The organism is Microvirga sesbaniae (assembly GCF_025460805.1).
Taxonomy (GTDB): domain Bacteria; phylum Pseudomonadota; class Alphaproteobacteria; order Rhizobiales; family Beijerinckiaceae; genus Microvirga; species Microvirga sesbaniae.
This window is the reverse complement of record NZ_JAMXFJ010000009.1, coordinates 1-57,671: the sequence shown is the minus strand read 5'-3', so window position 1 is coordinate 57,671 and position 57,671 is coordinate 1. Positions and strand designations below refer to the sequence as shown.

Sequence of the window (57,671 nt, the reverse complement as noted above, 5' to 3'; positions counted from 1 at the left end):
GTGACCAAATGGGTGGACAATCGGGCCTCGGATGCGAGGGCGCGGCTGTAGGCGATCTCGATGAGGGACTCGTTCTCGTCACGGTACAGCAATCGGGTTGCCAAGATGGCGTCGCCCACCTCGCACCTGAGATCGCGGGCATCCTCCTCCGTAGCCAGTTCCGCCCAAACGGTCATCCTTACATCCTCGATGAGGATACCCAGTTCCCGCTGGAGCACACGAAAGACCACGGCGTCGTCGAAAGCGCCGCGGGACAGCCGTGCCCCGACCTCCGGTGGGAAATAGATGATCGATCGGGCATAGGGCCGCCCGTTACGCGAAAGCGTCCCGCGCAGGCAGTGGAGTCGGGCTGCGAGCGGCAGTTCGAAGTCCCTCGCGTCTGGAGCGGAGCGTTCCAGCCTCCAACTGCCGATGTCGAGACGTGCATTGCCCACCATCGCCACGATGTCGGCGAGGGAGTCCATGAACCAGCCTTCCCGACGGGGAGGAGCCATGGCGGTGACGACCGGGCGCCTCGATTGCGCCTTCCTGATGTAACCATCAGCTTCGAGCAGCCGGAGTGCGTGGCGTGTCGTGATGCGGCTGACCTGGAACCGGTCCGACAGATCCGCCTCCGACGGAAGGGAGGCACCGATCTCCCATTTGCCGACTTGGATTTCGTCCCGCAGTGAGCCGTAGACTGCGAGATAGAGTGGCTGACGGGCTTCCGGCTGACCCGGATCACCGGGTTGACTGTCCTGCTCCGAGATTTCCATCGCGACTACTCCATGCGTTCTCTCGAAGCCACACCGGTCGATGCCAACGTTCAGACATTAGCGCAAATGCCGCAGTGTGAGCCATCTTGGAGAGCATGATCATCTGCCGGGCACCCAGCACCGGATCAATTTCAGGTGCCCGCCAACACAACACCATTACGCGCCTTTCTACAGGTTCGCTACCCTGCCCCACGAAACCTTATGCTCCGGCTCCTCGCGGCTGATCGGCTCGACGAGGAAGGCATGATCGCGGGGTTGTAGGCGCACCGCCGCACCCCGATCGGCCCGGCCATGAGGGGCTCCTGTCGAATCAAGAGTGAAATATAATGCTAAATAGCCGAGTCCTGCGCTCCCGTTCATTCCAAATATCTCGCCCGTGGTATTTGTCGCATGCGGTGACTCTGGTACGTATTATTTTTGGGTTCTGCCACTCGCGCGTAGGAGGTATTGCCCCGCGTTTTACACTTTCCGGCAGGCTGGGCGGCCCGGGCCCACTCCGAGATCCGAAAAATCAAAAAACACAAGCATACAGGCCTCAGGGCCTGGAGGGAGGAAAACCATGAACAAGCGTGAACTGCTCTCGACGTTCGGTGCCGTCGTTGCCGCTGGGCTCCTCGCGGTGCCTGTGACGGCTTTCGCCCAAAGCCAGAAGGAGATGGTAGCGGTCGTCAAAATTGCCGGAATTCCTTGGTTCAACGCAGTCGAGAAGGGGATCAAGAAGGGCGGTCAGGACTTTGGGATGAACGCCTCCATGGTCGGCCCCGCCAACGTCGATCCGGCCCAGCAGGTGAAGCTGCTGGAGGATCTGATCGCCAAGAAGGTTGCCGTGATCGGCCTTGTTCCTCTCGACGTGAAAGTCACTGAACCCGTGCTCAAGCGGGCCCAAGCCGCTGGTATTCCCGTCATCACCCATGAAGGCCCCGAACAGGAAGGCCGCACCTGGAACGTGGAGCTCATCGACTCCAAGAAGTTCGGCGAGGAGCAGATGAAGCGCCTTGCGCAGGAGATGGGCGAAGAGGGCGAGTACGTCGTCTATGTCGGTACGCTCACGACCCCGCTCCACAACAAATGGGCGGATGCGGCGATCGCCTATCAGAAAGAGCATTACCCTAAGATGAAGCTCGTCACCGACCGTTTCCCCGGCGCGGACGAGATCGACACCAGCTACCGGACCACGCTGGACGTGATCAAGGCCTATCCCAACCTCAAGGGCATCCTGGGCTTCGGGTCGAATGGTCCCATCGGGGCTGGCAACGCGGTGCGCGAGAAGCGGCTCGGGCGCAAGATCGCGGTGGTCGGCACGGTGCTCCCCTCCCAGGCCAAGCCTTTGATTATGGATGGCACGATTCGCGAGGGATTCCTTTGGAACCCGACCGACGCCGGCTACGCCATGGTGGCCGTGGCCAAGCTCGTTTCGGACGGCAAGGAGATCAAGGACGGGGTCGAGATTCCCGGTCTCGGTAAGGCCGAAGTCGATGTCGCTGGGCGGCAGATCAAGGTGGACAAGATCATGCGCATCAACAAGGACACGGTGGACGGCCTGATCGCCCAGGGCCTGTAAACCGCGGATGCGAGCGACCAGCGCGGGGCAGACACCCGCGCTGGTAACGGTCACCAAGGATCCGCTCCATGGCCTTCCTCGAACTGCAGCATATCTCAAAGCGCTTTGGGGGTGTCCGAGCGCTGGAGGACATCTGCCTCACGCTCGAGGCAGGTGAAGTCCACTGCCTGGTCGGCGAGAACGGGTCCGGCAAGTCGACGCTCATCAAGATCATCTCGGGCGTGCAGCCACCGGAAGCGGGCGGTCGCATTGTCATCGCGGGGACCGAGCACACGCGGCTCACCCCGGTCGAGAGCACCCGGCTTGGCGTCCAGGTGATCTATCAGGACCTGTCTCTCTTCCCGAACCTCACCGTTGCCGAAAACATTGCGGTAAGCGGGCATCTCGGCCGGCCCCGGGTCGTGGACTGGCGGGCGATCGACGAGACCGCACGGAGCGCCATGGCGCGCATCGGCGTCGTCCTCGATCTGCATGCCCGTGTGGAGACGCTCTCGATTGCAGACCGGCAACTCGTTGCGATCTGCCGGGCCATGGCCGCGGACGCACGCCTCGTCATCATGGATGAGCCAACGGCATCGCTCACCCGCCACGAGGTGGACGCGTTGCTCTCGCTTGTCCGGGAGCTGAAGTCGCGCAACATCTGCGTCGTCTTCGTGAGCCACCGCCTGGACGAGGTGATGGAGGTCGCCGAGCGCGTCACGGTGCTGCGCGACGGGCGCAAGGTCGGAACCTACGACGCAGCCGAAATGGACGACCACCGGCTCGCCGTGCTGATGACCGGCAAGGAATTTCGCTACGATCTGAGGGATATCGACCTAACCGGGCGACCCGTCGTTCTGGAGGTCGAGGGCCTCACGCGGCGCGGCGAGTACGAGAACGTCGATCTGCGGGTGCACGAGGGCGAGATCCTCGGCATCACGGGGCTTCTCGGCTCAGGGCGAACGGAGCTTGCGCTGTCTCTCTTCGGAATGAACCCCGCGGACTCGGGCACCATTCGGATTGCAGGGCGGCCGCTCACGATGCGCACCAACCGGGAGGCCATCGAGAACGGTGTCGCGTATGTCTCCGAGGATCGCCTGACCCTCGGCCTTGTGCTCGACCAGTCGATATCGGCCAATACCGTGGTGACCGTCCTCGACCGCCTGGCGGGGCGCCTCGGCCTTATCGATCCGAAGCGGCAACGCGAGACCGTGCGGCGCTGGATCCAGGACCTCGGCATCAAGGTTTCCGACCCCGCGAATCCGGTCAAGACCCTCTCCGGGGGCAACCAGCAGCGCGTGGTCCTGGCGAAATGGATGGCAACCAACCCGCGCGTCCTCATCCTGGACAGCCCCACGGTCGGGGTCGATATCAGCGCTAAGGACGGGATCTACGAGATCGTCAAGCGGCTGGCGGCGGAAGGCGTCGCCGTGATCATGATTTCCGACGAGATTCCGGAGGTGCTCTTCCACAGCCATCGCGTGCTGGTCATGCGGGCGGGGCGGCTCACTGGCGAGTTCCGACCGCACCGCACCTCGGAAGCCGAGCTCAGGGTGGCCGTGAATGCTTGAGTTCGTTCCTGCCACCTGCCTCACATTCGGCAATGCAACAGGGCGGCCCGCGCCGGATCCGGCGCCCGCATTCGTGCAGGGTCGTTCATGATCGACGCTCTCCGCCGCTTCTCGCATAGCCACGAGGCCCGCCTCCTTGCCGTCGTGCTGACGCTTGGCGCCGTCCTCACGACCGCGACCCCGAGCTTTCTCACGCTCCAGAATCTGTTCGACCTCCTCACCTCCTATGCCTTCCTTGGCATCCTGGCGGCGGGGCTCCTCGTCGTTCTGGTCGCCGGTGGGATTGACATCTCATTCACGGCGACGGCCTCGGTGGCGCAGTATCTCGCCCTCTCCTTCGCCAAAGCCTATGGGCTGGGCTGGGCTGAGACTTTCGGGCTCGCCATCGGAACGGGGATCGCCTGCGGATTGTTGAACGCCTGGCTGATCGAAAGCCTGCGCATCTCGAGCATCATCGTTACGATCGCAACGCTCAACATCTTTTACGGCCTGCTCGTCTTCGTCACCGGCGGCCAGTACATCTATGCACTGCCGGACTGGTTCTCGAAAGGGATCTGGTGGTTCGAATTCGTGGACGCGGACCAGATCCCTTACGGGGTGAACCTCCAGATCCTGCTGCTCCTGCTCGCCTTCACGGCGACTTGGGTCCTGCTCAACCGGACCACCATCGGACGGCAGATCTATGCGCTCGGCGGCAACCGGGACGCCGCGGGGCGGCTCGGCTTTCACGTGTTCGGCCTCAACCTCTTCGTCTACGGCTATATGGGCTTCATGGCGGGCATCGCGTCGCTCGCCCAGGCGCAGCTTGCCCAGAGCGTGGCGCCTACGGTCCTCGTCGGTCGTGAGCTCGACGTGCTGGCGGCGGTGGTCCTCGGCGGGGCGAGTCTCAACGGCGGCGTCGGAACGGTGCTCGGCACGGTGCTGGGGCTGGCGCTCCTCGCCGTGATGCAGAACGGTCTCGTTCTGGTGGGGATCTCGTCATACTGGTCGCAGTTCTTCGTCGGGCTCGTGATCCTCGTCTCCGTGAGCTCGACCTCGCTCACCCTCAGGCGACGGGCCGGGAGTGCCGTCGCATGAATCAACCCACGTCCACTCACGACATGCGGGAAGGGGGCGGGCTCGCATGGGCACGGGATCCTCTGCGGAGTGCCGCGCCATGAGCCACCCCCTGACCTCCTCCAAGCCTGCGGACACGATCGGGCAGCTCGACAAAGGGATCGCGGCGGTCGAGGCCCAGCCTCCTCGGATCGGGTACGTCGAGCGATTGCGGGGCTTCGGCGGCGACGGCGCCAACCTGAGGCTCTTGGTGCTGATCGCGATCCTGCTGGCGGCCTTTGGGCTCGTGATCGGCGAGCAGCTCTTCTCGGCCGCATCCCTCCAATCCATGGCCTACCAGCTGCCGGAGCTCGGCATCCTGTCGCTCGCCATGATGGTGACGCTCCTCTCGGGGGGCATCAACCTGTCTGTCATCGCGACCGCCAACCTGTGCGCGCTGACGATGGCAGCCATTCTCACGCGCTTCGTGCCGGGATCGGAAGGCGCGGCGTGGGTCCTGATCCAGGTGGCGGCTCTCGCGGCGGGATTCGCCGTTGCGGCGCTGATCGGACTCGTGAACGGGTTCGTCATCGCTTATCTGCGGGTCTCGCCTATCCTCGCAACGCTCGGCACGATGACCCTGGTCAAGGGAATCTCGGTCGGCACCACGCGAGGCAACGTGATCTCCGGCTTCCCCGAGCCCATCGTGTTCATCGGGAACGGAGCGGTGCTGGGCATCCCGGTGGCGCTTCTCGTCTTCGCCGCCGCTGCGCTGCCGCTGGCGATCATGCTGAACCGGACGCCTCTGGGAGCGGCGATCTACATGATCGGCTCCAACGAGCGGGCGACGCGGTTTTCGGGGATTCAAACGCGGCGCGTGATCCTGAAGGTCTACCTGATCTCGAGCCTTCTCGCCGCCGTGGCGGCCATTGTCATGATGGCGCGCTTCAACTCGGCCAATGCCTCCTATGGTGAGAGCTATCTGCTCGTCACGATCCTCGCAGCGGTGCTCGGGGGCATCAACCCGATGGGTGGTTTCGGCAAGGTGAGCGGGCTGGTGCTGGCCCTCGTCATGCTCCAGATCATTTCGTCGGCGTTCAACCTCCTGAACTTCAGCGCATTTCTGACCCTGGCAATCTGGGGCGGCATACTGATCGCGGTCGCGGGCACCACCCAGCTGCGGCAGCGGCTCAGGGGCGGTTGACCATGACTGGGTCCGGCAAGCCACAGGCAGCGGTTCTCGACATCGGGAAAACCAATCTGAAGCTCGTGCTCGTCGACCCTGAGGGGGATTGCACCGCCTCGATCTCGCGTCTTCACGACTTCCTGCTCGACGAGCCCTATCCGGCAATCGACGTCGACGGAATCATCGACTGGTTCCTCGACGGCCTCGCTGGGTTTGCTGGCCGTCACCAGATCAGCGCGCTCGTCACCACCGCCCATGGCGGCGGTGGCGTGCTGGTCGACGAGGCCGGGGCCGTTCTGCCGATGATGGATTACGAGGCTGCGACGCCGCCCGAGATAGACGCCCTCTACGCTCTCGAAGGACCACCATACGAGGAGGTGTTCTCCTTCACCGGAGCCGGTGCAATGCAGCTCGCCAAGCAGCTCACCTGGCAGGCGGAGTGCTTCCCGCAAGCCTTCGCGCGGGCGCAGCATTTCCTGACGACCGCGCAATACGTGGCCTGGAGGCTCGGCGGCGTACCGGCCAGCGAGGTCTCGCAGCTCGGCGCGCAGGGCCACGTGTGGAACCCGCGGGCGGGCACGCTCTCGAACTTCGTCCGACGGCGCGGCTTCTCGCGTCTTTTCCCTCCGCTTTCCCGCGCCGGCGAGGTCCTCGGGCATCTGCGACCCGATTGGGCGGCACGAACCGGTCTTGCACGGAATACCGAGGTGCTCTGCGGGGTCCACGACAGCAATGCCAACCTCTTCCGCTACAAGGCAGCCGGGCTGTCCGACCACACCGTTCTGTCCACCGGCACCTGGATGATCGGATTCGACCGCCGCTGCCCCCTCGATCGGCTGGACGGCGCGCGGGCGATGGTATCCAATGTCGACGTCGACGGAGAGATTGTGTCCTCGACGCTGACGATGACAGGGCGCGAATACGCGATGATCGCCGGCTCCCAACCGGCTCCGGACGACGCCGCCATCGCAGCCCTGCGGGACCTGATCGCGCGCGGGACTTTGCCCCTCCCCTCGTTCGGTCCCCACGACGGCCTGTTTCCCGGGAGTGGTCGTCGCGGACGTTTCGTCGGCCCCCCACCCGCCGCGGTGACCGAGGCGGGCGCAGCCGCCGCCCTCTACGTGGCACTCACGGCCAGCGCCTGCCTGGATGCATTGGGCTCCCGCGCGCCGATCGTGGTCGACGGAGGGTTCTCCACCAACATCGCCTTCGGCCGTCTGCTCGCGGCGCTGCGCCCCGGCCAGCCCGTCGCCCTGAGCCAGTCTCCGCACGGGACCGCCCTGGGCGCCGGCCTCCTGTGGGGGCGGTTCTCGCGTACGGCGCCGGTGAAGATCCCACTCCTTCCATCCGAGCCCCTGGTCCTCCCGGGCCTTCGCGAGGCTGCCGTCCGCTGGGCGCGGCTGGCCGCTGAGCCTGACCCTGCAGCCTTGTCCGCCTGAAACGCGAGAACGCCATGTCCCAAGTCCCCTTCCATATCCTCCGCTCAGACATGGTCAAGACATGTCGCGAGACGAACCGGATCGGCCTCAACCAAGGCACCTCCGGCAATCTCTCCCACCGCATTCCCGACGGGTTCCTCATCACGCCAACCAGCCTGCCCTATGAGCGGATGGAACCCGAGGACATCGTGGTCATGGGCTTCGACGCAACGTTCGAGGGACGTCATCGCCCCTCCTCGGAATGGCGCTTTCATCGCGACATTCTGCGAGCCCGTCCGGATCACAACGTCGTGCTCCATACCCACTCCACCTACGCGACCACGTTGGCGGTGCACGAGCGCGGAATCCCCGCCTTCCATTACATGGTGGCCGTCGCGGGCGGCACGGACATCCGCTGCTCGCCCTACGCGTGCTTCGGAACTCAGGACCTGTCCGATCTCGCCCTTGCGGCCCTTCAGGACCGCAGCGCCTGCCTTCTCGGGCATCACGGTCTGATCGTACTTGCCGACACCTTCGAACGCGCACTCTGGCGGGCCGTGGAGATCGAGACCCTTGCCAAGATGTACGTCCATGCGCTCGCGGTCGGCGAACCGCCGCGCCTCACCGAGACGCAGATGGCTCAAGTGATCGAGCAGATGCGCAGGATGAGCTACGGGCAGGCGCCCGACCTCGACACCGTCACCGATACCCCCAAGGTTCGGGCAACCGCCTGATCCCGCCCCTCCACTCAAGCCTCAGAGGCGTTCCCATGCTTCCTACCCGCCCCCTCGGAAAGACAGGCATCCCGGTCACCATTCTCGGATTCGGCGGAGTGCCGGTCGGGGACCTGTACGAGCGGCTCGACGAAGGCAGGGCCATCGCGACGGTCGAGTCGGCCCACCGCGCCGGCATGACTCTGTTCGATACCTCGCCCCATTACGGAAACGGTCTCTCGGAGCTGCGTTTCGGCGCCGCGCTGCGACGCTTTCCCCGGGACTCGTACGTGCTTTCAACGAAGGTCGGAAGGCGCATGGACCCGCGCAAACCGGGCCGCAGCGTCGGAGGTCCCGGCTTCGCCGGCGGCGTGCCGCATGCCTCAATCGTCGACTATTCCTATGACGGTACGATGCGCTCCTTCGAGCAGTCCCTCCTGCGGCTCGGCCTCGACCGCATCGACATCCTCCTCCTGCACGACGTGGACGTCTGGACGCATGGCCCCGAGATGGCCGACCAGCGCTTTCGGGAGGCAATGGAAGGATCCTACAAAGCCGTGCACGAGCTCCGGAGCCAGGGTGTCGTCAAGGCAGTGGGGCTCGGCCTCAACGAATCCGACACGACGGTGCGCTTCGTGAAGGCCGGAGACTTCGATTGCGTGCTGCTCGCTGGACGCTACTCGCTCCTCCATCAAGACGCCCTGGACGAGTTTCTGCCGCTCGCCGAACAGAAGGGGATCGGCGTCATCCTCGGCGGCATCTACAATTCCGGAATCCTGGCCACCGGAGCCAAACCCGGCGCTCATTTCAACTACGTGCCGGCCCCGCCCGAAGTGATGGACAAGGTCGCGCGGATCGAGCGCGTCTGCGAGGCACACGGTGTCCCGATCGCGGTCGCTGCCCTCCGGTTCGCCCTTGGCGCGCCAGCTGTGGCATCCGTGATCCTCGGGGGCGCTTCTCCCGAGGAGGTCGAACGCAACATGGAGGCGATCAAAACCGAAGTGCCTGCCGCGCTTTGGCGAGACCTGAAAACCGAGCGCCTGCTCCCCGAGTCGGTGCCCGTGCCAGCATGAGACCCGTGTGAGCCCACAAGAGTCCTGACCCCTGAGATTCGGCCGCTTCGGCCATGCGAGCTCCACACGCGACACACGAGATTGACGACCGGCCACCGGACGAGAGGCCGGCTTCTAAGCCCCCGGTCGGGGTGCAGCAAACGGAGGAGGAAACCATGATGAAGCGAAGAAGTCTGTTGGCCCTGGTGGCCGCCGCTGCTTTGGCCTCTGGCCTGACCGCCATCGGCGCGCCGGCCCGGGCGGCCGAGAAGGAGATCGTCTATCTCACGCCTGGCCTCGATCTGCCGTTCTGGCGCTACCTCTCCAAAGGCGTCGAAGCCGCGGCCAAGAAGGAGGGCTACGCCTACCAGGCGCTCGACTCCTCCAACAACGCTCAGACCCAGTTGCGCAATGCCCAGGATGCGATCGCCCGCAAAGTGGCCGGCATCGTGATCTCGCCGACCGATTCCTCGACCGCTCCCAGCGTGCTCCAGCTCGCCAAGGACGCCAACATCCCGGTCGTCATCGCCGATATCGGAACGAACAGCGGCGACTACGTGTCATTCATCATCTCCGACAACTACGAGGGCGCGAACGGCGTCGGCAAGGCCCTCGCCGAGGCCATGAAGAAGAAGGGCTGGCAGGGAGGTTCGGTCGGCATCGTATCGATCTCCCAGGCCCGCAAGAACGGCCAGGCCCGGACGAAAGGCTTCCGGGATGCGCTCACGGAGGCTGGAATCACCAAGGATGCCGGCCTGCAGCAGATGCAGTCGTACACGGCCGACGAGACCTTCAAGTTCACGCAGGACATGCTGACCGCCAATCCCGACATGAGGGGCATGTTCATCCAGACCGACCAGCCTGCTATCGGGGCGTTACGCGCAATCCGCGCCGCCCGGCGACAGGGAGAGGTTCTCGTCGCGGCGTTCGACGGCATCCCGGACTTCGTCGACCTCCTCAAGAAGGGCGAGATCGTCGTTTCCGGCATGCAGCAGCCCTATCTCATGGGGGTGCGCTCCGGCGAGGCCATACTGCAGCATCTGAAAGGGGGCACACCCGAGAAGGAAATTCTGGTGCCGATCCTGGTCGTGACCAGCGAGAACATCGAGAAGCTCCTGCCTACCGTCAAAGAGACGGTGTTCGCCAATGAGGTGAAATAATGCCTTAAGGCTCGGCCGGCCCGGACCCCGGGCCGCGCCACGCAATGGAAATCTGCAACGATGCACGCGCTCAGCCGGGTTCGGCCCTCGGAGATCCTCAAAGCAACTGGCATTGACAAGACGTTCGATCGCACCCGCGCCCTTCAGGGCGCGACACTCGAACTGCGGGCAGGCGAAGTTCACGGGCTTCTCGGAGCCAATGGCGCCGGCAAGTCAACCCTGTCGAAAGTCATCTCCGGGCACGTGATCCCGGATCGGGGCGAGGTCGTCTTCAAGGGGCAAGCGCTCCGCGTGGCCTCCACGCGCGATGCGCTCGAAGCCGGTATCGCGATCGTCATGCAGGAGACCAGTCTCGCTCCCGATCTCTCGGTTCTGGAGAATATCTTCTTGCCAGAGCTCGGCAGGCCTGGCCGCCTTTCGCGCGGCCGGCTGCGCCAGCGTGCCCGCGAGTTGCTCGCCCGGCTCGGTCACGAACATATGCTGCCGCTCGACCAGGAGGTGCGCGATCTCTCCGCTGCACAGCGCCAGCTCGTCGAAATCTCCAAGGCGCTCGCGCTCAACACTGATCTCATCATTTTTGACGAGCCGACTGCGTCGTTGAGCCCGTCCGAGGTCGAGCGGCTTTTCGAGATCATGGACCGATTGCGCCAAGACGGCCACGCCCTGGTGTTCGTGTCCCATCGCCTCGAAGAGGTCTTCGCGATCACCGACCGCGTCACCATCATGCGGGAGGGACGCACCGTCGCAGCTTCGCTGGACACGGCCTCGCTGAGCCAGAGTGACCTGGTGCGCCACATGGTCGGCCAGGATCTCGGTTCGATCTACGCCCGCACCGCAGAAGCGCGCGAGCCGGACCGAGGCCGCTCTGGCGAATTTCTGCTGGCCGTCGAAGGGCTCAGTGCGCCGCCCCATGTCGTCGACGTGTCCTTCGGCGTGCGCGGTGGCGAGATCCTTGGCCTCGGCGGGCTCGTCGGGGCCGGCCGATCCGAGGCCGCGGAGGCGATCTTCGGCCTGCGCCCGCGAGCCCGCGGCACCATCACGCTCTCAGGCAGGCCTATCGCACCGCGAAGCCCCGCCGAGGCCATCGCCCACGGAATCGGATTCATCCCCGAAGATCGACGCACGCAGAACATCGTGCCCGACCTCTCGGTCAAAGAGAACCTCCTCCTCGCGCATCTGGGCGCTTACCGTGGGTTCGGCCATGGCTACCGCAAGAGAGAGGCCGCAGCAGCGCGCCTCATGGAGCGGCTGGGACTCCCGGCCGACCGCCTCCTCGATACGAACATGCTGACTTTCTCCGGAGGCATGCAGCAGAAGGTCATCATCGCGCGCTGGCTGCTGCTCGAACCTGCCGTTCTGATCCTGGACGAGCCTACCAAGGGCGTCGACATCGGCACTCGTTCCTCGATTTATGCGATCCTGCGGGAGGTCGCCTCGCAGGGCGTGGCCGTCGTGCTGATCTCCTCCGACTTCGAGGAACTCCTCGGCCTGGCGGACCGGATTGTCGTACTCAGCGACGGGCGCTCAATCGCGGATCTGCCGAGCGCTCTTCTCGACGAAGTGAAGCTCACGCTGCTCGCCGCCCCGCGGACGTCCATGGCGCGCAACACCGCCCTGCTCGATGCCATCTCGGCGGACCACAGCGGTGCGGCCTTCTGGGTGCTCATCGACAGCGATGAGCTCATCTGCCTCAACCTCGTGGAGGCCGCGGGCAGCCCCAGCCCCGGTCTGCGGACCGGGGAGGCCATGAGGATCGCGGAGACCCGCATTTCCCGCGCTCTCATGGAGCGGCAAGACGGCTTTGTCGCAGAGACGGACGTGCCTCTCTCCACCGTTCTGGTCCCGATGCGCAACCCGCGCGGTCATGATTTCGGCTGGATCGGGCTGACGGTCGACAGCCGGATGTCCATCCCCTCCGCCCGGCTCATCCGAACCCGCGTCGAGGCTCTGATGAGCGCCGATTGAACAGGAGTGGACAGAGTGACGACGAACGACCTCGTAAGCTCCGACGCCCGCGAACCGCCCGGCGGTTCTGCGCCACGCCGCGCCAGTTGGGCCAGGCGGATCCTCGGCCGCCTCGAGGTGCGGATGGCGCTTCTTGCTTTGCTCATCGCGATCGCATTGTCGCTGCTCTCGCCGTATTTCCTCACTCGCACGAACATCTTCAACATCCTCGACCAGTCCGTGGTGGTCGGCATCGTGGCTGTCGGCATGACCTTCGTCATTCTGACCGGCGGGATCGACCTTTCGGTCGGGTCGGTCGCAGGCCTGTGCGGGATTGTCCTGGGCCTTTCCTTGCAGCACCTACCGATCCCGCTCGCCATCCCGTGCGCTATCGCGGCGGGCGGCTTCATCGGCCTCGTCTCAGGGTGCCTGATCGCTTATTTCGGCCTCGCGGCATTTGTGGTGACACTCGGCATGATGGCGATCGCCCGAAGCCTCTCGTACATTTTCTCCGGGCAGACGGCGATCTCGAATATCCCGTCGGACCTATCGAACATCGTCTATACCTCGATCCTCGGAATCCCGTCGAACGTCGCGTTCCTCCTCGTCCTCTATGCCCTCGCCTTCGCGTATCTCACCTACACCAAGGGAGGGCGCACCATCTACGCGATCGGCTCCAACAAGGAGGCCGCACGCGCCGCGGGCCTCTCCGTCCTGTTCTACAGCACGCTGCCCTATGTGATCTCCGGCGCCCTCTCGGCGGTCGCGGTGACCTTTTCGATCGCGCAGCTTCTCTCGGCCGATCCCCTGATGGGCAACATGCTCGAGCTCGACGCGATCGCGGCTGTGGTGATCGGGGGGGCGAGTCTCTACGGCGGGCGAGGCTCGATCGTGGGCACGCTGATCGGCGTCCTGATCATGGTGATGATCCGCAACGGGCTGAACCTCATGGGTGTCTCGCCTTTCTGGCAGGGCTCGGCCATCGGAGCGATCATCATCCTGGCGCTGCTGGTCGAGAGACTGGTCAGTGTCCGCGCAAAGCGCTGAAGCCAACCAGTTCGAAAGTCAGACCAGGAAATCAAGCAGCCCAAGCGTTCTAAAGGGAGGTCCGATATGTCCAGCAATGTATCACTCGCCGTGCGGCTCTACGGAACCGAAGAGCAGGTAGAGCCGCCGCGCGTCCTCCGCGCGGGCTCACTCAGCGCGGAGCTCGAAGCCGGAAACCTGCGCTACATCCGCTATCGCGGCCACGAGCTCCTGCGTGCTGTGTCATTCATCGTGCGCAACCCCGACTGGGGCACCTACAACCCGCGCATCTCGAACCTGTCCGCCGAAGAAACCGACGGCGGCTTTCGCGTCACCTACGATGCGGTCGCAGCCGACGAGCGCCAGGAGTTCCGGTACTCGGCGGAGATCTCCGGCACGAGTGACGGCCGGCTCATCTTTCGGGCACAAGGCCGCGCGGCCACGGACTTCGAGACGAACCGCACCGGATTCGTGGTGCTCCACCCCGAAAGCGCGGCCGGCCAGGCGGTCCGGATCGAGCATGTCGACGGCCGGAGCGTCGAAGGCGCGTTCCCGGAGCTGATCGACCCCGTCCAGCCGATGATGGATCTGCGCGCGCTGACCCACAAAGCCGCTCCGGGCCTCTCGGTCACCTGCCGGATGGAAGGCGACACCTTCGAGATGGAGGATCAGCGCAACTGGACGGACGCCTCGTTCAAGACCTATGTGCGCCCGCTTGCCCTGCCCTGGCCATACCGGCTCGCGGCCGGCACCGAACTCGAACAATCCGTCACGGTGACGGTTGAGGATCGCGGGAGCGCGGCCGCCCCGACGGGCGGCATGGTCACAGTCCGCCTCGGCGGCGATGCGGGACCGGCTCCGCGGCTTGGCCTCGGACTTGATCCGGCCGACGCGGAGGATGCCCGCGCGGCACGCGATCGTTTGAGCGAAATCGGGCGTTTCTATCTCGTCTGCCGCCACGATCCCCGTCAGGGTCACAGTTCGGACAGCCTGCGCGCGGCGGTCGAGATCGCGCGCGATCTCGGCGCGGAGCCCTGGCTCGAGGCCGTTGTGCTCTCGGTCGAGCAGAGCGCGGCGGAGGCCGAGATCGCCGAGCTCGGCCGGGTGGCCGCGTCGCTCGGCTCACCGTTCCGCGTGGTCCTGATTTCGCCCGCACCCGATCTGAAATGCACCTTGCCGGGCAGCGTCTGGCCACCATCCCCGCCTCTCGACGCACTCTACCGGGCCGCCCGTCGGGCGTTTTCGGGCTCGGAGATCGGTGGCGGAATGTTCAGCTATTTCACGGAGCTCAACCGCAAGCGCCCACCGAAAGAGTTGCTCGACTACGTGGTCTTCACGACATGCGCGGTTGTCCATGCCGGGGATGACCGTTCCGTCATGGAAGGGCTCGGCTCGCTCCCGTTTATCGCCAGGAGCGCCCGCGCGATCGCGGGTGAGACGCCCATCGTCGTCGGGCCGAGCGCCATCGGCATGCGCGACAACCCGTACGGCGAAGCCCCGATGGCCAACCCGCACAACATCCGGCAGGCCATGAACTTCAACGATCCACGCCAGCGAGGCCTCCTCGGAGCGGCATGGAACCTGGGCTATTTCTCGCATTTCGCGCGCGGCGGCGCGGCCGCGATTGCGCTCGGCGGCTTGGTGGGGGCGTTCGGCGCCGTTCATGCACGCCGCTCCTGGCCGCAGCCCTTTTTCGATGCTCAGCCGGGGCTCTATCCAGTCTTTCACATCCTGCGTGGCCTTGCCCGATTGGCTGGACGCGCGATGATTGCGACGGAGATCTCTGCACCCAACCTCGTGCAAGGCTTCGCCGCCCGGTCGGACCTGGGTCGGGAGCTATGGCTTGCGAATCTCACGGCCGAGCGCCAGCACGTCACGATCGAAGGGGTCGGAAGTGTCCACGGGGCGATCCTGGCAGCTGAGGACCTCGAGGCGGCGGCGGCCGATCCAGGCTTTCTCGACCGGATGGAACGGATGGACTCGGTCGAGTTGGAACCCTTCGCTGTCGCGAGATTGGCCTTGCAACCATGAGGGCGCTGGGCCCACTGTTGGCCGGGCAATTCGGGTCTGCGGCAACTTTCTTGTCCCTCTCGCGGGCTCTGACCTGAGTTGCCTGAGGGATGAAGCAGATGTTCAAGGGCAGACGGGTCGATGGGGCGGTAATCTTGCTCGGTGTCCGGTGGTATCTCGGAACTTGAGGCAATCCCCTGCCTGTGGGTTGTGCGAAAGGCGGCGCTGGCGATCGTGGGTGGCGGGGTATCTGAGTCGTCACCCAGCTTGCCGATCGAGCGTTGACCTCGTGCTACGGCTGACCGGGACCATCCAAGCCTGAACCGCCGATGGAAGCTTGGCTGAGATGCCCCCCCGATGGCCAGAGTTGCGGTCTCAACGAGCGCTCTGCCTGCATGACAAGCAACCAAGATCGAACTTTCCGGTAGCCCCGATCCGGCTGGGTTTGGTAGACCCGATCCAGCCGACATCCCTATAGCCGTCTGGCTGCTGGGGAGACATTGCGATTGCAGACGTGAGGAGCTGATGATGTTACATCAATGTGGAGCCGGTCTTCTGGGCGTTGTGGCCGCGAGCCTCCCGCTGGCCCTCTCCGCACAGGAAGCCTCCCAACGCATCAGCCCCAAGGTCATGGTGATTACCATGTTTGCCGGTGAGGCCAAGCCCTGGCTGGATAGTGAGCGGTTCACGCAGAAAGTAGCGGTTCCTGGCCTGTCCAAGGCCTTTCCCGAGGTGTCGTGCACTGACGCCGGTCTGTGCCTGATGACCACCAGCATGGGCTATGCCAATGCGGCCAGTTCTGTTTCGGCTTTGATCTACACTGGCCGTTTTGACCTCTCGCAGACTTACTTTCTCATTGCCGGCATTGCCGGTGTTGATCCCGCCGATGGGACCTTGGGATCAGCGCATTGGGCGCGCTTTGCAGTCGATGGGGGCCTGCAGAATGCGATCGACGCCCGCGACATGCCCAGCGACTGGAGCACCGGCTATGTCGCCATTGGTGCGAGTCGACCGGGCGAGAAGGTCGAGCTCAGGTACGGAAGCGAAGTCTACCGGTTGAACGAGGAACTCCTGCAGAAGGCGTACAGCCTGACGAAGGACGTAGAGCTGGCTGATGGTGATGCCGCCAAAGCCTACCGGGCGCGGTACGCAGCCGCTCCGGCGAATGCCGCACCCCGCGTGAGCATCTGCGATACAATCTCCATGGATACCTGGTGGCACGGTTCAAAGCTCGGAGCCGGGATGGAGGCATGGGCGAAGCTGATCACGAATGGTGAGGCCAACTATTGCACCACGCAGCAGGAGGATAATGCGACCCTCACGGCCCTGCGGCGCGGCGCGGACGCCAATCTCCTCAACTTCGACCGGATCGCCATCCTTCGAACCGCGTCGAACTTCGATCGGGAAGGATCAGGGCAGACCCCTGTGGAGTCCCTGACGGCAAAGTCGGGCGGCTATATTCCCTCTGTCACGAACGCGTATCGGGTTGGCGGCAAGTTCGCTCACACGATCGTAGCGGATTGGCAGAGCTGGAATGCACGAGTTCCGAAGTAAGGGTGGCAGAGTCGCCCATTCGGCCCTTCACGGAACTGGGTGGGCGGTCACAATCATGCAGGGATCGCTGCACTTGAACTTTGCCTTAGCATCTGCTGAAAGCAGAGGCCTGAGATGCTCGTGAGCGCAAATGGATGAAGCAGGTTATCATCGACACTGACCCTGGTCCGGATGATGGGGTCGCCATCTTGACGGCCTTGGGCTCTCCCCTGATTGAAGTCCTTGGAGTCTGCGCTGTCGCCGGCAACGTTCCTCTTCATCATACTGCCCGAAATGTTCGCAAGATCCTGGAGCTCGCCGGGCGCCAGGATGTCAAGGCATTCGCCGGAGCCGAGGCTCCTCTGGCCCGCCCGCTTTTCACGGCTGAGTACGTGCACGGCAAGACCGGATTCGACGGATACGATCTGCCGGAACCGACGATGCCTATTCAGCCTCAGCATGCGGCTGACTTCATCATTCAAGAGGTCATGAGCCGGCCAGCGAAGTCCGTCACGATCTGTGCTCTTGGCCCCTTGACGAATTTGGCAATGGCGATCGAACGGGAAGGACGCGTAGCCGGACGGATTGACCAGATCGTCTGGATGGGCGGCGCTTTGTCGGAAGGCGGCAATGTGACTCCTGCAGCCGAGTTCAACTGCTACGTGGATCCAGAAGCGGCCGCGCGAGTGTTGCGTTCGGGCGCTCGCATCGTGATGATGCCATTGGATGTCACCCACAAGGCTCACGTAACGGCTGATCGGATCGAACGCTTCCGCACGATGGGGAACAAGGTCGGTCCAATCTTTGCGAGACTCCTCACCTACGCCAAGCAGTTTGATTGGCAGAAGTACGGAGCTAACCGCGCTCCGCTGCACGATCCGACGACAATTGTCTGGTTGCTGCGGCCCGAGTTGTTCTCGGGCCTCCCTGTGAATGTCGAGATTGAGACGAACTCTCCTCTGACAACCGGGATGACTGTGATTGATTGGTGGGGTGTGACCAACCGGCAAAAGAACGCTTACGTCGTCCGTGATGTTGATGCCGAACGATTCTACGATGTGATCTTCGAAAGCTTCGGCCGTCTGCCCTGATGATCCGAGACCAGGACATTCTAACTTTGCGCCTACATCGAAGCGACCGGCCGTCAACATCATGGAGTTCCAAAGCTGCGTGTCAGGCTGTTTCTTTGATTGATGTCAGGGGTTTCAATCGCGACGGGCTTCGGATGCCCGGATTTTTCCGGTGATGTGTTCTAAGGAACCTCGGGTCGATCCCAAGAGGCCGATCCCGACCAGCGTCACAGCGATCCCGATCACCAGAACGAGAGCATCTGTCCGCGCAAGCCCTGAGAGCGACGCTCCGACCAGCAGAACACCTGCTATGATCGCCACTCGTGCCACGATCATGCTCTTCCGGCAGCGCTCTGCCGCCTCGGACAGATCGTCGATTTCGGATTCGAGATCAGCAATCTGTCGGTGGAGGTCATTCATCCAGCTGGGTCACAGTGCAAGAGGTCGGATGCTCATCAGGATGCATCAGTCTGCCATATGGGAAGAAAAAGTCCCATCTTCATCCCGATTTGCAGGAATATAGTCGATCATGCCCTTGTCGAAGGCGATTTCCCGTACGTCATGCAGATCGACCGATTGTCCATCGCAACATCGCACATGACCGTTGCCCTGTGAGCCCCAACCGGTAAGCTGGCTTTGCCATCTGTCCAACGTTCGTGGGGCATCTCACTATGAAATCATTCGACACCATCGTGATCGGCATAGGCGGCATGGGGTCTGCCGCCCTCTGGCACTTGGCTCGCCGCGGCCAGAGGGTGTTGGGCATTGACCGGTTTGACCTGGGGCACAGCATGGGCTCCTCCCATGGGCTGAACAGGATCATCCGCCTCGCCTATTTTGAGCATCCCAACTACGTCCCGCTCCTCCGCCGTGCCTACGAGCTATGGCGGGAAGCCGAGCAGCAGACCCGTGAGCAACTGCTGTTCATCACGGGTGGCGTCGATGGGGGGACGGAAGACAGCCGGATCGTTCAAGGCGCACTGACGGCGTGCCGGGAGCATGATCTTGCGCATGAAGTCCTCACTGCTCGTGAAACCGCACGACGGTTCCCCGGTTATAAGCTCCCGGACCACTATGCCGCCGTCTTCCAGCCGGAGGCAGGGTTCGTGGCATCGGAGCGCGCCATCCTGGCGCATGCATCCCTGGCCGTCTCTGCCGGAGCCGAACTCCACGGACGGGAGAAGGTCGTCGCTATCGAGCCCGCCAACGGGCGGGTGCTGGTCGTGACGGATCAAGACCGCTATGAGGCCGGACAGGTGGTGGTCTCCGCAGGCGGTTGGATTTCCGATCTCATTCCCGCTCTCAGGAGCACGGCTGTGCCGGAGCGCCAAGTCCTGGGCTGGTTCCTGCCCCGGAAGCCGGAGTTTTTTCGGCCAGACGTCTTCCCGGTGTCAAACATCGAGTCTGAGGTCGGTCACTTCTACCAGTTCCCAACCTGGGGCATCCCAGGGTTCAAGATCGGGCTTTACCACCACTTCCACGAAACCGGCCATGCCGACGAGCTTTCCCGAGAGCCGACGCCTGCTGACGAAGAGGCGCTTCGCAAGGGCATCCGGCACATGTTCCCCGATGCCGATGGACCGACCCTGCGGCTCGCCACCTGCCTGTTCACCAACACACCTGACGAGCACTTCGTGATTGACATCCTTCCAGGGGCGCCGGAGGTCGTGGTGGCATCTCCCTGCTCAGGGCACGGGTTTAAGTTCGCCAGCGTCATTGGAGAGGCATTGGCCGACCTGGCAACGACGGGGAGCAGCAAACTCGATCTTTCGCTGTTCGCCATGAAACGGTTCGAGGGCGCATCAGAGGCTTCGTTGGGAGCAGGTTGATACGATTTGTTATGAGTGGGGAGCCGCAGTTGCTGTGATGCTGGTTGTGGTGAGTACGAGGCTCACGCAGCTGGCCGCCAGGACGCAGAGCAATCTATCACCGCTGCCGTGGTTGCAGCGAACGGGTCAGCTCACGGATGACAGCGTCCTCATTGTGGAGGTCGTCGATCTCCTCATCCACCTCAGGTTCCGGTTCCCTCACAGGAACCCGCAGGACTGGGAGGTCGCGGCCGAGCAGCCGGTGCGGACAGGCCTGGCATTTGTCGATGCAGTAAGCCGCTTGAGCGCCGTGGGCGAGAGCCTACCGGTGCAGGTCGAGGCCGCCACCGGACTGCTCGTTAGGGGCAATCTCCCTGGCTCTGCCACGGCCCAGCAGCACAGCGCCGTGTGCGGATGAGATGATGCCCACGTTGTCTGTTCGTCACATTTGCTATTACTGCAGATAGCGCTCTTCGAGGTCCTTCGTGCGGGTTACCGTGTACTCGTAGAGGCAGCTGATCACCGCGATGCTCGTGCCGGAGCCGCCCAGAAGCTCGAAACTGCGCGCCCCGCTGCAGTCCTTATCCTTGAAGGTGTTCCAGGCGCGCTGCGCGGCGATAAGATCGTCTCGCCATTCCTGTGCCCTGTCGGGGGTTAAGCCGTCCGTTGGCTGAATGGTGGCAAGCGCCTTCTTCCAGACCTCATTCAATGCAGCATCGGCCTTCTTGTACGCCTGCGCGATACACTCACCGATTTCAACTTGCGATGAAGCGCTGCACGTCCTGCTCAAGGAGGCCGGTGGGCTTGCCCAATCCGTTGCGGCGCTCATGGATGGATTAACGAGCAAAGTAAGAGCGACCACAAGGCGCATAGCGCGACTCCCACGTGACAGGAGCGGAATATAGCACGCTGCCGGCCGCAAGTCTGCTGTTGGGCTCTGTCCCGCGATATCCGATCGAACCCGGTCGGCACAAAGACCCGCGGCGGCGGCACCGATCACCAGAACAAGGGCACTGAACCCAAAGGCTCCCTGATATCCCCCCATAGCGGCACTCCTGGAAGCGCGGCGCCCGATCACCCTCATTCAGCCGGAGACAGGGATCTTGGCCATTTTCCTGTTCCACGACCACGGCTGGGATCCCTTGTTAATGGAAAGGGTAGCGTCCCAGCCTGCCTACTTCATCGGCGCTTTGGGAAGCTGCCGGACCCATGCCGCCCGCTTCGATACCCTTCGGAGCCGGGGTGTTCGGCAGGAGGCTCCGGAGCGTATCGTCTCACCGCTCGGCCTGATCCCGTCGGCCCGCGACCCCGCGACCCTTGCCCTCCCAGCCTTGTCCCAAATCGTCGACGCCTAGCGAAGCGTCACAACATCGTGACACCTCCTGCCCGGGTCAGTTCCGATCCCCGGGCGGGCCAGGACTGGTCGAGCTTTGTGACGGAATTCAACGACTTCGCGCCAGTCTCGTCGGCCATTCATAAGCCCTGAACATAAGGGCATGCAGCTTTAGGGCATGATCTTTCGCCCGCCCCTACCCTAGACTCGTTCCAGTTGAGCCCAATCTGTGTGTCCTCGAACCAAGCGGCGGATTCGCCCGGGACATGCCATCAGACCCTGAATGGAAGGAGCATCGACCACCATGCCGATCCTTCATGACCTGGAACTCAACCGACGCGACCTGATGGTCGGCGGTGGCACTTTGGCGGCCCTGACTGCGGTCCCTGCCGTGGTTCAAGCCCAACCATCCCCAGCCGGAGCGCCTGCCTTGACAAAGGTATCACTGACCGTGAACGGCCAGTCCCACGATCTTGAGATCGACATCCGAACGACCCTTCTCGACGCCCTGCGCGAGCGCCTGCACCTGACCGGGTCCAAGAAAGGGTGCGACCACGGCCAGTGTGGTGCCTGCACCGTCCTTATCGACGGTCGCAGGGTGAATTCCTGCCTCACGCTCGCGATCATGAACGAGGGCATGGAGATCACCACGATTGAGGGTCTCGGAACCCCGGAGAATCTTCACCCCATGCAGGAGGCCTTCATCAAGCACGATGGCTACCAGTGCGGCTACTGCACGCCGGGCCAGATCTGCTCCGGTGTCGCCGTATTGGGTGAGATCAAGGCCGGGATTCCAAGCCATGTCACCCCTGACCTCACGCAACCGGTCACATTGAGCGATGCGGAGATCCGCGAGCGCATGAGCGGCAACATCTGCCGCTGCGGCGCCTATTCCAACATCGTTGAGGCGATGACCGAAGTCGCCGGGAGGCAGGGATGAGGGCGTTTACCTACGAGCGTGCGACGTCGCCCGTTCAGGCGGCCGCCGCCGCTGCGGCCAATCCCGATGCGAAGTTCATTGCGGGCGGCACCAACTTGCTCGACCTGATGAAGCTCGAGATCGAGACGCCTGCGCACCTGATCGATGTGAACGGGCTCGGACTCGACACGATCGAGGCCACTTCCGAGGGCGGATTGCGGATCGGGGCGCTGGTGCGCAACACCGACCTCGCCGCCGACGAGCGGGTGCGGCGCGACTACGGCGTGCTCTCGCGGGCGATCCTTGCCGGAGCGTCCGGGCAGCTTCGCAACCGGGCCACCACGGCCGGCAACCTGCTCCAGCGTACCCGGTGCCCCTACTTCTATGACACGGCCCAGCCCTGCAACAAGCGTCAGCCCGGCTCGGGCTGCTCCGCCATCGGCGGGTTCTCCCGCCAGCTCGGCATCGTCGGCACGAGCGAGGCCTGCATCGCCACGAACCCGTCGGACATGGCGGTCGCCATGCGGGTCCTCGACGCAACGGTCGAGACGGTGAAGCCCGATGCCACGACGCGCCGGATCCCGGTTGCCGAATTCCATCGCCTGCCCGGCGATACGCCCCAGATCGAGACCGTGCTGGAACGGGGTGAATTCATCACGGCGGTCACGCTGCCCGCGCCCGTTGGCGGCAAGCATCTCTACCGCAAGGTTCGTGATCGCGCGTCCTATGCCTTCGCCCTGGTGTCAGTGGCTGCCGTCATCCAGCAGGACGGCACGGGTCGCATAGCGGTGGGGGGCGTCGCGCACAAGCCCTGGCGGGTCGAGGCCGCCGAGTCCGAGCTTCCGCGCGGCGCAAAGGTTGCCGCGGAGCGGTTGCTGGCTGGCGCGACACCAACCCACGAGAACGCATTCAAGGTGCCGTTGGTCGAGCGGACGCTCGGCTCCGTACTGGACGAGGCGAGGAGCTGAGGCATGAAGTTCGACAAGCCGGAGACTACGAATCCGATCGACCAGCTCAAGGTCGTGGGGCAGCCTGTCAACAGGGTCGATGGCCCTCTCAAGGTCACGGGCGCCGCGACCTATGCCTATGAATGGCACGATCCTCATGCGAGGCTGGCTTACGGCTACCCGGTCGGATCGACCATCGCCAAGGGACGGATCGCCTCGATGGATCTCTCGCGGGCCCGCACGGCACCGGGTGTGGTCGCCATCGTGACGGCCAAGGAGGCCGGTCAGCTCGGGAAGGGGTCGCGGAACACGGCAACGCTCCTGGGTGGCCCCGAGGTCGAGCATTACCATCAGGCCATTGCCGTCGTGGTGGCCGAGACCTTCGAACAGGCCCGCGCCGCCGCGGCGCTCGTGCACGTCACCTACGAGGAGGCCGAGGGCCGGTTCGACCTCACCGCCGAGAAGGATGGCCTCGGGCCGACCGAGTCCGACGTGAAGGTCGGTGAGTTCGAGACGGCTTTCGCCGAGGCGGCCGTGCGCCTCGATGAAACCTACACCACCCCGGACCAATCGCACGCCATGATGGAGCCGCATGCGTCGCTGGCCGCCTGGGACGGCGACAAGCTGACGATCTGGACGTCCAACCAGATGATCGCCTGGAGCGTCGGCGACGTCGCGAAGACACTCAAGATCCCCCCGGCGAACGTGCGCGTGATCTCCCCCTATATCGGAGGCGGGTTCGGGTCGAAGCTGTTCGTCCGGTCGGACATGATCCTGGCTGCACTTGGATCTCGCGCCGCCGGACGGCCCGTGAAGATCGCGCTGCCGAGGCCGTTCCTCATGAACAACACCACCCATCGGCCGGCGACCATCCAGCGCATCCGGATCGGCGCTGGGCGAGACGGCAGGATCACCGCCATCGCGCATGAGGGCTGGTCAGGGAACCTGCCGGACGGTGATCCCGAGAACGCCGTGGATCAGACCAAGCTGCTCTATGCCGGTGCCCACCGCCTGACCGGCAACCGTCTTGCGACGCTCGACCTGCCCGAGGGCAACGCCATGCGGGCCCCGGGCGAGGCGCCCGGCCTGATGGCACTCGAGATCGCCATGGATGAAATGGCCGAGAGGCTTGGCCTCGATCCGATCGAGTTCCGGGTCATCAACGACACGCAGGTCGACCCGGGCAATCCCGCCCGGCCGTTCTCGCATCGCCAGCTCGTGGAATGCCTGCGCGTCGGCGCCGGGCGCTTCGGCTGGGCGGCCCGCGACGCTCGTCCCGGGACCGCGCGGGACGGGCGCTGGCTCAAAGGCATCGGGGTCGCGGCCGGCTTCCGCAACAACCTGACCATGAAGTCGGGTGCCAGGGTGAGGCTGGACCGTCGCGGAGTCGTCACGGTCGAAACCGACATGACCGATATCGGGACCGGCAGCTACACGATCATCGCCCAGACCGCCGCCGAGATGATGGGTCTCCCGATCGAGAGGATCTCGGTTCGTCTTGGCGACTCTTCGTTCCCGGTCTCGGCAGGTTCGGGCGGCCAGTGGGGGGCCAACAGCGCGACGGCCGGTGTCTATGCCGCTTGCGTCAAGCTCCGCGAGACGGTCGCGCAGCGCCTCGGGTTCAATTCCAAGGACGCCGTCTTTGCCGATGGCGAGGTCCGGTCGGGCGATCGGCGTGTGTCCCTGGCCCAGGCGGCCAGCGATGGTGAACTCGTCGTGGAGGACACGATCGAGTTCGGCAACCTCAAGAAGACGCATCAGCAATCGACCTTTGCGGCCCATTTCGTCGAGGTGGCCGTTGACGCCGCGACTGCCGAGACCCGCGTGCGGCGCATGCTCTCGGTGTGCGCGGCAGGCCGCATCCTCAACCCGAAGACGGCGCGCAGCCAGGTGATCGGCGCCATGACGATGGGTGTCGGAGGCGCCCTGATGGAGGAACTCGCCGTCGATACGCGGCGCGGCTTCTTCGTCAACCACGACCTCGCGGGCTACGAGGTTCCGGTCCATGCCGACATCCCGCACCAGGAGGTGATCTTCCTCGACGAGGTCGATCCGATGTCCTCACCGATGAAGGCGAAAGGTGTCGGCGAACTTGGGCTGTGTGGCGTCGGCGCGGCCGTCGCCAACGCGGTCTACAACGCGACCGGTATCCGCGTGCGGAGCTATCCGATCACCCTCGACAAGCTGATCACGCAGCTCCCCGGCGCGTCATGAAGCATACGGCAGGGGACGCCCCGTGAGCGCAACGCACACGCGGGCGTCTCCTGCCTCCCTGCCCGAAGTTCGTCGCCGTGCCCAGGTCGCGGGTGATGCCATGGGCAGATCAATACGATGGGGGCGAAACCCGCGGATGCATCATCCAAGCCTTCGTGGTCTGCCCCCTGAAACGTGACCCTCCCTGAAGTATGGCTTGTGATCCGAAAGGACCGCCACCTTGGCTCCGGCCGCCGCAAGCGCTTGCGCAACCGCGGCGCCGATGCCGGACGAACCGCCCGTCACCAGAGCGGATCGGCCTTTCAAAGGCACGGGTACTTCTCCTGCATCGATCATGAGCCTGTCACTCTGCAGCCTGTGACATGGGCTCCGGTTTCGTCTCGCGATCTGCGACAGCCCCGCCTGTCCCTGACCACCAGGATCGGGCTGCCGTTGAGAGCCCGTCGAGGTAGAGATAGATCACCGGCGTGGTGAAAAGAGTCAGAGCCTGGCTGACAATCAGGCCGCCGACCATGGCGTAACCCAGAGGTTGGCGGATTTCGGCTCCCGTTCCATGCCCCAGCACGAGCGGCACGCCGCCGAGCAGCGCCGCCATGGTGGTCATCATGATAGGCCGGAACCGGAGGAGAGCGGCCTTGCGGATGGCTTCCTGGCTTGAGAGGCCCTCCTCCCGCTCCGCCGTGATGGCAAAGTCCACCAGCATGATGCCGTTCTTCTTCACGATGCCGATGAGCAGGATGATGCCGATCAGGGCGATCAGGCTGAAGTCGAACCCGAACAGAAGCAGTGTCGCCAACGCACCAAGTCCTGCGGAGGGCAGCGTCGACAGGATCGTGATCGGGTGGATATAGCTCTCGTACAAAATACCGAGGATCAGGTAGACCACCACGAGCGCCGCCCCGATGAGGAGCGGTACGGTGGACAGCGACTGCTGGAAGGCCTGAGCATTGCCCTGGAAGCTGCCGACCAGGGAGGGAGGTTTGCCGAGTTCGCCTTCCGCACGCTGAACGGCCTGCGTCGCCTCGCCAAGCGACACGCCTTCCGCCAGGTTGAAGCTGATGGTCACTGCCGGGAACTGACCCTGATGGCTGATGGACAGAGGCGCGGTCTTACGGGTCGTCCATTTGGCGAAGGTGGAGAGAGGCACCTGCTGGCCCGTCAACGGCGATGTCAGATAGATCCGATCGAGGGTCTCGGTTTCCCCCTGAAGCTCCGGCAGGATCTCCATGATCACCCGGTAGCTGTTGAGCTGGGTGAAGTATTGAGTCACCTGACGCTGGCCGAAGGCGCTGTAGAGAGTGTCGTCGATCAGCTGAGGCGTGATGCCGAAACGGGCAGCCTGATCGCGATCGATGGTGAGGGTCAGGGTTGTGCCGCCCGTCTGCTGGTCCGTTGCCACATCGCGCAGCTGTTGAATCGACTTCAGCTTGTCGAGAACCTTCGGAGCCCATTCGTCGAGTTCGTCCAGATTGGCGTCCTGAAGAGTGTACTGGTACTGGGTGCGCGACTGGCGCCCGCCCACGTTGATGTCCTGTGAGGCCTGCAGGAAGAGGCGTGCGCCCTCCACCTTGTCGAGCTGCGGGCGAAGCCGCGCAATGATGTCCTGCGCCGAGGCCTGGCGCTCCTCTTTGGGCCTGAGGGTGATGTAGATGCGCCCGCTATTGGTGGTCGAGGCGCCGCCACCCGCTCCGATCTGCATGGCGTAGCTCGCGACATCCGGATCGCGGCCCACGATCTCGCCGAGCGCCTCCTGCCGACGCATCATCTCCTGGAAGGAGATGTCCTGCGCGGCCTCGGAGGTGCCCTGCAGGAATCCCGTGTCCTGCTGCGGGAAGAACCCCTTCGGGATCCCCATGAACAGGTAGATTGTTGCCCCCAAGGTGGCGAAGAAGACGAGGAGCGTGAAAAAACGGAAGCGCAGCACCGTGTCGAGGCCACGCTCGTAGGCGTGTTCGAGAGCCGCGAAGAAGCGCTCCATGAGGTTGTAGAGACGCCCATGGCCCTGCCCCTCCGCTTCGGGCCTGAGCAGGCGGGAAGCCATCATGGGTATCAGCGTGAGTGATACGAAGGCGGAGACCGCGATTGTCATTGTCACCACCACGGCAAACTCCCGGAACAGCCGTCCGATAATGCCGCCCATGAGCAGGAGAGGAATGAAGACGGCAACCAGAGAGATGCTGATGGAGAGAATCGTGAAGCCAATTTCCGACGAGCCCTTGTAGGCGGCATCCATGGGCCTCTCGCCCGCCTCGACGTGACGGACGATATTCTCCAGCATGACGATGGCGTCGTCGACCACGAAGCCCACCGCGATGGTGAGGGCCATGAGGGAGAGATTGTCGAGGCTGTAGCCCAGCAGGTACATGAGCGCCGCCGTGCCGAGCAGGGCGAGTGGCACCGTGACACTTGGAATGATCGTAGCCCATAGCTTGCGGAGGAACAGGAAGATGACCATGACCACGAGGCCGATGGTCAAAAGCAGGGTGAGCTGCACGTCCTTGACGGAGGCCCGAATGGTTTGGGTACGGTCACTCAGGACCTCCACCTTGATGGCGGGTGGAATCGCCGCCTGAAGGCGCGGCAGCTCGGCCTTCACCCGGTCGACGGTCTCGATCACGTTGGCGCCCGGCTGCTTGAACACGATGAGGAACACGCCACGCTTGCCGTTGGCCCAGGCGGCTTTCCTGGCATCCTCCGGCCCTGAGACCGCTTGGCCAATGTCGCGAACTCGGATGGGCGCCCCATTCCGGTAGGCGACGATGACGTCGTTCCACTCTTCGGCCCGGGTCAACTGGTCGTTGGCGTAGATGGTGAAGCTGCGGGTCGCTCCGTCGATCGTTCCCTTGGGGCTGTCGACGGTGGCAACTTCCAGCTGCCCTCGAATCGCATCGAGCGAAAGATCCTTGGCGGCAAGCTTCGCCGGATCGAGCTGAACCCGAACGGCAGGCTTCTGCTCGCCGCCGATGATCACCTGCGCGACGCCGGCGATCTGGCTCATCTGCTGGGCGAGCTTGGTGTCGGCATTGTCGTCCACCTCCGTCAGCGGCAGCGTGTCGGATGTGGCCGAAATGATCATGATCGGCGTGTCGGCCGGGTTGACCTTTCGATAGGTGGGAGGGCTCGGCAGATTCTTGGGCAATTGGCCGCCGGCGGCGCTGATGGCCGCCTGAATGTCCTGCGCGGCCGCGTCGATGTCGCGGTTCAGGTCGAACTGCACCGTGATCGAGGTGGAGCCAAGCGCACTCGTGGAGGACATCTGCGACACGCCCGGAATCTGGGAGAACTGTCGCTCGAGCGGTTGCGCCACCGAGGACGCCATCGTCTCAGGACTGGCGCCCGGGAGCGAGGCCGAGACCTGGATGGTTGGAAAATCGACTTGCGGCAAGGGCGCAACCGGCAGGAACGGATAGGCAATCAAGCCTACGAACAAGATCCCGACCATCACCAAGGTGGTTGCAACCGGGTAGCGAATGAATGGAGCCGAGATGCCGCCCATGTCCTCAATCCCTGACGGCGGTCTGCTGGGCAACGGCGTTCTTCACCTCAACCCTCGCTCCAGGGCCAAGGCGGTAGTGACCCGCCGTGACAACTTGCTCACCGGCCTTGAGACCCTCTTCGATGACAGCCTGCCCTTTCGTGATCGGCCCCACCTTCAAGGGCCGCGGCTCGACCGTGTTGTCCGGCTTGACCACATAGGCGAGCAGACCCTGCGGGCCGCGCTGAACCGCCGTGTCAGGAACGGACAGGACATTCTTCATGACGTTGACCCTCAGTCGGGTATCGACGGATTGTCCCGGCCAGAGGGCGTGATCCTTGTTCTCGAAGGCTGCCTTGAGACGAATGGTGCCGCTTTGCGTATCGACCTGGTTGTTCACGAGGCTCAAGGATCCCTCCGCCAGGGTGTCCTTGCCGTCGGTCGACAGAGCCCAGACCTTCAGAGGACCCTGGGCCACCGCCTTGTTGATGGCCGGAAGTTCGCCCTCGGAAGCCGTGAAGAGCACGGACACAGGTTCGAGCTGCGCGATCTCCACGATGCCGTTCTGGTCAGCGGCATGGACGATATTGCCCTGATCGATGAGGCGAAAGCCCGCCCGGCCCGTGAGGGGTGACCGGATGGTCGTGTATTCGAGCTGCGTCTGAGCGCTGTCGATGGCGGCCTGGTCCGCCTGGATCTGAGCCTGGAGGCTACTAACCGCCGCGCGCTGAGTGTCGAGCTGCTGCTGGGAGGCAAAGTCGCGGGCGGCCAACTGATTGGTGCGGGCCAGATCCGCCTGGGCGCTGGCAAGCTGGGCCTCGTCCTGAGCCTTCTTGGCCTGGGCCTGTCCCAGGCCTGCCTGGAACGGACGCGGATCGATCTGCACCAGGAGGTCGCCTTCCTTGACCATCTTGCCCTCCTCGAAGGCGATTTGCTGGATTTGCCCATCAACACGGCTCCGCACCGTCACCGTGGTCGCGGCTTGGACGGACCCCAGTCCGATCAGGTCGATCGGAATGTCCTTGAGTTCCGCTGCGCTTGCCTCGACCGGCACGGCGGCCGGAAGCTGCGCGGCCTGCCGGTGCTCCGCACCGCCGGAAGGCCCTGAATGCCGCCAGGCCAGAACGCCGCCGCCGAGCGCGAGGATCAGAACGACAATCCAGGCGAATCCGCGCTTGGACGGAATGCGTGTCGGCTCTGTTTCGGTCATCGAGGTCATCCTGCGCTCAAGGCACTGAACTGCCGAGACGACGCATGACCCCCCTCATGGTTCAGACGACACACGCTTTTGTGTGAAATTCGGAGCCCGGTTTGCGGGCGATTGACATACCAAGTGAGCAGCGGGGGTTGAACGTCGCCTTTGGGTCTCTGCCGTACTTCGGCTCGACCCGGAACTCCGGGACCCTCCTGTCGCTCGCGAAGGAGGGGCAGCAACTGGTCAGCGATCTCCTGGCACGGCATGCGCCCACTCGTTCAGGGGCTGTCGCCTGACGGCCGATCGGGGCCGCCTGCCGCGGTTCGCCATGAGGCGGGCGTGAGCGCCTGAAAATCCCTCCCGGCTGCGTGGACCGGGTACGGCCGTCCCCGGTTGGCCCCTGTGCTCCCGCGAGGTCGGAACGCCGGGAAGCCGCCTTTCCCTGACGCGCCGCGGGGAGTAGGCTCGGAGTGTCAGGCTGGACCAGGGATGGAGCGCTCCATGGAGCGCAAGCTAGCGACCATCGTCTGCGCCGACGTAGCGGCCTACTCGCGGCTGATCGGGCTCGACGAGGAAGGCACGATTGCGCGGCTGAGGGTGTGTCGCCGGACCCTGCTTGATCCGGCTATTGCCCGCCACGGGGGGCGGATCGTCAAGACCATGGGCGACGGCCTTCTGGTCGAGTTCGCCAGTCCGGTCGAGGCGGTTCGCTGCGCGGTCGAACTCCAACTCGCCATCGTTGCCCGTGAATCCAAGGTTCCGGAGGATCGTCGCATCCGCTTTCGGGTCGGCATCAACCTGGGCGACGTGGTCGTTGAGGGCGGAGATGTCCTGGGCGACGGCGTCAACATCGCGGCGCGCCTGCAAGCCCTGGCGGAGGTCGGCGGCATCTGCGTCTCCCGCTCCGTGCGTGACCAGGTGCGTGACCGGCTTCCGGTGGTCTTCGAGGATCTGGGGGAGCAGAGCGTGCGCAACATCGCCCGTCCGGTGAGGTGCTATCGGGTCCACTTCGATGCCTACACGGCCGAGGCGTCCCCCGAACCAACAGGCCGGTGGCGCCGCCTCCCTCCAGCGGCTGTGACGGCTGGTCTGGCCGTACTCGGCGGCGTTGGCGTCTGGTTCGCCGCAGATCAGGGTCCGGCCGATCCCGGCGCCGGACCTGCTACCACATCGGCTCCCGCTCTTGGCACCGAAGCGCCCAGCGTTCCCCGTACCGCCCCACGCCTGTCCCTTGTGGTACTCCCGTTCGTCAACCTGAGTGGCGATCCTGACCAGGACTACTTCGCTGACGGCCTGACGGAGGATCTGACAACGGCGCTGTCGCGCATCGACGGCAGCTTCGTCATCGCCCGGAACACTGCCTTCACCTACAAGGGGAAGGCGGTGGATGTCCGGCAGATCGGCCGCGATCTCGGCGTGCGCTACGTGCTCGAGGGCAGTGCCCGGCGCAGCGCCGAGTTGGTACGGGTGAATGCCCAACTCATCGATGCCGAGACCGGAGCGCATTTGTGGACGGACCAGTTCGACCGCCCGCGGGCCGACCTGATCAACACGCAGGACGAGATCACGGCAGGAATCGCCTCCACCTTGCAGGTGCGGCTCGTCAATATCGAGAGCCGCCGCAGCCAGCGTGAGCGCCCCGACAACCCCGATGCGGTGGATCTGGCCATGCGCGGCTGGGCCCTTATCTATGCAAGCCAGACCCGGGACAACAACGTCGCGGCGCAACGTCTGTTCGAGGAGGCGCTCAAGGTGGACCCGCAGGCGGTGAGCGCCCTCACGGGCCTAGGCTTCACCCACATCCGGGACGTGATCAACCGCTGGACAGATGCGTACGGGGATCACCTGCAAAGGGCCGATGAGTTGATTGAGCGTGCCATCGCCCTGGCACCGGACAATGCCCAGGCTTTCCAGTACAAGGCACTGCTCCGCCGGGCGCAGCGGCGCAGCGAGGAGGCGATTGCGGCGGCTGAGCGGGCGGTGTCGCTGAACCGGAACCTCGCATCGGCCTACACCGAGATCGGCTGGAACTGGGCTCTCCTAGGCCAGCCGGAGAAGACGGAACCCTATGTGCGGCAGGGTATCCGCCTCAGTCCGCGCGATCCCTTCCTGGTGTACTGGTTGCTGTATATTGGCGTCGCGCAGTTGCACCAGGGGCAGGACCAGGCCGCCCTTGCGACATTCCAGAAGGCGATCGATGCCGATCCGGGCTTCCCGAGTTCCTATGGCTGGCTGGCGGCGGCCTATGTGTTCACTGGACGCGAGGCGGAGGCGCGTGAACCGATGGAGAGGTGGCTGCGGGCAGTGCCGTGGATGACGCTGACACGCTACAGGGCCCTGGAGCAGTCCGATCACCCGGATTACATGGCCCAACGCCCGCGGATCTATGCGGCGTGGCGGAAGCTTGGAGTTCCGGAGTAAGCTTGTTGATCCGGTGGCGGTCAGTCGGCAATCCATGGAATGGCTGTTTCGGTCAAACAACGAAATCGATTGCTCGTCAGGAAGGTCCGATGTTCGGATCGTGTGCTGACATTCGGTCTATGTCGCGGATGTGCCGGGAAGAAGCGCTGCCGGACACTTTCATTTGCCGAAGCACACTCCATCTAAACCCAAGCTGCTTGGTCCTTCTCCAACTCCGGCGATTCTGCAGATCAACATCTGGCTGCTCGTGATCAGTCCCATGATCTGACGGCGGGTTCATGAGCCAGACGGCCTGACGCTGCGGGAACATCCGGCTCGCGAAAGCTATCCGGTAACAGGCCGGTAGAGGCATAAGAGCAAGGCCCGGGTGTCTCCAGGGCCTTGCTTCGCTGTCTGGGTTAGAAGTCCATGCCGCCACTCAAGTCCGGCCTGCCGGACTTGAGCTTTCCTCAGGAAGGGGCGGCCTGAATCGGACCCTTTAGAAGTCCATGCCGCCCATGCCGCCGCCCATTCCTCCACCCGGCATCGCCGGAGCCGATTCCTTCTTCGGCAACTCGGCGACCATGGCTTCCGTGGTGACGAGCAGGCCAGCAACCGAAGAGGCATCCTGGAGGGCCGTGCGGACGACCTTCGCTGGATCCACAATACCGGCTTGAAGCAGATCCACGAACTCCTCTGTCTGAGCATCGAAGCCAAAGGTCTCGGACTGGGTGTTGTCGGTGATCTTGCCGACCACAATCGAGCCTTCCACGCCAGCGTTCTCGGCGATCTGGCGGATTGGAGCCTCAAGCGCACGCAGCACGATGTTGATGCCGGCCTGGATGTCCGGGTTGTCGCTCTTCAGCCTGGCGACCGCCGCCTTGGCGCGCAGCAGAGCCGTGCCGCCACCAGGCACAATGCCTTCCTCGACCGCCGCCTTCGTGGCGTGAAGCGCGTCATCGACACGATCCTTCTTCTCCTTGACTTCAATCTCGGTGCTCCCGCCGACATGGATCACCGCCACACCGCCGGCGAGCTTGGCCAGGCGCTCCTGCAGCTTCTCACGGTCGTAATCCGAGGTGGTTTCCTCGATCTGCGCCTTGATCTGCTGGATGCGCGCCTCAATGTTCTCCCGGTCGCCGGCCCCGCCGACAATGGTGGTGTTTTCCTTCTCCACCCGAATGGTCTTGGCCCGGCCGAGCATCGGGAGCTGGACGGTCTCGAGCTTGATGCCGAGGTCTTCGGAGATCGTCTGGCCGGCGGTGAGGATGGCGATGTCCTCGAGCATGGCCTTGCGGCGGTCGCCGAAGCCCGGAGCCTTCACGGCGGCGATCTTCAGGCCGCCGCGCAGCTTGTTCACGACCAATGTCGCAAGGGCTTCGCCCTCGATGTCTTCCGCAATGATCAACAGCGGCTTGCCGGTCTGGACCACGGCCTCGAGGATCGGCAGCATGGGCTGGAGCGAGGAGAGCTTCTTCTCGTGGATGAGGATGTAGGGATCCTCGAGCTCGGCCACCATCTTCTCGGCGTTGGTGATGAAGTACGGCGAGAGATAGCCGCGGTCGAATTGCATGCCTTCCACAACGGCGAGTTCCGTTGCTGCTGTCTTGGCTTCCTCGACGGTGATCACGCCCTCGTTTCCGACCTTCTGCATAGCTTCCGCCAGCATCCGGCCGACCTCGGCGTCGCCATTGGCCGAGATGGTGCCGATCTGGGCGATCTCCTCGGACGAGGCGACCTTCTTCGCCCGGCTCTGGATGTCCTTCACGGCCTCGGCGGTGGCGAGATCGATGCCGCGCTTGAGGTCCATGGGGTTCATGCCGGCGGCCACCCCCTTGGCGCCCTCGCGCACGATGGCCTGGGCCAGAACCGTGGCCGTGGTAGTGCCATCACCCGCCACGGTGCTGGTCTTGCTTGCCACTTCGCGCACCATCTGGGCGCCCATGTTCTCGAACCTGTCGGAGAGCTCGATCTCCTTGGCGACGGTGACGCCGTCCTTGGTGATGCGCGGCGCCCCGAAGGACTTCTCGATCACCACGTTGCGGCCCTTCGGGCCCAGCGTGACCTTCACGGCATCGGCGAGGATGTCGACGCCGCGCAGCATCTTGTCGCGGGCATTCACGGCGAATTTTACCTCTTTGGCTGCCATCGTATTTCCTCCTTCTGATGACGGTCGCGTGGGCCGCTCAGGCGGCCTTCTGGGATGCAGCGGCTCCCTCAATGACGCCCATGATGTCGGATACCTTCATGATCAGGAGATCCTGACCGTCGATCCGCACCTCGGTGCCGGGCCACTTGCCGAACAGGACGCGGTCGCCGGCCTTCACGCCGAGGGCAGCAACCTTGCCGCTCTCGGCCTGGGCGCCGGGACCGACGGCGACGACTTGGCCTTCCTGCGGCTTTCCCTTAGCTGTATCCGGAATGATGATGCCGCCGGCCGTCTTTTCCTCGGCTTCGATGCGGCGGATGAGGACTCGGTCGTGCAGGGGACGGAATGTCATGGGCGCCTCCTCATATTGCTCCTTAAATGGGGCACTCGTCTGCGCGGGTCAGCAATATGAGCACTCGACGCATCAGAGTGCTGAACGGAGGATAATCACGCGGTCGGGAGGGCTGCAAGCCATCCCTTATGGATCGGTGAACCTGGAGAGAACAGGATCCTCGGGAGCGACATTGACCCCATAGGCTGCTTGGCCGTTCGGAGGTTCAGTCGTGTTGAGTGTCGAAGCCGTTGAAGAGGTCTGTGAGAGCAAGCAGGTGACGCTTGTCATCCACAAGGCGACTGGCAGGAGGGTCAGACGGCCTCTATTTCCTCCCGCTCCAGGGCACTGGCTATGTGCGTCTCATCTTTTCTAAGCGGGTTTCATGGGGAGGGCACAATCTTCTCAGGATTGAACCGCTGACGAAGGAGGGGTTGGCACGGATCGAAGCATCCTTGGGCTGACTGCTCTCAACGCGGCATGATCGCCTGCTCCCGGTCGAGCATCCACAGCAGACGTTGCAGCGTCGGCGCGGCGGTTACCAACCAGAGATGCGGCGACAGGGTTCAGGGCGGCGCCTGCGCAAAATTACCCGTGAGGCCAGCCAGATCTCATGGTGCCATGATCCCTTCATCGATAACCAGACGCCTGCAATTCGAAGAGCTCGGCGTAGCGCCCGCCTGATGCAACAAGCTCTTCGTGGGAGCCAGCCTCCGCAACCTGCCCATTCTCGAAAACGAGGATGCGGTCGGCCATTCGTACGGTCGAGAAGCGGTGCGAGATGAGAATGGCGGTTCTGCCCGCGCTAAGATCGCGAAACCGCTGGAAAACCTCATACTCGGAGCGGGCGTCGAGAGCGGCGGTTGGCTCGTCCAGGATGAGCACCTCCGCATCCCGCATGTAAGCCCGCGCGATAGCGATCTTCTGCCATTCGCCCCCGGAGAGGTCCGCCCCCTCGTGGAACCGCTTGCCAAGCGGCTGGTCATAGCCCTGAGGCAGGCGTCGGATAATGCGATCGGCGAGACTGCGCTCGGCCGCCTGCTGAATCCGACTGCGATCATCGGTGGCCTCAATGCGGCCTGCTCCGATGTTCTCACCCGCCGTGAAGTGAAACCGCACAAAGTCCTGAAAGATGACGCCGATGTGGCGTCGCAGGTCGGCCAGATCATATTCACGCAGGTCATGGCCATCGAGAAGGATCCGTCCCTCTGTCGGATCGTAGAGCCGGGCAAGGAGCTTCACGACCGTGGTCTTGCCGGCCCCGTTCTCCCCCACCAGAGCCACAACCTCACCGGCCGTCAGCGTTAAGCTCAGGTGCCGGACCGCCCAGCGATCGGAATCTGGATACCGGAAGCCCACGTTTTCAAACACGATCCCCGACACCAGCGGCTGCGGGAATGGTCGAGGAGCTGGCGGTGACGTGATGCTTGGACGGACATCGAAGAAGGAGAACAGATCCTCCAGGTACAGCGCCTGCCCGGCGATCTGGGAAAAGCCAAGAAGCAACCCTTCAAGCAGCCCTCGCAGGCGCAGGAAAGAGCCGGACAGGAACGTCAGGTCACCGATGCTAAAGTCGCCCCGGACAGTTCGCCACACGATCAGAGCGTAGGCCAGGTAATAGGCGCAGGACGCAAGTGCGGCAAAGAGCGTGCCCCATGCGGCCCTGCGGATCGCAAGCCGCTGGTTGTCCGCGTACATCCGGTCCGCGAAGGCTCTAAATCGGTCGACCAGGAAAACGTTGAGACCAAAGAGCTTGATTTCCTTCGCAGTCTCGACGCTTGAACCCAGGTAGCGGATGTAATCGAGTTGGCGTCGTTCCGGCGTGCGGAAGTAGTTGAGCCGATAGCCCTGAGCGTTGAAATGCACCTCGCCGACGAAGGCTGGCAAAAGCGCAAGGATGATCAGGACGATGAGCCAAGGCGCATAGGCGAGCAGGCCGGCAGCGAGCGACAGGACCGTGAGCACGTCCTGGACCTGGCCGAAGATCTGGGTCAGGAGGGTGGTTCTCCCGGTGACCTGACGGCGGGCCCGCTCCAATCGGTCCTGCTGATCACTGCTCTCGAACTGCTCGAGGTCCAGCGTCGTCGCGTGCTCCATCAGGCGCACGCTGGCAAAGTTGCTGTAGCGTTCGGACAGGAGGCTGTCGACGAGGGAGCTGGCTCGCCCCAGAAGATCGGCCACCATTGCGAGGACCAGCTCCAAAACGAGCAGCCCGCCGAGAGCATCAAGGCGGCCGCTCCCGAACCAATCGCTCAATCCTCCCCCTGGTGAGGGGATTCGTGTCTGGGCGACAACCTCATCGATGATGAGCTTGCCGACAAAAAGTACCAGAATGGGCAGGACCGACCGCGTCAGTCGCAGCCCGAGACTTGCCGTTGTAAGTGCGGGACTGGCCTGCCAGACCAGGCGGAACAGAGACGGAAGGTGACGGAAGGCACCGACCCGCTCACGCAAGGAGCGGCTGGAGGGGAACACTGGAGCGGCCATCCCATTAAAATAGGGGTCCAGGGTTCACTCGTCGAGCCGAGGCGCTGCTGCAGTCGGAGCCTTCTCTTTGCGAATGACATCATACCGGAGGCCTGAACCCGCCGTCTTATCCTCGGTCTCCTTGCTCGTGATCTGGGGCTAGGACAAAATGCCATACCGTCGCGGAGAGCGCCATGACAGATCACAGCCACGACAACGTCCACGATCCGCACGAGCACTGGAAGCACCACGGCGTCCAGGTGATCAAGGGCGACCGCCTCGATCCGAACACGGCCCAGACCCCAGGCATGTTTCGCCAAGCTGCCATCAATCACGCCCGCGTGGGCGCGCAGAAAATCTGGGCGGGCACGGTTTCGATCCAGCCGAATGCCAAAACCGGGGTGCACCACCACGGCGAATTGGAGAGCGTCATCTATGTGGTGCGGGGCAAGGCTCGCATGCGCTGGGGCGAGCGGCTGGAGTTCGTTGCAGAAGCCGGACCAGGGGATTTCATCTATGTGCCACCCTTCGTGCCCCATCAGGAGATCAACGCCAGCCCGGATGAGCCCCTCGAATGCGTTCTGGTGCGCAGCGACAACGAAGCCGTTGTCGTGAACATCACCGATGTGGATCCGGTGGAACAGCCGGAGGAGGTGTACTGGGTCGACCCGATCCACAAGCACCCGGGATAAGGCCAGGGCAGGGCCTCAGAGGCAGGCTCAAATGCAACCGATGCATCATCGGGAACGGCTGCGGGTTCACACCTCAACCCAAGGACGGGGTTCACGCCCACATGGAAACCTACAAGACGCTGGAAGATCGCTTTGCCCGCATCAGCTCGATCGAGGATGCGGTCGGCATTCTGCAATGGGATGCCGAGACCCTGATGCCGGAGGGCGCCGCCGATAGTCGCTCCAACCAACTCGCGACGCTCAAGGGCATCGCTCATGAGCTTCTCACCGCACCCGATACAGGCGACCTCCTGGACCAGGCGGGCCAAGACAGCGATCAGCTCGACGATTGGCAACGCGCCAACTTACGCGAGATGCGGCGGGTCTACCTCCATGCGGCTGCGGTTCCGGCCGACCTCGTCGAGGCCAGCTCCAGGGCTGTATCCCGGGCGGAATTGGTATGGCGCGAAGCCCGGCAGAATGGCGATTTCGCCCTGCTTCTGCCGCACCTGTCCCAGGTCCTCGCCCTCCAGCGGCAGATCGGCCAAGCCAAGGGCGAGGCGTTGGGGCTTTCCCCCTACGATGCTCTCCTCGATAGTTACGACCCGGGTCTCCGCCAAGCCGCCATTGACCCCCTGTTTGCCGAACTCGGCGCCGAACTGCCGGACCTGATCCAGGGGGCACAGGAGCGCCAGAAGGGCTTTCCTGCCATTCAGCCGCTCAACGGCCCCTTCCCTGTCGACGATCAGCGACGCATCGGCGAGCAGTTGATGCAGGCCGTCGGGTTCGACTTCAACCGGGGGCGGCTCGATGTGAGCCTGCATCCCTTCTGCGGTGGATCCACGGGTGATGTCAGGATCACCACCCGGTACGACGAGGCGAACTTCATGAGCGCGCTCATGGGAGTGCTCCATGAGACCGGGCATGCGCTCTATGAGCAGGGCCGCCCCGAGGATTGGCATCGCCAGCCGGTCGGGCTCGCGCGCGGCATGAGCCTGCACGAGAGCCAATCGCTGCTCATCGAGATGCAGGCCTGCCGGAGCTGGGAGTTCGTCACATATCTTGCTCCCCTCGTACGGGAGACTTTCCAGGGCGAGGGGCTAGCCTGGAGCCCGGAAAACCTCCACCGAATCCTAACCAGAGTGGAGCCGGGCTTCATCCGCGTGGATGCCGACGAGATCACCTATCCGGCCCACATCCTGGTTCGCTACCAACTCGAGAAGGCGCTCATTGCCGGCGTTCTTCAGATTGACGACCTGCCCTTGGCGTTCAACGAGGAGATCAGGAAACTTCTCGGCCTGAGCGTCCCCAACGACAGCCTGGGCTGCCTGCAGGACATCCACTGGCCAGGTGGCGCGTGGGGCTACTTTCCGACCTACACGCTCGGCGCCATGACGGCAGCCCAACTCTTCGAAGCTGCCTGCCATGCGGATTCCAGCATTCTTCCTGGGCTGACCTCTGGGGATTTCGGACCCCTTCGCGGATGGCTGCGTTCAAATGTCCATTCCAAGGGCAGTTCGGTGACGACCGATGAGCTTCTGATGGGTGCAACCGGACGACCGCTCTCGGCGGATGTGTTCCGCACTCACCTGCGGGAACGGTATCTCGCCCGCTGAAAGGACCTAAGCTGCAAATGATCGCTATCAGCTCCACTCTCGGCCGCTCGCTCTCCCGGGCAATCATCCTGGTGTCCGGGACCCTCATGTCCCTTGGTCTGCCTGCCGGACGACCCGTGGCTCAGGCCGCTAGCGATCCGTGTCGGCCAGTCCAATATGCTGGCAGCACCTTCGTGGTCTGCACGGTGGATCTGCAACGATACGAGGTGAGACTGTTCTGGCGTGGGCCGGACGGGGATGTTCTTGGCTCGTTCGATCGGTTGAGAGGAACGCCGGAGGGTCCACGCCTCGCTGTCGCGATGAATGCAGGCATGTACCATGAGGACCGCTCGCCCGTAGGGCTTTACGTTGAGAATGGAAAGGAGTTAAAGGCGGCCAACACAAGGAACGGGCCCGGAAACTTCCACCTCAAGCCCAACGGCATCTTTTATGTCAAAGGCCGTCAGGCAGGCGTGCTTGAGACCGGAACCTATCTGAAGCGGAAAATCAGGCCGGACTTCGCGACGCAATCGGGCCCGATGCTCGTCATTGACGGGAAGATCCACCCTCAGTTCTCAGAACAAAGCACCTCCCGCAAGATCCGGAACGGCGTCGGCGTGAAAGGCCAGGACACGGTCGTGTTCGCGATTTCAGAAGACCCAGTCACTTTCAGCACATTCGCTCGCTTGTTCCGGGACGAGCTAGGTTGTCCCAATGCTCTGTTCTTGGATGGAAGTGTCTCCAGCCTCTATGCCCCTTCATTGGAGAGGATGGACACGCTCATGCCCATGGGGCCGATTGTCGGGGCCCTACGCCGGCGCCCATAAGAGGGGACTTCAGTGACAGCGCAGACGTTTCAGGTCGAAGCTGGAGGCGGAACGGCGATACCTTCAGGATCCATGCGTAAAGTGGTTGTTTACAAAGCTGGCGGATACGAGCAGCTGAAGCTCGAAACTCATCCCGTGCCCAAACCTGGCGAGGGACAGGTTTTGATCCGCACCGAGGCAGTGGGGGTGAATTATGCTGATATCTGTGTTCGTTGGGGCGTGTACGAGTCCGCGCGTCGGTTTGTGGGCTGGCCGATCACGCCCGGATTCGAATATTCAGGCTGGGTGGAAGACGTTGGCCGTGAGGTCGAGCATGTGAAGCCCGGCGACCCGGTGTTTGGAGTCACTCTCTTCAACGGCTATTCCACGCACGTCTGTGCCCCAGCAGATCTGGTGTGGCTTAAGCCTCAGGCTCTGGACTTCGAGGCAGCGGCTGGTTTCCTGGCCGTCCACCTGACCGCGTATCATGGCTTGCTCCAGAATGTGGTGATCCGGCCCGGCATGAGGGCGCTCGTGCATTCGGCGGGCGGCGGAGTGGGCTCGGCGCTCATCCAACTCTGCAAGTTGCACAATCTGCACGTAACCGGCGTGGTGGGAAGGAGCCACAAGGTCGAGTATGTGCGACGGCTCGGCGCGGACGCCGTGATCGACAAATCCACCCAGGCGCTTTGGGATGAGACAAAGCGCCTCTGCCCTGATGGCTACGATTTGATCTTTGATGCGAACGGCCCTGAGACCTTGGCGCAAGGCTATGCGCATCTCAAGCCCACAGGCAAGCTGTTGGTCTATGGCTTTCATAGTTTGTTGCCCAAAACGAGTGGGCGCATCAACTACCTCAAGGCGGCCCTTGGAATGCTGAGGATGCCGCGCTTCAATCCTTTGTCGATGACAAGCGAGAACAAAGGTGTCGTGGCGTTCAATGTGTCGTTCCTGTTTCCGCGGGTCGACCTGTTGCGCGCGGCTGTAAACGATCTCACCGCCTGGTTGGAAGCAGGGGACATTCGGGTGCCAAAGGTTCGTTCTCTTTGCATTGGAAGATGTGGCTCAAGCTCACCGGGTTCTGGAGTCAGGTGAAACCACGGGCAAGTTGGTCTTGCGAACAGCGCCGCGCTTCAGTGTGTCGGCGAACGAGGCAAAGGTTCAGGAGTCTCTGCTCCCGATCGATGAGCGCGAAAGTTGCCTGAATGCGCTCTGGAAGAGGCTGCCTGATCACCTCGGCATCAAGAGAACGGAGATCTTGCCCGATCCGGCGCAGGCGTTCGGTATCGGAGATTGCCAAGGGTCGCTCGCCCCGCTCCAATCCGTTGTCCATCGTCACCTCCAAACCCGCACCCATCTCCTGAGTATCGCTTTGCTACCCGATGATTGACCACATTCCTTGTCGGTCGTGGAAACCGAGCACAACTCTGCGAATGCTCGGGATTGACGCTTGCAAGCTTAGCATCACAACCGGATCTGCGAATTGCCCTTGCGCACGGTCGTGTCAAGCCGAGTCGCCGCAAAAAAGCCTTGAAACAAACCGAGAACATCTGATGGCAATATAGGGATGGCATCCTCGTCAGTGGTGCCATCCGACGATACAGTCGGAGAGCCCAGGAACCTTCCCTGGCAGGCACCATGAACCAAATGATGCGCCCCTCACAAACTGATCAGAGGCCTGCCCTCGAGACACTCGCGGGTTCGGTGGAGCGCATCACCTTTCACAATGCCGAGAACGGCTTCGCTGTCCTGAAAGTCTATACGCGTGGCAAGCGTGACCTTGTGACAGTCGTGGGCCACACCCCGGCGGCGTCGGCCGGGGAGTGGGTCACAGCCAGTGGGCTCTGGATCAGCGACCGCACGCACGGGCTCCAGTTCAGGGCCGAGGTTCTGAAGACCACCCCGCCCACAGGGGCAGAGGGCATCGAGAAGTATCTGGCCTCGGGTCAGATGCGAGGCATCGGACCCGCCATGGCCAAGCGGATCGTGGCAGCCTTCGGCGTGGACACCTTCGAGATCATCGAGGCCGCCCCCGAGCGCCTGACCGAGGTGCCCGGCATCGGCCCGATGCGGGCCTCCCGCATCGTGGCGGGCTGGGCCGAACAGAAGGCCGTGCGGGAGATCATGATCTTCCTTCATGCGCACGGGGTCGGTACCGCCCGGGCGGTCCGCATCTTCAAGACCTACGGCTATGAGGCCATTCAGGTCATGACCGAGGACCCGTACCGGTTGGCGAAGGATGTGCGGGGCATCGGCTTCCGGACAGCGGATGCCATCGCGGCCAAGCTCGGAATGGAGAAGACAGCCCCTCAGCGCATCCGGGCGGGTATCGCGTTCGCGCTCCAGACGGCGACGGATGAGGGGCACTGCGCATTGCCGGTCGAGGCTCTCACCCGGCTGGCCGAGCAACTCCTTGAAGTGGATGAGACCCTGATTCGTACCGCCATCGTCGAGGAACTGTCCAAGGGCGAGATCGTCTCGGACACCATCGGTGAGGAGACCTGCCTCTTCCTGAAAGGGCTGTACTTGGCCGAGCAGGCGATTGCCTCTCGTTTGATCGAGCGAGCGTCCGGTCCAGCGCCTTGGCCCGAGATCGACCTCGACAAGGCCATTCCCTGGGTCGAGGGCCGCACGGGCAAAACCCTGGCCGCCTCGCAGCGTGAGGCACTGAAGCGGGTGCTCGGCGCCAAGGTCGCGGTGGTGACCGGCGGTCCCGGTGTCGGCAAGACGACCTTGCTCGATACCATCCTGCGCTTGCTGGTCGCCAAGCGTGTTAGGGTGGCGCTGGCGGCGCCGACAGGACGGGCGGCCAAGCGTATGACCGAGCAGACCGGGCGGGAGGCCAAGACCATCCACCGGCTCCTGGAGATCGATCCTAAGCACGGGGGCTTCTCGCGCAACGAGGAGAACCCGCTCGACTGCGATCTGCTGGTTGTGGACGAGACCTCCATGGTGGATGTGCCGCTGATGAACGCCCTCACCAAGGCCATTCCGGCTCAGGCGGGTCTGCTGCTGGTGGGCGATGTCGATCAGTTGCCGTCGGTCGGCTCGGGCCAGGTACTGGCCGATATCATTGCCTCAGAGCGCATTCCAGTGGCGCGTCTGACCGAGGTGTTCCGGCAGGCGGCAGAAAGCCGGATCGTGGTGAACGCCCATCGCATTAACAGGGGCCAGATGCCCGAGCCTCCCAGGGCGGGCGAAGAGAGCGACTTCTACATCGTGGAAATCAACGATCCCGAGGAAGGGGTGCCGAAGATCATCCAGATGATCAAGGACCGCATGCCCCATCGCTTCGGGCTCGATCCCATGAAGGACATCCAGGTGCTCTGTCCCATGAACCGGGGGGTGCTGGGTGCCCGTAACCTCAACATCCAGCTCCAGGAGGTGCTCAATCCCAGTCCGCCCGCGAAGGTGGAGCGGTTTGGCTGGCGCTTCTCACCCGGTGACCGGGTGATGGAAACCCAGAACGACTACGACCGGGAGGTGTTCAACGGCGATCTCGGTACGGTCGTCAGGATCGACGATGAGGAAGGGGCGCTGATTGCTTCCTTTGATGGCCGGGAGGTGTCATACCCGTTTGGCGAGCTCGACACCCTCGTCCCCGCTTATGCGACCACCATTCACAAGTCGCAGGGGTCGGAATATCCCGCCGTCATCATCCCGGTCGTAACACAGCACTTCGCGATGCTGGCTCGCAACCTGCTTTACACGGGCGTCACCCGCGGCAAGCGGTTGGTCGTTCTGGTGGGCCAGAAGAAAGCAATTGGGATTGCAGTGAGAGGCGGGCAGATGAAGAGGCGCTGGACGAAACTGCGGGAATGGTTAGCTGGCCACTGATCGACAGATCAAATTTCCTTTGTCACGACGCGTCCGAGGTGTGGTGTTCCAACACCATACGCAAATCTCCCGATAAGATAAGCTAGACCATTCCGTTGCTCGCATACACCCACTCAGGAGAGCCGCATCTTGCGCCACCGATGACCGATGCTGAATGGGAGCAACTGCGATCAGCGCGAAATCCCGATGCGCTCAAGCATCGGACGTGAAAAGTGGACTTGCCCTTTTGGGATCCATCCGATGCTTTCTTCTTGGATGAGAGCATCGGTCAGAATGGACCCAGCGGGCCGCGCCAGCGAAAACCGGATCCACTTTTCCGTCCGAGGCTCTAGGTTCAGCTCCAGGGGGAGGAAACCTACCACCGACGGGGGGCTTCCCGAACCTCAAACGTCTCTTTGACGAGATCAGCGCTCGCCTGGCCGCTCAGGCCGCTTCCGCGCTGAAGGAGAAGCACAGCTTCAAATCTGAGGTGGACGACGAAGCACGCCAACATGTGGTCGGGCATTTGGCTGCCCCGGTCAGCTGAATTCTCACGCATCCCGCCGTTCCTCCGTCCAGTATGCAGAATGGTCACTGGGCGGAGGCACAAGCCGCGGAGAGATTTCGATGTCCAGCGGAGTTTCACATCTGACGCTGGAGGTGCGGCACCAGATGGGGTGAACGACCCACGTGCGAAGGGACTGAGGCGGCCGTCTGGCGTTACGTTCCGCAGAATGTCCGATAGACGCGCTGATGTGGTTCCGGGGGTTCGGAATAGGAGGCGAAAGCTGGCTGGTCCTCATAGGGACGCGAGAGGACCATCAGAAGCTCTTCGAACGGAGCAAAGTCGCCCTGCTCCACGGCAGCTTGAATCATCGCCTCCACGCGATGATTGCGCGGGATAAAGGCTGGATTGACTGCGCGCATGGCAGCTTGGCGCCTGACACCATCTTGCGGTTCAACGCTCAACCGCTCGCGCCAGCGGGTGGCCCAAGCATCATAAGCAAGCGGATTGATGAAGAGGTTTCGGACGGCCTCGTCTCCCTCAGGACCAGCGGCAGCATCGCTCAGCCGCCGGAAGGTCAGGGTGAAGTCAGCCTGGTTCTCGGCCATGACCTTCAGGAGATCACCGGCAAGCGTCGGATCCTCCTCGCGCTCCGTCAGCAGCCCGAGCTTGCGCCTGAGCCCAGCGTGATAGGCCGCCTCGAACTTGCCCGCGAAGGCTTCGAGCGCCTCGCTCGCTTCAGCCACGGCCTTCTCCTCGTCCTCAGACAGGAGCGGCAGAAGCGTCTCGGCCAGCCGCGTCAAATTCCAGAGGCCGATGCGCGGCTGGTTGCCATAGGCGTAGCGGCCCTGCCGGTCGATGGAGCTGAAGACCGTCGCCGGATCGTAGGCATCCATGAAGGCGCATGGCCCGTAATCAATCGTCTCGCCGGCGATGGACATGTTGTCGGTGTTCATGACTCCATGGATGAAGCCGATGTGCAGCCAACGGGCAATAAGGTCTGCCTGGGCGGCGATCACCAGGTCGAGGAACGCCCGGTAGGGACGATCGCTTTCGGCAGCGTGCGGGTAGTGTCGGCCGATGACGTAGTCGGCGAGAAGGCGTAGCCCTTCCGTATCCTGCCGGGCTGCAAAGAACTGGAACGTGCCGACCCGAATATGGCTCGATGCTACCCGGGTGAGAACCGCACCGGGAAGTGGCGTCTCCCGGACAACGGTCTCTCCGGTCAACACCGCGGCGAGCGCACGCGTTGTCGGCAGGCCGAGCGCCGCCATTGCCTCGCTGAGGAGATATTCCCGCAGGACAGGTCCCAGTGCCGCCCGACCATCACCGCGGCGCGAGAAAGGTGTCGGACCTGAGCCTTTGAGCTGAATGTCCCGACGGATGCCATTTTGGTCGACCACTTCACCGAGGAGGATGGCACGGCCATCGCCGAGCTGCGGCACGAATTGCCCAAACTGGTGCCCGGCATAGGCCATCGCGATGGGCTCGGCCGCATCCGGAACGCGGTTGCCGGACAACAGCGCGACTCCATCATGGCTGGAGAGGTGATCAGGGTCGAGGCCGAGGCGTAACGCGAGATCCCGGTTCAGCCGGATGAGCCTCGGAGCTCTGACGGCTTCGGGTTCTATGCGCGCAAAGAACCGATCAGGCAGGCGCGCGTAGGTGTTGTCGAAGGCAAAATGAAGGGTCATGGTCCAGGCTCACCATTATGACCACGTGAAATCGTATGAGGCGCTTCAGAAAACAAGGGTCAGTTTGCAAATCCGGACCGGGTACAAAGCACTCCCGCTGTAACCTTGTATACCAGATCTGCCCCCAGGATCGGGGCAGACCAACCACTGCACAGTTTGTACTGCCTCCCGCCTGCCTTGTGCATTAACGATCTGGCGACTCGCACCCGCTAGTCTGCCCCGCCGGGCCCGACGCGCGGGCCTGTCCTGTTGGCGGGCAGAAGGTGTGGGAATGCGAGGCCAGGCTGACCTATTCTTGGACTACGATGCACCGACGGGTCCGATCGAGACGAGTCCCGTCGATCAGATTGTCATCAAGGCCAGACAACGCAGCGAGTCCTTCAAGGCTCCCGACCATGAGACCGCCGCGCGGATGCTGGAAGCCACAGGCGACTACCGCGTTCTGCGCCGATTGACACCGCGCCCCATCGTCGTGTCCCGCACCTCTTTCCACGGCGAGAAGATCGCCGTCATCCTGGACACCGAAACCACAGGTCTGGATCACACGCGAGACGAGGTCATCGAACTCGGCATGGTTGCCTTCACCTATGATGAGGAAGGCCGGATCGGTGATGTGATCGGAACGTTCAATGCCCTGCGTGAGCCTGGCGTACCGATCAGTCCTGAAATCACTCGCCTGACCGGGATCACGCCTGACATGGTCGCCGGCCAGGTGCTCGATCTCCAGGCCGTTGAGAGGTTCATCGCGCCGGCGGAGTTGGTCATCGCGCATAATGCTCGCTTTGACCGGCCCTTCTGTGAGCGCCTGTCCAAGGACTTCCAGCTCAAGGCGTGGGCCTGCTCCCATTCCGAAATCGCCTGGAGCGGGTTCGGCTTTGAGGGGTCGAAGCTCGGGTACCTCCTGACCCAGTGCGGCTGGTTCCACCAGGGCCACCGGGCGGTCGAGGATTGCCATGCCCTGCTCGAGGTGCTGGCCTCCCCCCTCCCCTCCGGGGCCGGGTTCGCCTTCGGCCATCTGCTGACCTCCGCGCGAAAAGCGCTCGTGCGCATCTGGGCCGAGGGCAGTCCGTTCGACATGAAGGATGTGCTGAAGGCGCGCAAGTACCGCTGGAACGATGGCACCGATGGCCGACCGAAGGCTTGGTGGGCGGAGGTCGACGAGGAGGCCTTTGAAGCCGAACTCGCGTTTCTACGACGGGAGGTTTACCGGCGCGAGGTCGAGCCCTTCAGCCAGAGGATCACCGCCTTCGAGCGGTTCCGGTCGGCACGCTAGACCTGTTTCCACTCACGTGGAATCAGCTCTCTTCTTTGTCGAGCCGCGTTTTTTTGACGGTGAACCGGATCCACTTCACCGAAAAATGCTCTAGGCCTGCTTGCAATACAGTTCGTAGAGGGTTGCGAAGAGCCGCTCGATGCGCGGATCGGCGACGCGGTACCAGATCGTCTGGCTCTCGCGCCGGGTCGTGACGATCCCTTCGTCCCGCATCTTTGCGAGGTGTTGCGACAGGGCGGACTGCGACAGGCCCACCGCCTCGGCCAGGGTGGTGACGTTTCCCTCACGCCATTCCACCAGCTTGCACAGGATCATCAGGCGCCGCTCGTTGGCGAGCGTGCGCAGGATGTCCGCCACCTCGGTCGCCTGCCGTTCGAGGGCTTCGAGATCCATTCGATCGCTCCGCATCACGATTCATATTAGGTACTACTAATTTAGATAGATCTAAATTACCGTCAAGGGCGGCGCCTGGTTCCGGCCTCGGTCCAGGAATGGCGGCATCGGCGCGTGACTTGACTTGGGTCAAAGGAAATCACATATTTCAGGAAATTCTGAAATTTCAGGACATCCCGTGAACCTCCCTCCCCTCGTCCAGACCTTCGTGCTCCACTTCGGCGAGATGGGCTCCCGCTGGGGCATCAACCGCACCGTCGGCCAGATCTATGCCCTGCTGTATCTCTCCAAGGAGCCGCTGAACGCCGAGGACATCGTCGAGCGGCTTGGCGTCTCCCGCTCCAACGTCAGCATGGGGTTGAAGGAACTTCAGGCCTGGAATCTCGTGCGGTTGCAGCACAAGCCCGGCGACCGGCGCGATTATTTCGCCACACCCGACGATATTTGGCAGATCGTCCGCACACTGGTCGAAGAGCGCAAGAAGCGCGAGATCGACCCGACCATGACCCTCCTGCGCGAGGTGCTCATGCAGGAGCCCGCCAGCGCCGAGGAGCGCCATGCCCAGGAGCGCATGCGCGAGATGCACGACCTCTTCGAGCTTCTCACCGGCTGGTACGCCGACGTGCAGCGGCTCGATACCGAACGCCTCGTGCAGCTCCTGACGCTCGGCTCGAAGGTGCAGAAGGTCCTGGAGATGAAGGACCGTCTCTTCGTCGTGCCGGGTTCGAGGAAGAGCGGCCGCGACGCCCCCAAGGACAAGTAGAATGTTCGACCCGTTCGACGCGCTGCTGCTGGCGCGCTTCCAGTTCGCCTTCACCGTTTCCTTCCACTTCATTTTTCCCTCCTTCTCCATCGGGCTGGCGAGCTACCTCGCCGTGCTGGAGGGGCTGTGGCTGTGGACCGGGCGCGAGGTCTACCTCAATCTGTTCAAGTACTGGCTCAAGATCTTCGCCCTCGCCTTTGCCATGGGCGTGGTGTCGGGCATCGTCATGTCCTATCAGTTCGGCACCAACTGGTCGGTGTTCTCCGACAAGGCCGGGCCTGTCATCGGTCCGCTCATGGCCTATGAGGTCATGACCGCCTTCTTCCTGGAGGCGGGCTTCCTCGGCATCATGCTGTTCGGCATGGGTCGCGTTGGCCGAAAGCTGCACTTCGCTGCGACACTTGCGGTCGCCATCGGCACGTTCATCTCCGCGTTCTGGATTCTCTCCGCCAATTCCTGGATGCAGACGCCCGTCGGCTACGGCATCAACGAGGCCGGCCAGTTCGTGCCGCAGGATTGGTGGGCGATCGTCTTCAACCCATCCTTTCCCTACCGCCTCGTTCACACGGTGCTCGCCGCCTACCTCACGACGGCCCTCGTGGTCGGCGGCGTCGGCGCCTGGCACCTCTTGCGCGAGCGCACCAACAACGGCGCCCGGGTGATGTTCTCGATGGCGATGGGCATGGTGGCGTTGGTCGCTCCGCTTCAGATCCTCGTGGGCGACATGCATGGCCTCAACACCCTCGAGCATCAGCCCGCCAAGGTCATGGCGATGGAAGGTCACTTCGAGAGCCACCCGGACGGCGCTCCCCTGATCCTGTTCGGCATTCCCGACCAGGAGGCCGGCACGGTCCGCAACGCCATCCAGATCCCGAAGGCCTCGTCGCTGATCCTCAAGCACGACCTGAACGCGCCTCTGAATGGCCTCGACACGGTCGACCGTGCCAACTGGCCCTATGTGCCCGTGGTGTTCTGGTCGTTCCGCATCATGGTAGGTCTCGGCTTCGCGATGCTGGGCCTGGGAGCGCTCAGCCTCCTGGCCCGGTGGCGCGGCAAGCTCTACGAGTGGCGCCCGCTGCACGGGCTGGCGTTGGCCATGGGTCCCGCGGGCTTCGTCGCCGTGATCGCCGGCTGGGTGACGACGGAAGTGGGTCGGCAGCCCTTCACCGTCTACGGCCTGCTCAAGACGGCGGCGTCGGCTTCGCCGCTGGAGGCCCCTGCCGTGGCCGCCTCGCTGCTGACCTTCATCATCGTCTACTTCATCGTGTTCGGGGCGGGCACCGGCTACATCCTCAAGCTCATGGGCAAGCCCCCGCATCCGGGCGAGACCGGACCCGAGGCCGGCCCGGACCATCCCATCCGCACCGCCGGCATCACCCCGGCTCCGGCAGTCAACCCCGCCCGCACCCTCGGCGTGGAGGCCTAAGCCATGCTTCCCGTCCTCGATCTCCCCACCCTCTGGGCCTTCGTCATCGCATTCGCGGTCTTCGCCTATGTGGTGATGGACGGATTCGATCTCGGCATCGGCATTCTCTTCCCGTTCTTCGCCCCCGGGCCGGAGCGGGACAGCGCCATGAATTCGGTCGCGCCGGTCTGGGACGGCAACGAGACCTGGCTCGTGCTCGGAGGCGGCGGCCTGATGGCGGCCTTCCCGCTGGCCTACGCCATCATCCTGCCGGCCCTTTATGCCCCGATCATTGCCATGGTGTTGGCGCTGATCTTCCGCGGCGTCGCCTTCGAGTTCCGATGGCGCGATCCCGGTCACCGCCGCTACTGGGACTTCGCCTTCACCACGGGCTCGGTCGTGGCGACGCTGGCGCAGGGCATCACGCTCGGTGCCTTGCTCCAAGGAATCGCGGTTGAGGGACGCTCCTATGCCGGCGGATGGTGGGACTGGCTCACGCCGTTCAGCCTGCTGGTCGGCGTCAGCCTCGTCATCGGCTATGCCCTGCTCGGCGCGACCTGGCTCATCATGAAGACCGAGGGCATGGTCCAGATCCACAGCTACCGCCTCGCCGGCAAGCTCGCCATCGGGCTGATCGCGTGCATCGGGCTCGTCAGCGCGGCAACGCCGTTCCTGAGCGGGGCCTACTACGAACGCTGGTTCGCTTGGCCGCAGGTCCTGGTCACCGCCCAGGTGCCGCTCCTGGTCGGTCTCTGCTCGGGGGCGTTGCTGGTGGGGTTGGTCCGCCGCTGGGAATACTGGCCGTTCCTGCTCACGCTGGGTCTGTTCGGCCTCTGCCTTCTCGGCCTGGGCATCAGCATGTTCCCGCATGTCGTGCCGAACGCCGTCACCATCCATCAGGCGGCGGCGCCCGAGGCGAGCCTGAAGTTCATGCTGGTCGGCGCCAGCGTGCTGATTCCGATCATTCTGGCCTATACGGGCTATTCGTATTGGGTGTTCCGCGGCAAGACCGGACACGAGGGGTATCACTGATGATCAACGATCTCGAACAAGGTTCCGCCGTAAGCCGCTGGCTGTGGTTCGTCGGGCTCTGGGCCGCGGGCGTGGGCGTGACGGGAGCCGTCAGCCTCGCCATCAGGTTCTGGCTGGCCTGACGCCCTATGCAGGACCCATCACGACCCAAGCGGACGCGATCGGCGCGCCTCCGGTCCCCGCCAGTCGTCCCGGCGACCTTCTTCGGCATGGTCCTCGGCCTCGGCGGGCTCGGCAACGGCTGGCGCGCCGCCGCCAGGGTCTGGGGCGCTCCTGCGATCGTCGGCGAGGCGCTGTCCCTCGCGGCGGCCGTCGTCTGGCTCGTCTGGATGGCGCTCTACGTCCTGAAGTGGGCAACCTCCCGGGAGGAGGCGCTCGCCGAGTTCCGGCATCCGATCCAGGCCTTCTTCATCGCACTGGTGCCCGTGGCGACCCTCATCGCCAGCATCGCGGTCGCCCCATACCTGCCAGCCGTGGCGTCGACCATGTTCGCGCTCGGCATCGCGAGCCAGGTCGCGTTCAGCGCCTGGGTGGTTGGCGCGCTGTGGCAGGGCGGACGCCACACGGACGCGACCACGCCGACCCTGTACATGCCCACGGTCGGTGGATGCTTCGTCAGCGCCATCGCCTGCGGCGCTTTCGGCTATCCCGAAGCCGGCCTGCTCTTCTTCGGGGCGGGGTTCCTGTCCATGGTCGTGCTCGAATCGATCGTGCTGCACCGCCTGATGACCCATGCCCTGCCTGTGGGCCTACGGGCAACGATGGGGCTCCACCTCGCAACTCCGGCGGTCGGATCCGTGGCATACCTTGCCGTGACCGAGGGGCCCCCGGACCGCTTCGTCCAGATGCTGTTCGGGTACGCGCTGCTCCAGGCGCTGGTCATGCTGCGCCTCGTGCCGTGGCTTCGCCAGCAGCCATTCTCACCCGCGGCCTGGGCCTATACCTTCGGCGTCTCCGCCCTGCCGCTCGCGGCCCTGCGCTTCGTCGAGCGGGGCCAGGCGGGGCCGATCGCCTTCCTGGCCATTCCGCTATTCATCGGCGCCAACCTGGTCATCGGCTCGATCGCGCTGAGGACCGTACGGCTCACCGTCACGGGAAAGCTTCTGCCCCGGCATTGAACTCGACGAACCCGAAGTGTCGGACGCTGAATGAGGAAAGTCCGGTGTGGGTCAGGAACCGAGATTCCGTGTGTTTTCGGAACGTCCGGGTCGATGAGGATTGCTGCTTTCGAGCTTAGAGGTGATTCCACACCAGTGGAAACAGCTCTCGTGGACGATCCTGCCGCCGCCGGGCTCCGGGCCCCCCTCTCCTGCTGGACGCTCCGCGAAATTCCTGCCACGCTGACGCTTCCGGCTCCGGCCCGGACCCAACGAGAGCGCCGCCATCGCCTCAGGCGGAGCCGCCAGTGGAGAACAGCCTCATGATTCAAAACCGTGTCCTTGTCCCCGCCTCGATCATCCTTGCAGCCCTATCTGCGCCCGCCCTGGCCGCTTCTCTACGCTACGCCAACCAAGGCGATCTGAAATCCCTAGACCCCTATACGCTCAACGAGACCACCACCAACGCCCATCTCGGGCATGTCTACGAGGGTCTGACGCGGCGCGGGAAAGACCTCGCTGTTCAACCGAGCCTCGCCGAGCGCTGGGAGATCAGCGATGACGGACTGACCTGGCGCTTCTTCCTGCGCAAGGGGGTCAAGTTCCACAACGGCAACGATTTCAATGCGGACGATGTGATCTTCTCGGCCGCCCGAGTGCGCGCGCAGGGCTCGAACTTCACGACGCGCGTGCCGACCAATGCCGAGTTCGTGAAGGTCGACGACTATACCGTCGACGTGAAGCTCAAGTCCCCGAACCCGATCCTGAACTCCCAGTGGGACACCTGGTACATCATGGACAAGGAATGGGCGGAGGCGAACAACGCCACCGCTCCGACGCCGGCAGCCGCCACGACGCCGAGTTTCGCGGCGCTGAACGCCAACGGCACGGGTCCGTTCAGGATCGAGAGCCATCAGGCTGGCGTGAAGACGGTCTTCAAGCCCAACCCGGCCTGGTGGGACAAGCCTGAGCACAACCTTGATGAGATCGTCTTTACGCCGATCGCAAGTGACGCCACCCGGGTCGCCGCGCTCCTGTCGGGCGAGGTTGACGTGATCGAACCGGTCCCGGTGCAGGATATCGCGCGCGTCAATTCCTCTCCCAATGCTCAGGTGCTCACAGGGCCCGAGCTCCGGACGATCTTTCTCAACATGGACTCGGCCCGTGACGAGCTTCTGTTCTCGAACGTGAAGGGCAAAAACCCGTTCAAGGACGTGCGCGTTCGGGAGGCTTTCTTCAAGGCAATCGACATCAATCTCATCCGTGACCGCGTCATGCGGGGACTATCGACTCCCTCCGCCCTGATGATCGCGCCGGAGCTCTTCGTCTACGCAAAGGATTTTGAGCGCCCGAAGTATGATCTCGACGGAGCCAAGAAGCTTCTCGCCGACGCTGGCTACCCGAACGGCTTCGAAGTCGGAATGGACTGCCCAAACGACCGCTATGTGAACGACGAGGCGATCTGTCAGGCCGTTGTCAGCATGCTGGCGCGGGCCGGCGTGAAAGTGAACCTGACGGCGCAGCCGAAGGCCCTCTATTTCGGGAAAGCCGGCAAGTCGGGAGGCTACACCACATCATTCTCGCTGCTCGGATGGACCCCCGGCACCTTCGACAGCCACAATGTTCTCTATGATGTCATGGGCTGCCGCGACGTTCCCGGATCGAGCCGGGGCGAAACCAATTACGGCGGGTACTGCAACAAGGACCTTGATGCTCTGACCGACCAGATCCTGGTCGAAACAGACCCGGGGACGCGCAACCAACTGATCAAAAAGGCATTTGAAATCGCCACCAAAGACTACGGCCATATCCCGCTGCACCAGCAGGCGCTCGCGTGGGGCGTGTCGAAGAAGGTCAAGCTCGTCCAGCGAGCCGACAACCAGCTCCTGTTCTACTGGGCGAAGAAGGACTAGGGAGCCGCGGATAGTGGTGCTGCCGCCCCATGTCAGCGCGGCGGGCTGGCACATGCTAGAGCATCGGACGGACCCAGAAGGCCACGCTAGTGAAAAGTGGATCCGGTTTTCGCTGGCGCGGCCCGCTGGGTCCGTTCCGACCGATGCTCTCATTCAAGAAGAAAGCATCGGATGGATCCCAAAAGGGCAAGTCCACTTTTGGGTCCGATGCTTGAGCGCTCTGGCGCAGACCCGAGATCGGAGCCCTGTCCGTCTCCGCGACAATAGTCTGGTATGGGTTAGGCAGTGACGACCCCCTGCCCTCCGGGAACGTCCGATGTTCCTGTCCAAAGCAGACGTTCAGCGCCGCCCGGAAGGTAAAGCTGCCATTCCGCTGGACGGCTTTATCATCGTAAGGTCAGCCAGCCGTGGCCGGAGCAAGCGACCGATCCGAACTCATGTGAGCATGGGCGGGCGGACCATCCTGCGGTGGCGCGCGTCGCAGGGTGATGCGGGTCAGTTCGGACGAGCGCCCGAGCCGGAGCGCGAAGCCGGGCCACAACGCCGTGCCGTTGTTGACGTAGAGCGTCATGCCGCCGACCTGGTATCGGCCCGAGACGAAGCCGTTGTTGGCGCGCGCGACCAGCCGGTCCAATCCTGGGATCATGCCACCGTGAGTATGCCCGGACAGTTGCAGTGCCACACCGCGTGCGCTCGCCTGCGCGGCGTTCCTCGGCTGGTGGTCAAGCAGGATGATCGGCACGTCGGACGGCGCGCCCGCAAGCGCGGCCGACAGGTCCGGTGCCTGATGGAAGGATCGAGGCGCCGAAAGGTCGGTGACCCCGGCAAGGACGAGCGATCCGCCATCACGGTGAAGGACGACATGATCGTTGGCGAGCGCCTGCATTCCCAAGCTGGTGTATTGGAGCATCCACTCCTCGTAGCCGAAGAAGTACTCGTGGTTGCCGGGGATCACCCAGACCCCGTCCTTCGCACGCAGGTCGCGCAGCGGTTCCACGTCGGCACGCCGCGCGCCGAAGGAGCCGTCGATCAAATCGCCCGTGACGACGATCAGGTCAACCCCGAGCGCATTGGACTGCTTGACCACCTCTTGGGTCCACTCCCTGGGAAACAGGCGACTGATATGCAGATCGGTCAGTTGCAGAAGCCTGTAGCCGTCGAACTGAGGCGGCAGGCCCGGGATGGCGATCTCGAGATCCTTGAGCGGGGGAACACGCGTCGCCTGATATACGCCGACGGCCGAGAGCAGCATGGCCGCCGTCGCGGCCGTGTAGCGCACGCTGTCCGGTATGGCTCGGCCGCCCCGGACCAGCCACGCGATCAACGCTGTCACATCGAGGGCGATCTGCATCACCGCCAGGAGAACGATCGCGCCAAATGCCCAGTTGAACAGAAGCACCAGGACGCGCGGGAACTCGGGCGAGAAGACCGAACCGGACGAAAGGCGGCTCCAGAGATGGTATTGCGATGCCACGAGCACGGCGATGGCAAGGGCGATCTTGCCGCTGAGAGCCCAGGGAAGCGGCCCCACGAACCGCGCCAAGACATAGAGGGCGGGCAGTGCGAAAGTCAGATGGAACATAAATGCCCCTGGATCGAGGAGATCGTGACCAGAACGGTCGGTTGGAACTGCGATTACCTAGAGCATCGGACGGAAAAGTGGATCCGGTTTTCGCTGGCGCGGCCCGCTGGGTCCGTCCCGACCGATGCTCTCATTCAAGAAGAAAGCATCGGATGGATCCCAAAAGGGCAAGTCCACTTTTGGGTCCGATGCTTTAGAGCGGTCGACGGGGTCGGTACAGAGCCTGTCGCGCGGTCCCTAAAGGTCCGCTGCAGGATTGGGTCCTCGGTGCGGCGCTGTCACCTCACGATGTCGAGACCCGTTCCGAGCCACCTCTGCCTCAGGATTTCTGCGTCATCGCTCCTGAGCGCATCGAGCCAGTGGCCGAGCTGCCCTGCCGGCTGCATGTGGACCATCCGGAACGGATCGAGCTCTGGACCGAGGCAGTAAGGGTACCCTGCTGATCATCGACGACGCCCTCCCCTGAAGAGAGCCCACCCTGGCGCGCTCACGGTGCGGGCTGACGCAATTTGCCGGAGCCGGGCAGGACCAAGCGCGAGCTGAAGGGAGCGTCCAGCTCCCTATTGGCCACCTGGGAGAAAACAGACCCCGGTGAAGGATTTCCTCATCGGCGTCGAGGCGCTCTCCATCCGGGTTGATCCGCGCGAACGGGTGGCGATTCCGCGCAGAGATGCAGAGGGTACAGCATCACGGCCAGGATCGCCGACCATGGCAGAATGAATGCGAGCGGCAGCACGATCCGGGCGCAGGCGTAAACCAGCACAGCCACCAGCCCGATCCGAAGCGTGGTGTCGAACATGCTCGATGGCTCAAGCTCGGTGCCGAGGCTGGGTGTGTTCTGGTCCATCGATTTGTCCCCTCGCACCATCTCCACAGAGCAACCGCGCACCGTCGCGAACTCGTGCGCGATCGACATAGGGCCAGTCCGATCCGCGCAGGAGTGAGGTGCAGACCCGTGCCAAGGCTTGATCCTGCTAAACACAATGCGGAAGAGAATCTCAGCGCCTGCCGACCCGATTGACCGGGCCGCCACGGTTCATCGGCGTTCCGGGCCGCACGCCGACACCTGGGGCCCCGACACCCGGGGTTGCCACTGCCCGTGCGACCGGCCGCGGCCGCAACACGACGCCAGGTCGTACGACGCAACCGACAGGATAATTGACATACTGGCAGTAAACCACCGCATGGGCCTCGTCGGCGCTTGCCATAATGAACCCTGTCATGAGCGCCGATACTGCGATCAAATGCTTCATTTCTGCCTCCCTCCATCAGTCCCCGTTCAATCTCTCTGCGGCCGCGGATCGTGCCCCCGACGGCTTCCAGTGTGCTGACGGTTGGCCCAGGCACTACGGCGCCAGCCCTCTTTGAAGGCGGTCCACGGTCCGGACCAGGCCATCCTGCCCGCAATGCTCCAGCGCCCTGATCCCTCGCTCCAAATACGGTGACCTCTTGTCACCACATTCCGGCCACGCCCCCATTAATCAGGATTCGTTGCGGACCGTCCCCACTACTCGGCCGGTGCGGCGGGCGTGACGCCGGTGACCTGGGCGGAAGGCTCCTCGCTGAGCCAGCGGTAGAGGATGCCGCCGATGGCTCCGCCGAGCAGGGGCGCGACCCAGAACATCCAGAGCTGCGCCAGGGCCCAGCCGCCGGCGAACAGGGCCGGGCCGGTGCTGCGGGCGGGGTTGACGGACGTGTTGGTGATCGGGATGCCCACGAGGTGGATCAGGGTGAGGCCAAGCCCGATGGCGATGGGGGCGAAGCCCACCGGCGCCTTGCCATGGGTCGCCCCCATGATGATGAACAGGAACATCATGGTCAGCACCACCTCGGCGATGAAGCCCGAGATCATGCTGTACTGGCCGGGCGAATGGGC

General features: G+C 63.7%; 47 protein-coding genes (1 of these 47 running past the window's edge). 32 read left to right on the top strand and 15 right to left on the bottom strand.

Going from position 1 to position 57,671, the window contains the following annotated elements; translation table 11 throughout:
• A protein-coding gene (locus OCW50_RS14405) for a GntR family transcriptional regulator (protein ID WP_262298035.1) crosses the window boundary here: on the bottom strand, positions 1–755 show its 5' portion. Its footprint begins 19 nt before the window's first position; 755 of the gene's 774 nt are visible here — the first part of the coding sequence; it begins with the start codon at positions 753–755; its stop codon lies off the left edge, out of view.
• A gap of 574 nt (positions 756–1,329) precedes the next feature.
• Here OCW50_RS14405 and OCW50_RS14400 point away from each other — a divergent pair.
• The 15 genes from OCW50_RS14400 to OCW50_RS14330 all read left to right on the top strand — a co-directional run bounded on the left by OCW50_RS14400 (position 1,330) and on the right by OCW50_RS14330 (position 20,239).
• Positions 1,330–2,316: an autoinducer 2 ABC transporter substrate-binding protein gene (locus OCW50_RS14400; RefSeq protein WP_373371404.1), complete on the top strand. Its 987-nt coding sequence runs from the start codon at positions 1,330–1,332 to the stop codon at positions 2,314–2,316.
• A 68-nt stretch (positions 2,317–2,384) separates the two neighbouring features.
• Positions 2,385–3,866 carry a sugar ABC transporter ATP-binding protein gene (locus OCW50_RS14395; protein WP_262268807.1) on the top strand — a complete coding sequence of 494 codons (1,482 nt, stop codon included), beginning with the start codon at positions 2,385–2,387 and terminating at the stop codon, positions 3,864–3,866.
• Between the two features lie 87 nt (positions 3,867–3,953).
• The gene (locus OCW50_RS14390; RefSeq protein ID WP_262298034.1) at positions 3,954–4,943 is read left to right on the top strand and encodes an ABC transporter permease; all 990 of its coding nucleotides are present in this window, start codon (positions 3,954–3,956) and stop codon (positions 4,941–4,943) included.
• A gap of 79 nt (positions 4,944–5,022) precedes the next feature.
• The gene (locus OCW50_RS14385; RefSeq protein WP_262298033.1) at positions 5,023–6,105 is read left to right on the top strand and encodes an ABC transporter permease; all 1,083 of its coding nucleotides are present in this window, start codon (positions 5,023–5,025) and stop codon (positions 6,103–6,105) included.
• A gap of 2 nt (positions 6,106–6,107) precedes the next feature.
• Positions 6,108–7,526, top strand: a complete 1,419-nt coding sequence (locus tag OCW50_RS14380; RefSeq protein ID WP_262298032.1) for an FGGY family carbohydrate kinase — start codon at positions 6,108–6,110, stop codon at positions 7,524–7,526.
• A 14-nt stretch (positions 7,527–7,540) separates the two neighbouring features.
• The gene (locus OCW50_RS14375) at positions 7,541–8,239 is read left to right on the top strand and encodes a class II aldolase/adducin family protein (protein WP_262298031.1); all 699 of its coding nucleotides are present in this window, start codon (positions 7,541–7,543) and stop codon (positions 8,237–8,239) included.
• A gap of 35 nt (positions 8,240–8,274) precedes the next feature.
• The gene (locus OCW50_RS14370) at positions 8,275–9,291 is read left to right on the top strand and encodes an aldo/keto reductase (RefSeq protein WP_262298030.1); all 1,017 of its coding nucleotides are present in this window, start codon (positions 8,275–8,277) and stop codon (positions 9,289–9,291) included.
• 158 nt (positions 9,292–9,449) lie between these two features.
• Positions 9,450–10,430, top strand: a complete 981-nt coding sequence (locus tag OCW50_RS14365; RefSeq protein ID WP_262298029.1) for a substrate-binding domain-containing protein — start codon at positions 9,450–9,452, stop codon at positions 10,428–10,430.
• Between the two features lie 60 nt (positions 10,431–10,490).
• Positions 10,491–12,395, top strand: coding sequence for a sugar ABC transporter ATP-binding protein (locus OCW50_RS14360; RefSeq protein WP_262298028.1), 1,905 nt, complete (start codon positions 10,491–10,493; stop codon positions 12,393–12,395).
• 15 nt (positions 12,396–12,410) lie between these two features.
• On the top strand, positions 12,411–13,421 hold the full coding sequence (locus OCW50_RS14355) for an ABC transporter permease (RefSeq protein ID WP_262268815.1): 1,011 nt from the start codon (positions 12,411–12,413) through the stop codon (positions 13,419–13,421).
• Between the two features lie 66 nt (positions 13,422–13,487).
• Complete coding sequence (locus tag OCW50_RS14350; RefSeq protein WP_262298027.1) at positions 13,488–15,431, top strand: D-apionate lactonase family protein; 1,944 nt, start codon at positions 13,488–13,490, stop codon at positions 15,429–15,431.
• 504 nt (positions 15,432–15,935) lie between these two features.
• Positions 15,936–16,964: a purine-nucleoside phosphorylase gene (locus OCW50_RS14345; RefSeq protein WP_315974429.1), complete on the top strand. Its 1,029-nt coding sequence runs from the start codon at positions 15,936–15,938 to the stop codon at positions 16,962–16,964.
• A 134-nt stretch (positions 16,965–17,098) separates the two neighbouring features.
• Complete coding sequence (locus OCW50_RS14340) at positions 17,099–18,034, top strand: nucleoside hydrolase (RefSeq protein WP_262298025.1); 936 nt, start codon at positions 17,099–17,101, stop codon at positions 18,032–18,034.
• 650 nt (positions 18,035–18,684) lie between these two features.
• Positions 18,685–19,842: an N-methyl-L-tryptophan oxidase gene (gene solA, locus OCW50_RS14335; protein WP_262298024.1), complete on the top strand. Its 1,158-nt coding sequence runs from the start codon at positions 18,685–18,687 to the stop codon at positions 19,840–19,842.
• Positions 19,843–19,891: 49 nt separating this feature from the next.
• Positions 19,892–20,239, top strand: coding sequence for a hypothetical protein (locus OCW50_RS14330; protein ID WP_262298023.1), 348 nt, complete (start codon positions 19,892–19,894; stop codon positions 20,237–20,239).
• Between the two features lie 36 nt (positions 20,240–20,275).
• Here OCW50_RS14330 and OCW50_RS14325 read toward each other — a convergent pair whose 3' ends face one another.
• Positions 20,276–20,692: a lysozyme inhibitor LprI family protein gene (locus OCW50_RS14325; protein ID WP_262298022.1), complete on the bottom strand. Its 417-nt coding sequence runs from the start codon at positions 20,690–20,692 to the stop codon at positions 20,276–20,278.
• Between the two features lie 232 nt (positions 20,693–20,924).
• Between OCW50_RS14325 and OCW50_RS14320 the strand changes: the two genes are divergently transcribed.
• From OCW50_RS14320 to paoC, 4 genes are all read left to right on the top strand, one after another.
• The gene (locus tag OCW50_RS14320; RefSeq protein ID WP_262298021.1) at positions 20,925–21,176 is read left to right on the top strand and encodes an XdhC family protein; all 252 of its coding nucleotides are present in this window, start codon (positions 20,925–20,927) and stop codon (positions 21,174–21,176) included.
• Between the two features lie 282 nt (positions 21,177–21,458).
• Positions 21,459–22,094 (top strand): aldehyde dehydrogenase iron-sulfur subunit PaoA, encoded by a 636-nt coding sequence (paoA, locus tag OCW50_RS14315; RefSeq protein ID WP_262298020.1) that lies wholly within the window; start codon positions 21,459–21,461, stop codon positions 22,092–22,094.
• Positions 22,091–23,041 (top strand): FAD binding domain-containing protein, encoded by a 951-nt coding sequence (locus tag OCW50_RS14310; protein ID WP_262298019.1) that lies wholly within the window; start codon positions 22,091–22,093, stop codon positions 23,039–23,041. Before paoA ends, OCW50_RS14310 begins: the two co-directional genes overlap by 4 nt.
• Before the next feature lie 3 nt (positions 23,042–23,044).
• Positions 23,045–25,234: an aldehyde oxidoreductase molybdenum-binding subunit PaoC gene (gene paoC, locus OCW50_RS14305; protein WP_262298018.1), complete on the top strand. Its 2,190-nt coding sequence runs from the start codon at positions 23,045–23,047 to the stop codon at positions 25,232–25,234.
• 141 nt (positions 25,235–25,375) lie between these two features.
• On the opposite strand, the gene OCW50_RS33210 is transcribed toward paoC, so the two are convergent.
• Genes OCW50_RS33210 through OCW50_RS14290 form a run of 3 tightly spaced genes read right to left on the bottom strand, consistent with a single transcriptional unit; the run spans position 25,376 to position 29,919 of the window.
• Positions 25,376–25,570 carry an SDR family NAD(P)-dependent oxidoreductase gene (locus OCW50_RS33210; RefSeq protein WP_315974428.1) on the bottom strand — a complete coding sequence of 65 codons (195 nt, stop codon included), beginning with the start codon at positions 25,568–25,570 and terminating at the stop codon, positions 25,376–25,378.
• A 7-nt stretch (positions 25,571–25,577) separates the two neighbouring features.
• On the bottom strand, positions 25,578–28,730 hold the full coding sequence (locus tag OCW50_RS14295; protein WP_262298017.1) for a multidrug efflux RND transporter permease subunit: 3,153 nt from the start codon (positions 28,728–28,730) through the stop codon (positions 25,578–25,580).
• Between the two features lie 4 nt (positions 28,731–28,734).
• Positions 28,735–29,919 carry an efflux RND transporter periplasmic adaptor subunit gene (locus tag OCW50_RS14290; protein WP_262298016.1) on the bottom strand — a complete coding sequence of 395 codons (1,185 nt, stop codon included), beginning with the start codon at positions 29,917–29,919 and terminating at the stop codon, positions 28,735–28,737.
• Between the two features lie 486 nt (positions 29,920–30,405).
• Between OCW50_RS14290 and OCW50_RS14285 the strand changes: the two genes are divergently transcribed.
• On the top strand, positions 30,406–32,325 hold the full coding sequence (locus OCW50_RS14285; protein WP_262298015.1) for an adenylate/guanylate cyclase domain-containing protein: 1,920 nt from the start codon (positions 30,406–30,408) through the stop codon (positions 32,323–32,325).
• A gap of 478 nt (positions 32,326–32,803) precedes the next feature.
• Here OCW50_RS14285 and groL read toward each other — a convergent pair whose 3' ends face one another.
• The 3 genes from groL to OCW50_RS14270 form a co-directional block, all read right to left on the bottom strand.
• A complete protein-coding gene (groL, locus tag OCW50_RS14280) occupies positions 32,804–34,453 on the bottom strand; it encodes a chaperonin GroEL (RefSeq protein ID WP_262298014.1) in 1,650 nt (549 codons plus the stop codon).
• A gap of 37 nt (positions 34,454–34,490) precedes the next feature.
• Positions 34,491–34,805 (bottom strand): co-chaperone GroES, encoded by a 315-nt coding sequence (locus OCW50_RS14275; RefSeq protein ID WP_262298013.1) that lies wholly within the window; start codon positions 34,803–34,805, stop codon positions 34,491–34,493.
• Positions 34,806–35,414: 609 nt separating this feature from the next.
• Positions 35,415–37,271, bottom strand: a complete 1,857-nt coding sequence (locus OCW50_RS14270) for an ABC transporter ATP-binding protein (RefSeq protein WP_262298012.1) — start codon at positions 37,269–37,271, stop codon at positions 35,415–35,417.
• Between the two features lie 173 nt (positions 37,272–37,444).
• On the opposite strand from OCW50_RS14270, the gene OCW50_RS14265 reads away from it, so the two are divergent.
• The 4 genes from OCW50_RS14265 to OCW50_RS14250 all read left to right on the top strand — a co-directional run bounded on the left by OCW50_RS14265 (position 37,445) and on the right by OCW50_RS14250 (position 41,417).
• Positions 37,445–37,942, top strand: coding sequence for a cupin domain-containing protein (locus tag OCW50_RS14265; protein WP_173945877.1), 498 nt, complete (start codon positions 37,445–37,447; stop codon positions 37,940–37,942).
• Between the two features lie 101 nt (positions 37,943–38,043).
• Positions 38,044–39,537 carry a carboxypeptidase M32 gene (locus OCW50_RS14260; RefSeq protein ID WP_262298011.1) on the top strand — a complete coding sequence of 498 codons (1,494 nt, stop codon included), beginning with the start codon at positions 38,044–38,046 and terminating at the stop codon, positions 39,535–39,537.
• Positions 39,538–39,554: 17 nt separating this feature from the next.
• A complete protein-coding gene (locus tag OCW50_RS14255; protein ID WP_373371395.1) occupies positions 39,555–40,343 on the top strand; it encodes a phosphodiester glycosidase family protein in 789 nt (262 codons plus the stop codon).
• 12 nt (positions 40,344–40,355) lie between these two features.
• Complete coding sequence (locus tag OCW50_RS14250) at positions 40,356–41,417, top strand: zinc-binding dehydrogenase (RefSeq protein ID WP_262298010.1); 1,062 nt, start codon at positions 40,356–40,358, stop codon at positions 41,415–41,417.
• Here OCW50_RS14250 and OCW50_RS14245 read toward each other — a convergent pair.
• Positions 41,410–41,655, bottom strand: coding sequence for a hypothetical protein (locus OCW50_RS14245; RefSeq protein WP_262298009.1), 246 nt, complete (start codon positions 41,653–41,655; stop codon positions 41,410–41,412). The genes OCW50_RS14250 and OCW50_RS14245 overlap by 8 nt on opposite strands.
• Positions 41,656–41,960: 305 nt before the next feature.
• Here OCW50_RS14245 and recD2 point away from each other — a divergent pair, with 305 nt between their 5' ends.
• Entirely contained in the window at positions 41,961–44,159 is a 2,199-nt protein-coding gene (gene recD2 / locus OCW50_RS14240; protein ID WP_373371394.1) for an SF1B family DNA helicase RecD2, read from the top strand.
• A gap of 699 nt (positions 44,160–44,858) precedes the next feature.
• Here recD2 and OCW50_RS14230 read toward each other — a convergent pair.
• Positions 44,859–46,337: a protein adenylyltransferase SelO gene (locus OCW50_RS14230; RefSeq protein WP_262298007.1), complete on the bottom strand. Its 1,479-nt coding sequence runs from the start codon at positions 46,335–46,337 to the stop codon at positions 44,859–44,861.
• A gap of 271 nt (positions 46,338–46,608) precedes the next feature.
• On the opposite strand from OCW50_RS14230, the gene OCW50_RS14225 reads away from it, so the two are divergent.
• Positions 46,609–47,610 carry a 3'-5' exonuclease gene (locus OCW50_RS14225; RefSeq protein ID WP_373371393.1) on the top strand — a complete coding sequence of 334 codons (1,002 nt, stop codon included), beginning with the start codon at positions 46,609–46,611 and terminating at the stop codon, positions 47,608–47,610.
• 90 nt (positions 47,611–47,700) lie between these two features.
• Here OCW50_RS14225 and OCW50_RS14220 read toward each other — a convergent pair whose 3' ends face one another.
• Complete coding sequence (locus OCW50_RS14220) at positions 47,701–48,003, bottom strand: ArsR/SmtB family transcription factor (RefSeq protein WP_262270992.1); 303 nt, start codon at positions 48,001–48,003, stop codon at positions 47,701–47,703.
• Between the two features lie 178 nt (positions 48,004–48,181).
• Between OCW50_RS14220 and OCW50_RS14215 the strand changes: the two genes are divergently transcribed.
• The 6 genes from OCW50_RS14215 to OCW50_RS14190 all read left to right on the top strand — a co-directional run bounded on the left by OCW50_RS14215 (position 48,182) and on the right by OCW50_RS14190 (position 54,213).
• On the top strand, positions 48,182–48,766 hold the full coding sequence (locus tag OCW50_RS14215) for a GbsR/MarR family transcriptional regulator (RefSeq protein ID WP_262298005.1): 585 nt from the start codon (positions 48,182–48,184) through the stop codon (positions 48,764–48,766).
• A gap of 1 nt (position 48,767) precedes the next feature.
• The gene (locus OCW50_RS14210) at positions 48,768–50,192 is read left to right on the top strand and encodes a cytochrome ubiquinol oxidase subunit I (RefSeq protein ID WP_262298004.1); all 1,425 of its coding nucleotides are present in this window, start codon (positions 48,768–48,770) and stop codon (positions 50,190–50,192) included.
• A gap of 3 nt (positions 50,193–50,195) precedes the next feature.
• On the top strand, positions 50,196–51,203 hold the full coding sequence (gene cydB, locus OCW50_RS14205) for a cytochrome d ubiquinol oxidase subunit II (protein ID WP_262298003.1): 1,008 nt from the start codon (positions 50,196–50,198) through the stop codon (positions 51,201–51,203).
• Positions 51,203–51,325, top strand: a complete 123-nt coding sequence (locus OCW50_RS14200) for a DUF2474 domain-containing protein (protein WP_262270996.1) — start codon at positions 51,203–51,205, stop codon at positions 51,323–51,325. Before cydB ends, OCW50_RS14200 begins: the two co-directional genes overlap by 1 nt.
• A 6-nt stretch (positions 51,326–51,331) precedes the next feature.
• Positions 51,332–52,321, top strand: coding sequence for a dicarboxylate transporter/tellurite-resistance protein TehA (tehA, locus tag OCW50_RS14195; protein WP_262270997.1), 990 nt, complete (start codon positions 51,332–51,334; stop codon positions 52,319–52,321).
• A 302-nt stretch (positions 52,322–52,623) separates the two neighbouring features.
• Positions 52,624–54,213 (top strand): ABC transporter substrate-binding protein, encoded by a 1,590-nt coding sequence (locus OCW50_RS14190; RefSeq protein WP_262298002.1) that lies wholly within the window; start codon positions 52,624–52,626, stop codon positions 54,211–54,213.
• A 397-nt stretch (positions 54,214–54,610) separates the two neighbouring features.
• Here OCW50_RS14190 and OCW50_RS14185 read toward each other — a convergent pair whose 3' ends face one another.
• From OCW50_RS14185 to OCW50_RS14170, 4 genes are all read right to left on the bottom strand, one after another.
• Entirely contained in the window at positions 54,611–55,795 is a 1,185-nt protein-coding gene (locus OCW50_RS14185) for a metallophosphoesterase (RefSeq protein WP_262298001.1), read from the bottom strand.
• A 604-nt stretch (positions 55,796–56,399) separates the two neighbouring features.
• Entirely contained in the window at positions 56,400–56,711 is a 312-nt protein-coding gene (locus tag OCW50_RS14180; RefSeq protein ID WP_262298000.1) for a hypothetical protein, read from the bottom strand.
• 82 nt (positions 56,712–56,793) lie between these two features.
• Positions 56,794–57,048: a hypothetical protein gene (locus OCW50_RS14175; RefSeq protein ID WP_373371392.1), complete on the bottom strand. Its 255-nt coding sequence runs from the start codon at positions 57,046–57,048 to the stop codon at positions 56,794–56,796.
• A 254-nt stretch (positions 57,049–57,302) separates the two neighbouring features.
• The coding region (locus tag OCW50_RS14170; RefSeq protein WP_262297999.1) for an aquaporin at positions 57,303–57,671 on the bottom strand (369 nt) is incomplete at its 5' end.

Excerpts from the sequence above, each read along its gene's own strand:
- OCW50_RS14185 (WP_262298001.1), bottom strand. The coding sequence starts at position 55,795 with ATGTTCCATCTGACTTTCGCACTGCCCGCCCTCTATGTCTTGGCGCGG.
- OCW50_RS33210 (WP_315974428.1), bottom strand. The coding sequence starts at position 25,570 with ATGATCGATGCAGGAGAAGTACCCGTGCCTTTGAAAGGCCGATCCGCT.
- OCW50_RS14350 (WP_262298027.1), top strand. The coding sequence starts at position 13,488 with ATGTCCAGCAATGTATCACTCGCCGTGCGGCTCTACGGAACCGAAGAG.
- tehA (WP_262270997.1), top strand. The coding sequence starts at position 51,332 with ATGCAGGACCCATCACGACCCAAGCGGACGCGATCGGCGCGCCTCCGG.
- OCW50_RS14265 (WP_173945877.1), top strand. The coding sequence starts at position 37,445 with ATGACAGATCACAGCCACGACAACGTCCACGATCCGCACGAGCACTGG.
- OCW50_RS14230 (WP_262298007.1), bottom strand. The coding sequence starts at position 46,337 with ATGACCCTTCATTTTGCCTTCGACAACACCTACGCGCGCCTGCCTGAT.
- OCW50_RS14220 (WP_262270992.1), bottom strand. The coding sequence starts at position 48,003 with ATGGATCTCGAAGCCCTCGAACGGCAGGCGACCGAGGTGGCGGACATC.
- recD2 (WP_373371394.1), top strand. The coding sequence starts at position 41,961 with ATGAACCAAATGATGCGCCCCTCACAAACTGATCAGAGGCCTGCCCTC.
- OCW50_RS14190 (WP_262298002.1), top strand. The coding sequence starts at position 52,624 with ATGATTCAAAACCGTGTCCTTGTCCCCGCCTCGATCATCCTTGCAGCC.
- groL (WP_262298014.1), bottom strand. The coding sequence starts at position 34,453 with ATGGCAGCCAAAGAGGTAAAATTCGCCGTGAATGCCCGCGACAAGATG.
- OCW50_RS14375 (WP_262298031.1), top strand. The coding sequence starts at position 7,541 with ATGTCCCAAGTCCCCTTCCATATCCTCCGCTCAGACATGGTCAAGACA.
- OCW50_RS14180 (WP_262298000.1), bottom strand. The coding sequence starts at position 56,711 with ATGTCGATCGCGCACGAGTTCGCGACGGTGCGCGGTTGCTCTGTGGAG.
- OCW50_RS14200 (WP_262270996.1), top strand. The coding sequence starts at position 51,203 with ATGATCAACGATCTCGAACAAGGTTCCGCCGTAAGCCGCTGGCTGTGG.
- OCW50_RS14385 (WP_262298033.1), top strand. The coding sequence starts at position 5,023 with ATGAGCCACCCCCTGACCTCCTCCAAGCCTGCGGACACGATCGGGCAG.
- OCW50_RS14175 (WP_373371392.1), bottom strand. The coding sequence starts at position 57,048 with ATGAAGCATTTGATCGCAGTATCGGCGCTCATGACAGGGTTCATTATG.
- OCW50_RS14325 (WP_262298022.1), bottom strand. The coding sequence starts at position 20,692 with ATGCGCCTTGTGGTCGCTCTTACTTTGCTCGTTAATCCATCCATGAGC.
- OCW50_RS14395 (WP_262268807.1), top strand. The coding sequence starts at position 2,385 with ATGGCCTTCCTCGAACTGCAGCATATCTCAAAGCGCTTTGGGGGTGTC.
- paoA (WP_262298020.1), top strand. The coding sequence starts at position 21,459 with ATGCCGATCCTTCATGACCTGGAACTCAACCGACGCGACCTGATGGTC.
- cydB (WP_262298003.1), top strand. The coding sequence starts at position 50,196 with ATGCTTCCCGTCCTCGATCTCCCCACCCTCTGGGCCTTCGTCATCGCA.
- OCW50_RS14295 (WP_262298017.1), bottom strand. The coding sequence starts at position 28,730 with ATGGGCGGCATCTCGGCTCCATTCATTCGCTACCCGGTTGCAACCACC.
- OCW50_RS14340 (WP_262298025.1), top strand. The coding sequence starts at position 17,099 with ATGAAGCAGGTTATCATCGACACTGACCCTGGTCCGGATGATGGGGTC.
- OCW50_RS14255 (WP_373371395.1), top strand. The coding sequence starts at position 39,555 with ATGATCGCTATCAGCTCCACTCTCGGCCGCTCGCTCTCCCGGGCAATC.
- OCW50_RS14210 (WP_262298004.1), top strand. The coding sequence starts at position 48,768 with ATGTTCGACCCGTTCGACGCGCTGCTGCTGGCGCGCTTCCAGTTCGCC.
- OCW50_RS14310 (WP_262298019.1), top strand. The coding sequence starts at position 22,091 with ATGAGGGCGTTTACCTACGAGCGTGCGACGTCGCCCGTTCAGGCGGCC.
- OCW50_RS14390 (WP_262298034.1), top strand. The coding sequence starts at position 3,954 with ATGATCGACGCTCTCCGCCGCTTCTCGCATAGCCACGAGGCCCGCCTC.
- OCW50_RS14365 (WP_262298029.1), top strand. The coding sequence starts at position 9,450 with ATGAAGCGAAGAAGTCTGTTGGCCCTGGTGGCCGCCGCTGCTTTGGCC.
- OCW50_RS14285 (WP_262298015.1), top strand. The coding sequence starts at position 30,406 with ATGGAGCGCAAGCTAGCGACCATCGTCTGCGCCGACGTAGCGGCCTAC.
- OCW50_RS14290 (WP_262298016.1), bottom strand. The coding sequence starts at position 29,919 with ATGACCGAAACAGAGCCGACACGCATTCCGTCCAAGCGCGGATTCGCC.
- OCW50_RS14270 (WP_262298012.1), bottom strand. The coding sequence starts at position 37,271 with ATGGCCGCTCCAGTGTTCCCCTCCAGCCGCTCCTTGCGTGAGCGGGTC.
- OCW50_RS14370 (WP_262298030.1), top strand. The coding sequence starts at position 8,275 with ATGCTTCCTACCCGCCCCCTCGGAAAGACAGGCATCCCGGTCACCATT.
- OCW50_RS14260 (WP_262298011.1), top strand. The coding sequence starts at position 38,044 with ATGGAAACCTACAAGACGCTGGAAGATCGCTTTGCCCGCATCAGCTCG.
- solA (WP_262298024.1), top strand. The coding sequence starts at position 18,685 with ATGAAATCATTCGACACCATCGTGATCGGCATAGGCGGCATGGGGTCT.
- OCW50_RS14345 (WP_315974429.1), top strand. The coding sequence starts at position 15,936 with ATGATGTTACATCAATGTGGAGCCGGTCTTCTGGGCGTTGTGGCCGCG.
- OCW50_RS14380 (WP_262298032.1), top strand. The coding sequence starts at position 6,108 with ATGACTGGGTCCGGCAAGCCACAGGCAGCGGTTCTCGACATCGGGAAA.
- OCW50_RS14245 (WP_262298009.1), bottom strand. The coding sequence starts at position 41,655 with ATGGACAACGGATTGGAGCGGGGCGAGCGACCCTTGGCAATCTCCGAT.
- OCW50_RS14275 (WP_262298013.1), bottom strand. The coding sequence starts at position 34,805 with ATGACATTCCGTCCCCTGCACGACCGAGTCCTCATCCGCCGCATCGAA.
- paoC (WP_262298018.1), top strand. The coding sequence starts at position 23,045 with ATGAAGTTCGACAAGCCGGAGACTACGAATCCGATCGACCAGCTCAAG.
- OCW50_RS14360 (WP_262298028.1), top strand. The coding sequence starts at position 10,491 with ATGCACGCGCTCAGCCGGGTTCGGCCCTCGGAGATCCTCAAAGCAACT.
- OCW50_RS14225 (WP_373371393.1), top strand. The coding sequence starts at position 46,609 with ATGCGAGGCCAGGCTGACCTATTCTTGGACTACGATGCACCGACGGGT.